Annotated in this window: 56 protein-coding genes, 1 tRNA gene and 1 rRNA gene (1 of these 58 running past the window's edge); 49 read left to right on the forward strand and 9 right to left on the reverse strand. The window is 73.4% G+C overall.

The window, feature by feature from the left end; translation table 11 throughout:
• Positions 1-124: 124 nt before the first annotated feature.
• A 5S ribosomal RNA gene (rrf, locus tag ACFQ46_RS00005) occupies positions 125-241 on the forward strand.
• Between the two features lie 110 nt (positions 242-351).
• On the opposite strand, the gene ACFQ46_RS00010 is transcribed toward rrf, so the two are convergent.
• Positions 352-1,551 carry a DUF1015 family protein gene (locus ACFQ46_RS00010; RefSeq protein ID WP_380255983.1) on the reverse strand — a complete coding sequence of 400 codons (1,200 nt, stop codon included), beginning with the start codon at positions 1,549-1,551 and terminating at the stop codon, positions 352-354.
• A 145-nt stretch (positions 1,552-1,696) separates the two neighbouring features.
• On the opposite strand from ACFQ46_RS00010, the gene ACFQ46_RS00015 reads away from it, so the two are divergent.
• The 13 genes from ACFQ46_RS00015 to ACFQ46_RS00075 all read left to right on the forward strand — a co-directional run bounded on the left by ACFQ46_RS00015 (position 1,697) and on the right by ACFQ46_RS00075 (position 15,193).
• The gene (locus ACFQ46_RS00015; RefSeq protein WP_328295742.1) at positions 1,697-2,044 is read left to right on the forward strand and encodes a tetratricopeptide repeat protein; all 348 of its coding nucleotides are present in this window, start codon (positions 1,697-1,699) and stop codon (positions 2,042-2,044) included.
• Positions 2,041-3,138, forward strand: coding sequence for an HAD-IIA family hydrolase (locus tag ACFQ46_RS00020; protein WP_380255985.1), 1,098 nt, complete (start codon positions 2,041-2,043; stop codon positions 3,136-3,138). Before ACFQ46_RS00015 ends, ACFQ46_RS00020 begins: the two co-directional genes overlap by 4 nt.
• Positions 3,139-3,148: 10 nt before the next feature.
• The gene (locus ACFQ46_RS00025; protein ID WP_380255987.1) at positions 3,149-3,346 is read left to right on the forward strand and encodes a hypothetical protein; all 198 of its coding nucleotides are present in this window, start codon (positions 3,149-3,151) and stop codon (positions 3,344-3,346) included.
• Complete coding sequence (locus ACFQ46_RS00030) at positions 3,343-4,161, forward strand: TlyA family RNA methyltransferase (protein ID WP_380255989.1); 819 nt, start codon at positions 3,343-3,345, stop codon at positions 4,159-4,161. The genes ACFQ46_RS00025 and ACFQ46_RS00030 overlap by 4 nt, the downstream gene beginning before the upstream one ends.
• Entirely contained in the window at positions 4,158-5,096 is a 939-nt protein-coding gene (locus tag ACFQ46_RS00035) for an NAD kinase (protein WP_380255991.1), read from the forward strand. The genes ACFQ46_RS00030 and ACFQ46_RS00035 overlap by 4 nt, the downstream gene beginning before the upstream one ends.
• Before the next feature lie 16 nt (positions 5,097-5,112).
• On the forward strand, positions 5,113-6,930 hold the full coding sequence (recN, locus tag ACFQ46_RS00040; RefSeq protein ID WP_380256770.1) for a DNA repair protein RecN: 1,818 nt from the start codon (positions 5,113-5,115) through the stop codon (positions 6,928-6,930).
• A 90-nt stretch (positions 6,931-7,020) separates the two neighbouring features.
• Positions 7,021-8,169, forward strand: a complete 1,149-nt coding sequence (gene steA / locus ACFQ46_RS00045) for a putative cytokinetic ring protein SteA (protein WP_380256772.1) — start codon at positions 7,021-7,023, stop codon at positions 8,167-8,169.
• Between the two features lie 67 nt (positions 8,170-8,236).
• On the forward strand, positions 8,237-9,205 hold the full coding sequence (locus ACFQ46_RS00050; protein ID WP_380255993.1) for a copper transporter: 969 nt from the start codon (positions 8,237-8,239) through the stop codon (positions 9,203-9,205).
• Positions 9,202-10,062 carry a hypothetical protein gene (locus ACFQ46_RS00055; RefSeq protein WP_380255995.1) on the forward strand — a complete coding sequence of 287 codons (861 nt, stop codon included), beginning with the start codon at positions 9,202-9,204 and terminating at the stop codon, positions 10,060-10,062. The genes ACFQ46_RS00050 and ACFQ46_RS00055 overlap by 4 nt, the downstream gene beginning before the upstream one ends.
• Positions 10,059-11,678, forward strand: coding sequence for a murein biosynthesis integral membrane protein MurJ (murJ, locus tag ACFQ46_RS00060; RefSeq protein WP_380255997.1), 1,620 nt, complete (start codon positions 10,059-10,061; stop codon positions 11,676-11,678). Before ACFQ46_RS00055 ends, murJ begins: the two co-directional genes overlap by 4 nt.
• Before the next feature lie 16 nt (positions 11,679-11,694).
• Positions 11,695-12,753: a glycosyltransferase family 4 protein gene (locus tag ACFQ46_RS00065; RefSeq protein WP_380255999.1), complete on the forward strand. Its 1,059-nt coding sequence runs from the start codon at positions 11,695-11,697 to the stop codon at positions 12,751-12,753.
• 50 nt (positions 12,754-12,803) lie between these two features.
• Entirely contained in the window at positions 12,804-14,522 is a 1,719-nt protein-coding gene (locus ACFQ46_RS00070) for a CTP synthase (protein WP_380256000.1), read from the forward strand.
• The gene (locus ACFQ46_RS00075) at positions 14,519-15,193 is read left to right on the forward strand and encodes an NUDIX domain-containing protein (RefSeq protein ID WP_380256002.1); all 675 of its coding nucleotides are present in this window, start codon (positions 14,519-14,521) and stop codon (positions 15,191-15,193) included. The genes ACFQ46_RS00070 and ACFQ46_RS00075 overlap by 4 nt, the downstream gene beginning before the upstream one ends.
• Positions 15,194-15,196: 3 nt before the next feature.
• Here the strand turns inward: ACFQ46_RS00075 and ACFQ46_RS00080 are convergent, their stop codons facing one another.
• Together ACFQ46_RS00080 and ACFQ46_RS00085 are read right to left on the reverse strand one after the other, a co-directional pair.
• The gene (locus ACFQ46_RS00080; protein WP_380256004.1) at positions 15,197-16,120 is read right to left on the reverse strand and encodes a methyl-accepting chemotaxis protein; all 924 of its coding nucleotides are present in this window, start codon (positions 16,118-16,120) and stop codon (positions 15,197-15,199) included.
• The gene (locus ACFQ46_RS00085) at positions 16,117-16,662 is read right to left on the reverse strand and encodes a PAS domain-containing protein (protein ID WP_380256006.1); all 546 of its coding nucleotides are present in this window, start codon (positions 16,660-16,662) and stop codon (positions 16,117-16,119) included. Before ACFQ46_RS00085 ends, ACFQ46_RS00080 begins: the two co-directional genes overlap by 4 nt.
• Before the next feature lie 106 nt (positions 16,663-16,768).
• Here ACFQ46_RS00085 and ACFQ46_RS00090 point away from each other — a divergent pair, with 106 nt between their 5' ends.
• The 30 genes from ACFQ46_RS00090 to ACFQ46_RS00235 all read left to right on the forward strand — a co-directional run bounded on the left by ACFQ46_RS00090 (position 16,769) and on the right by ACFQ46_RS00235 (position 48,958).
• The gene (locus ACFQ46_RS00090; RefSeq protein ID WP_380256008.1) at positions 16,769-17,800 is read left to right on the forward strand and encodes a site-specific tyrosine recombinase XerD; all 1,032 of its coding nucleotides are present in this window, start codon (positions 16,769-16,771) and stop codon (positions 17,798-17,800) included.
• A 377-nt stretch (positions 17,801-18,177) separates the two neighbouring features.
• Positions 18,178-18,993 carry a ParA family protein gene (locus ACFQ46_RS00095; RefSeq protein ID WP_380256774.1) on the forward strand — a complete coding sequence of 272 codons (816 nt, stop codon included), beginning with the start codon at positions 18,178-18,180 and terminating at the stop codon, positions 18,991-18,993.
• A 239-nt stretch (positions 18,994-19,232) separates the two neighbouring features.
• Positions 19,233-21,815: an AMP-binding protein gene (locus ACFQ46_RS00100; protein WP_380256010.1), complete on the forward strand. Its 2,583-nt coding sequence runs from the start codon at positions 19,233-19,235 to the stop codon at positions 21,813-21,815.
• A gap of 165 nt (positions 21,816-21,980) precedes the next feature.
• Positions 21,981-22,715, forward strand: a complete 735-nt coding sequence (locus tag ACFQ46_RS00105) for an SAF domain-containing protein (protein WP_380256012.1) — start codon at positions 21,981-21,983, stop codon at positions 22,713-22,715.
• Positions 22,716-22,718: 3 nt separating this feature from the next.
• Complete coding sequence (locus ACFQ46_RS00110) at positions 22,719-23,510, forward strand: hypothetical protein (RefSeq protein ID WP_380256014.1); 792 nt, start codon at positions 22,719-22,721, stop codon at positions 23,508-23,510.
• Between the two features lie 107 nt (positions 23,511-23,617).
• On the forward strand, positions 23,618-24,913 hold the full coding sequence (locus ACFQ46_RS00115; RefSeq protein ID WP_380162113.1) for a CpaF family protein: 1,296 nt from the start codon (positions 23,618-23,620) through the stop codon (positions 24,911-24,913).
• Positions 24,910-25,785, forward strand: coding sequence for a type II secretion system F family protein (locus tag ACFQ46_RS00120; protein WP_380256016.1), 876 nt, complete (start codon positions 24,910-24,912; stop codon positions 25,783-25,785). The genes ACFQ46_RS00115 and ACFQ46_RS00120 overlap by 4 nt, the downstream gene beginning before the upstream one ends.
• Positions 25,785-26,747, forward strand: a complete 963-nt coding sequence (locus tag ACFQ46_RS00125; protein WP_380256018.1) for a type II secretion system protein — start codon at positions 25,785-25,787, stop codon at positions 26,745-26,747. Before ACFQ46_RS00120 ends, ACFQ46_RS00125 begins: the two co-directional genes overlap by 1 nt.
• Positions 26,748-26,774: 27 nt before the next feature.
• Entirely contained in the window at positions 26,775-27,008 is a 234-nt protein-coding gene (locus ACFQ46_RS00130) for a hypothetical protein (RefSeq protein ID WP_328295765.1), read from the forward strand.
• On the forward strand, positions 26,975-27,406 hold the full coding sequence (locus tag ACFQ46_RS00135) for a TadE/TadG family type IV pilus assembly protein (protein WP_380256020.1): 432 nt from the start codon (positions 26,975-26,977) through the stop codon (positions 27,404-27,406). The genes ACFQ46_RS00130 and ACFQ46_RS00135 overlap by 34 nt, the downstream gene beginning before the upstream one ends.
• Positions 27,403-27,813, forward strand: coding sequence for a TadE/TadG family type IV pilus assembly protein (locus ACFQ46_RS00140; protein ID WP_380256022.1), 411 nt, complete (start codon positions 27,403-27,405; stop codon positions 27,811-27,813). The genes ACFQ46_RS00135 and ACFQ46_RS00140 overlap by 4 nt, the downstream gene beginning before the upstream one ends.
• Positions 27,810-28,295, forward strand: coding sequence for a pilus assembly protein TadG-related protein (locus ACFQ46_RS00145; RefSeq protein ID WP_380256024.1), 486 nt, complete (start codon positions 27,810-27,812; stop codon positions 28,293-28,295). The genes ACFQ46_RS00140 and ACFQ46_RS00145 overlap by 4 nt, the downstream gene beginning before the upstream one ends.
• A gap of 140 nt (positions 28,296-28,435) precedes the next feature.
• Entirely contained in the window at positions 28,436-28,879 is a 444-nt protein-coding gene (locus ACFQ46_RS00150; protein ID WP_380256026.1) for a hypothetical protein, read from the forward strand.
• A complete protein-coding gene (locus tag ACFQ46_RS00155) occupies positions 28,879-30,012 on the forward strand; it encodes a hypothetical protein (protein WP_380256028.1) in 1,134 nt (377 codons plus the stop codon). Before ACFQ46_RS00150 ends, ACFQ46_RS00155 begins: the two co-directional genes overlap by 1 nt.
• 51 nt (positions 30,013-30,063) lie before the next feature.
• Positions 30,064-31,941, forward strand: a complete 1,878-nt coding sequence (locus tag ACFQ46_RS00160) for a LysM peptidoglycan-binding domain-containing protein (RefSeq protein WP_380256030.1) — start codon at positions 30,064-30,066, stop codon at positions 31,939-31,941.
• 124 nt (positions 31,942-32,065) lie between these two features.
• The gene (locus tag ACFQ46_RS00165) at positions 32,066-32,353 is read left to right on the forward strand and encodes a WXG100 family type VII secretion target (protein WP_380256032.1); all 288 of its coding nucleotides are present in this window, start codon (positions 32,066-32,068) and stop codon (positions 32,351-32,353) included.
• Positions 32,354-32,492: 139 nt separating this feature from the next.
• Positions 32,493-32,666 (forward strand): hypothetical protein, encoded by a 174-nt coding sequence (locus ACFQ46_RS00170; RefSeq protein WP_380256034.1) that lies wholly within the window; start codon positions 32,493-32,495, stop codon positions 32,664-32,666.
• Between the two features lie 99 nt (positions 32,667-32,765).
• Positions 32,766-37,106 carry an FtsK/SpoIIIE domain-containing protein gene (locus ACFQ46_RS00175; RefSeq protein ID WP_380256036.1) on the forward strand — a complete coding sequence of 1,447 codons (4,341 nt, stop codon included), beginning with the start codon at positions 32,766-32,768 and terminating at the stop codon, positions 37,104-37,106.
• A 4-nt stretch (positions 37,107-37,110) separates the two neighbouring features.
• Complete coding sequence (locus ACFQ46_RS00180; protein WP_380256038.1) at positions 37,111-38,067, forward strand: segregation and condensation protein A; 957 nt, start codon at positions 37,111-37,113, stop codon at positions 38,065-38,067.
• 74 nt (positions 38,068-38,141) lie between these two features.
• Positions 38,142-38,798 carry an SMC-Scp complex subunit ScpB gene (scpB, locus tag ACFQ46_RS00185; protein ID WP_380256776.1) on the forward strand — a complete coding sequence of 219 codons (657 nt, stop codon included), beginning with the start codon at positions 38,142-38,144 and terminating at the stop codon, positions 38,796-38,798.
• Positions 38,795-39,787, forward strand: a complete 993-nt coding sequence (locus ACFQ46_RS00190; protein ID WP_380256040.1) for a pseudouridine synthase — start codon at positions 38,795-38,797, stop codon at positions 39,785-39,787. The genes scpB and ACFQ46_RS00190 overlap by 4 nt, the downstream gene beginning before the upstream one ends.
• A 35-nt stretch (positions 39,788-39,822) precedes the next feature.
• Positions 39,823-40,185 (forward strand): chorismate mutase, encoded by a 363-nt coding sequence (gene aroH / locus ACFQ46_RS00195; protein WP_380256042.1) that lies wholly within the window; start codon positions 39,823-39,825, stop codon positions 40,183-40,185.
• A 19-nt stretch (positions 40,186-40,204) separates the two neighbouring features.
• Complete coding sequence (locus ACFQ46_RS00200; protein ID WP_380256044.1) at positions 40,205-41,317, forward strand: prephenate dehydrogenase; 1,113 nt, start codon at positions 40,205-40,207, stop codon at positions 41,315-41,317.
• 136 nt (positions 41,318-41,453) lie between these two features.
• A complete protein-coding gene (gene cmk / locus ACFQ46_RS00205) occupies positions 41,454-42,188 on the forward strand; it encodes a (d)CMP kinase (protein WP_380256046.1) in 735 nt (244 codons plus the stop codon).
• Positions 42,185-42,940 (forward strand): lysophospholipid acyltransferase family protein, encoded by a 756-nt coding sequence (locus tag ACFQ46_RS00210; protein ID WP_380256048.1) that lies wholly within the window; start codon positions 42,185-42,187, stop codon positions 42,938-42,940. The genes cmk and ACFQ46_RS00210 overlap by 4 nt, the downstream gene beginning before the upstream one ends.
• Positions 42,937-44,424: a ribosome biogenesis GTPase Der gene (gene der / locus ACFQ46_RS00215; protein ID WP_328295781.1), complete on the forward strand. Its 1,488-nt coding sequence runs from the start codon at positions 42,937-42,939 to the stop codon at positions 44,422-44,424. The genes ACFQ46_RS00210 and der overlap by 4 nt, the downstream gene beginning before the upstream one ends.
• A 58-nt stretch (positions 44,425-44,482) precedes the next feature.
• Positions 44,483-44,559 (forward strand) — tRNA-Pro (locus ACFQ46_RS00220).
• 869 nt (positions 44,560-45,428) lie between these two features.
• Positions 45,429-46,097 carry a hypothetical protein gene (locus ACFQ46_RS00225; protein WP_380256050.1) on the forward strand — a complete coding sequence of 223 codons (669 nt, stop codon included), beginning with the start codon at positions 45,429-45,431 and terminating at the stop codon, positions 46,095-46,097.
• A gap of 260 nt (positions 46,098-46,357) precedes the next feature.
• Positions 46,358-47,044 carry a hypothetical protein gene (locus ACFQ46_RS00230; protein WP_380256052.1) on the forward strand — a complete coding sequence of 229 codons (687 nt, stop codon included), beginning with the start codon at positions 46,358-46,360 and terminating at the stop codon, positions 47,042-47,044.
• Positions 47,045-47,437: 393 nt separating this feature from the next.
• The gene (locus tag ACFQ46_RS00235) at positions 47,438-48,958 is read left to right on the forward strand and encodes an APC family permease (protein WP_380256054.1); all 1,521 of its coding nucleotides are present in this window, start codon (positions 47,438-47,440) and stop codon (positions 48,956-48,958) included.
• 12 nt (positions 48,959-48,970) lie between these two features.
• Here the strand turns inward: ACFQ46_RS00235 and ACFQ46_RS00240 are convergent, their stop codons facing one another.
• The 3 genes from ACFQ46_RS00240 to ACFQ46_RS00250 form a co-directional block, all read right to left on the reverse strand.
• The gene (locus ACFQ46_RS00240; protein ID WP_380256056.1) at positions 48,971-49,546 is read right to left on the reverse strand and encodes a TetR/AcrR family transcriptional regulator; all 576 of its coding nucleotides are present in this window, start codon (positions 49,544-49,546) and stop codon (positions 48,971-48,973) included.
• Positions 49,547-49,598: 52 nt separating this feature from the next.
• Positions 49,599-49,934, reverse strand: a complete 336-nt coding sequence (locus ACFQ46_RS00245) for a YnfA family protein (protein WP_380256058.1) — start codon at positions 49,932-49,934, stop codon at positions 49,599-49,601.
• A 73-nt stretch (positions 49,935-50,007) separates the two neighbouring features.
• Positions 50,008-51,159 carry a glycerol dehydrogenase gene (locus ACFQ46_RS00250; RefSeq protein WP_380256060.1) on the reverse strand — a complete coding sequence of 384 codons (1,152 nt, stop codon included), beginning with the start codon at positions 51,157-51,159 and terminating at the stop codon, positions 50,008-50,010.
• A 127-nt stretch (positions 51,160-51,286) separates the two neighbouring features.
• Between ACFQ46_RS00250 and ACFQ46_RS00255 the strand changes: the two genes are divergently transcribed.
• Genes ACFQ46_RS00255 through ACFQ46_RS00275 form a run of 5 tightly spaced genes read left to right on the forward strand, consistent with a single transcriptional unit; the run spans position 51,287 to position 55,728 of the window.
• Positions 51,287-52,165: an ABC transporter ATP-binding protein gene (locus ACFQ46_RS00255; RefSeq protein ID WP_328295798.1), complete on the forward strand. Its 879-nt coding sequence runs from the start codon at positions 51,287-51,289 to the stop codon at positions 52,163-52,165.
• Positions 52,162-52,923, forward strand: coding sequence for an ABC transporter permease (locus ACFQ46_RS00260; RefSeq protein ID WP_380256062.1), 762 nt, complete (start codon positions 52,162-52,164; stop codon positions 52,921-52,923). The genes ACFQ46_RS00255 and ACFQ46_RS00260 overlap by 4 nt, the downstream gene beginning before the upstream one ends.
• Before the next feature lie 20 nt (positions 52,924-52,943).
• Positions 52,944-54,041, forward strand: coding sequence for an ABC transporter substrate-binding protein (locus ACFQ46_RS00265; protein ID WP_380256064.1), 1,098 nt, complete (start codon positions 52,944-52,946; stop codon positions 54,039-54,041).
• A 59-nt stretch (positions 54,042-54,100) separates the two neighbouring features.
• A complete protein-coding gene (locus ACFQ46_RS00270) occupies positions 54,101-55,096 on the forward strand; it encodes an LLM class flavin-dependent oxidoreductase (protein ID WP_380256778.1) in 996 nt (331 codons plus the stop codon).
• Positions 55,093-55,728: a cysteine hydrolase family protein gene (locus ACFQ46_RS00275; protein ID WP_380256066.1), complete on the forward strand. Its 636-nt coding sequence runs from the start codon at positions 55,093-55,095 to the stop codon at positions 55,726-55,728. Before ACFQ46_RS00270 ends, ACFQ46_RS00275 begins: the two co-directional genes overlap by 4 nt.
• On the opposite strand, the gene ACFQ46_RS00280 is transcribed toward ACFQ46_RS00275, so the two are convergent.
• The 3 genes in view from ACFQ46_RS00280 to ACFQ46_RS00290 are tightly spaced (at most 50 nt apart) and all read right to left on the reverse strand, a layout consistent with a single transcriptional unit that may run on beyond the window.
• Positions 55,718-56,518 (reverse strand): anti-sigma factor, encoded by an 801-nt coding sequence (locus ACFQ46_RS00280; RefSeq protein WP_380256068.1) that lies wholly within the window; start codon positions 56,516-56,518, stop codon positions 55,718-55,720. The genes ACFQ46_RS00275 and ACFQ46_RS00280 overlap by 11 nt on opposite strands.
• Positions 56,505-57,107, reverse strand: a complete 603-nt coding sequence (locus tag ACFQ46_RS00285) for an RNA polymerase sigma factor (RefSeq protein ID WP_380256070.1) — start codon at positions 57,105-57,107, stop codon at positions 56,505-56,507. The genes ACFQ46_RS00280 and ACFQ46_RS00285 overlap by 14 nt, the downstream gene beginning before the upstream one ends.
• 50 nt (positions 57,108-57,157) lie before the next feature.
• Positions 57,158-57,671, reverse strand: partial view of a class F sortase gene (locus ACFQ46_RS00290; RefSeq protein WP_380256072.1) — the 3' portion only. It continues 173 nt past the right edge of the window; only the last 514 of its 687 coding nucleotides appear in the window; its start codon lies off the right edge, out of view; it ends in the stop codon at positions 57,158-57,160.

The raw sequence follows: 57,671 nt of genomic DNA on the forward strand, positions 1-57,671 counted from the left end.
TGTTGTGGTGTTCGCGTCCATTGTGTGGTTCTCGGGAGAGAACTCGAACATGCACCATCTGCTTTTGTCCCACCTTCGGTGGGGTTGGGGTGGGTGGGGTGTGGTTTGATCCTGGCCTTTGTGGTCCGGTGGTCATAGCGGTGGGGAAACGCCCGGTCTCATTCCGAACCCGGAAGCTAAGCCCACCAGCGCCGATGGTACTGCTCGGGAGACTGGGTGGGAGAGTAGGTCACCGCCGGCCACTCACTCTTTGTGGTGGGTAAGCGTGTGGGGAGTAGCCCTTGTCGGGGTTGCTCCCCACACGTGTTTCTGAACCCGTTTCAGGGTGAAACAATCGATCCTGCGCTGTTCTCAGCGCAAGCGCAGGACGGTCCCCGCGAGCGGCTTGGGGCGGAAGGACGTCGTCTTCCTCCCGAGGCTGCTGCCTCCGCGGACGAGCTCCTGGAGCGCCGGCACCCGGGGTTTGGGCAGGAAGACCGCGGCGCGGTCGCCGAGGGTCGACCAGATCGCGCCGGCGTCGGGTCGGTAACGCACGTCGGAGTTGCCCGTGCCGAACCCCCGCACGACCGTGTCGACCCACGCGCCACTACCGACCGTCGTCCCGGTGGCGGGCGGGCACTCGACCACGACGGCGTCTCCGTCGCAGACCACCAGAGCCTGCTCGAACCCCAAGGCGTCCGTGATGAGGGCGACTCCCGTGGCGTCCTTCGCCACGACGTCGCGTCGTCGGGGGGCTCGTCGAAGAACCTCCTGAGCGGCTGCCCGCGGCAGGACCCGGTGCAGCGCGCGGAGGTCGACCGGTTCGATCGCGTCGTCGGCGACCGCGACCAGCAACGAGTGCGGGGTCCCGTCGCGTTGCGCGGCTCGGAGGACTGCCGCGTAGCGGTGGTGCCCATCGGCGATGAGGAACCGGTGCGTTGCCGAGGCCGCGGTGAGTTCCGCAAGCACATCGGGGTCGTTGAGCTGCCAGACCTCCACGTGGCACCGGTCGTTCTCCGCGACCTCGACCCGCCGACCGAGCGAGGCCGGGTCGGTCCAGGACAGCGGCCAGGGATGCCTGTCGACCACGAGGACGGGCTCGGAATCCACACCCGTCGTCTCCAGCCGTTCCAGCCTCGCGGTGACGGCCTGCTCGAAGACGCCCTCGTGCGGATGCACGCGGTCGTCGTGCGCGGACACGTCGAGCTGCCCCGTCAGGAAGTGCTGCACACGTCCGTCCTGCTCCTGGCGCACGACGTAGAAGCTGGGTTCGTCCTGGACCAGCGCTCCCTCGTCCAACCACCGTTGCACGGCGCGGCCGGGGCCGGCGTCGTACTCGGGGCGTTCCAGGTGGGTCACGACGTAGCGCGAGGACGCCAACAGAGCTGTCCGCGTGCTGCGGTCCAGTTCGGTGTGCGGTGGGGCCAGCAGTGAGGCGAGTGGGCCAGCGACGACCGGGTCGTAGCGCAGGCCGGGGAACGGCCAGAGCAGAGGACCTGGTGACTCGGCTGGTCGCGACGGTGATCCTGGTCGGGCACGCGTTCCCGTGCGTGCGTCCTCCACCCGTCGCATCCTACGGTCGGAGCAGTCGTCGACCGCTCCACCCCTGATCGCGAGGAGGTCCACCGTGTCCCAGAGCTCTCCGGAGGGGGACGGAGACCGCTCGAGCGGGCGTCCCAGTGGGGGGACCTACGAGTGGCTCCACCGCGGTCTCGCCTTGCTCGCAGCCGGTGAAGCCGCTGCGGCGGCGACGTTGCTGGCCCGGGCCCACGGCGAGGAACCGAGCTCGACCGGAGTCCTGGAGGCCCTGGCCAGGGCCCAGTACGACTCCGGTGACGTGGCAGGAGCGGCGCAGTCCTTCCGGGACCTCGCCGTCGCCCGGCCGGCCGACGACTACGCTCACTTCGGGCTGGGTCTCTGCCTCAGCCGCCTCGGACGGTTCGGCCTCGCAGCCGAACACCTGGCCATGGCGCACGCCATGCGTCCGGACCGTCCGGAGTACGCCGACCGCCTTCGACAGGTCCGCGCCACGATCGCGGCGCGCCAGATCCCGGGGAGTCCGTGAGCACCACCCTGTCCGCCAGTACCGGTTCCCTCCTCGACGACCACGACGTCCTGCTGCTCGACCTCGACGGTGTCGTCTACGTCGGGCCGGATGCCGTCCCGCACGCCGTCTCCGCCCTCGAGGTCGCCGTCGCGGCGGGACTCCGTCTCGGGTTCATCACCAACAACGCCTCCCGGACCCCGGCGACCGTCGCGGGCCACCTGCGCGACCTCGGCGTCCCCGCCGCCGACGAGGACGTCGTCAACTCCGCTCAGGCCGCCGCCGACCACCTCGCCGCCGAACTGCCTCCCGGTTCGGCGGTGCTGCTCGTCGGGGGCACCGGACTGCGCGTGGCGTTGGAGGACGTGGGACTGCGCCCCACCGAGGAGCGCACCGAGGCCGTCGCCGTCGTCCAGGGGTTCTCCCCGGACCTGAGCTGGGCCCAGCTCGCCGAAGCGACCCACGCGGTCCGCTCGGGTCTGCCGTGGGTCGCGACGAACCTCGACGCGACGGTGCCGACCCCGGGAGGCCCCGCACCGGGCAACGGACTGCTGGTGGACCTCGTCGCCCGCGCAGCGGGGCGGGCCCCGGACGTCGTCTGCGGCAAGCCGGAGCGCGCCCTCTTCGACGCGGCCGTGCAACGGTTGGGGGCGAAGAACGCCCTCGTCATCGGGGACCGCCTGGACACCGACCTGCAGGGAGCGCGCACCGCCGGCCTCCCCGGTCTGCTCGTCCTCACCGGCGTGACCGGGGTCGGGGAACTCCTCGCGGCGAAGCCGCACGAGCGACCCGGGCACGTCAGCCACGACCTGCAGGGCCTCGCCGACGTGCACCCCGCGGTGGAGGTCGTGCAGCGCCCCCACGGGGCCCTCGCGACCTGTCGTGAGGCGCAGGTCGAGGTGGACCGTGGGTCGCTGGTCGTCCGCGCCGGCGAGGTCGGTCCGGACGGGCTCGACGTGCTGCGGGCAGCCGCCGCAGCCGTCTGGGCCGGCGTGGACGCGGGGCTCGACGTCGACCTCGCTGCCGCGGTCGAGGCGCTCGACGGACTGGTCGAACAGCCGGTCGAACGCGCGGCTGTGGACGACGTCCCCGAGCGCGTCGGACCGGGCTTGTAGCGTGGCGCCCGTGATGAACCCCGAGGACGTTCGCAGCCAGGCGCCGAAGCCCGGTCCGTCCCCGCGCTCGACCGCCCACGACGAGGCGCTCGATCACGCCCTCGCCCGGCTCGACGGCCTCGAGGCCGTCAGCGTCCACGACCACGTGGACGTCTACACCGCCGTCGACCTCGCCCTGCGCGAGCGGTTGGCTGCGACGGAGGGATGACGGTGGCCGTCCGCAGGCTCCGCCTCGACGCAGAACTGGTGCGTCGTGGTCTGGCCAGGTCGCGTGAGCACGCGACCGAACTGGTGACTGCAGGTCGCGTGCGCGTCGGCGGCGCGACCGCGGCCAAACCCGCCACCCAGGTCGACGTCGCCGCCGCGATCCTCGTCGAGGAGGTCACGGTCGAGGACGAGTACGTCTCCCGGGGTGCCCACAAGCTCGTGGGCGCCCTCGACGCGTTCGCCGTCGACGTCACGGGGCGTCGCTGTCTCGATGCCGGCGCCAGCACCGGCGGCTTCACCGACGTCCTGCTCCGGCGGGGCGCCGGGCACGTCGTCGCGGTCGACGTCGGTTACGGCCAGATCGCCTGGTCGCTGCGCACCGACGACCGCGTGACGGTCGTGGAGCGCACCAACGTCCGCACCCTCGAACCCGAGGTCGTCGCTCCGGCGCCTTCGCTGGTCGTCGCCGACCTGTCCTTCATCTCCCTGACGCTCGTCCTGCCCGCGCTGGTGCGGTGCGTCACTCCCGAGGCGGAACACGTGCTCATGGTCAAACCGCAGTTCGAAGTCGGCCGCGACGCGCTCGGCGCGGGGGGCGTGGTCCGCAGCGCTGAGCTGCGTGCCGGCGCCGTCCGGACGGTCGCGGCGGCCGCGGCCACCCTCGGCCTGGGGGTGCGCGGCGTCGCCGCGAGCCCGCTCCCCGGCCCCTCCGGCAACGTCGAGTACTTCCTGCACCTGAGTGCGGGTGCGCCCGCCCTGGACGAGGACGACCTCGCCCGGGCGATCGCCGAGGGCCCCCAGGCGGGGTTGTCGTGACCGGGCGACCGGCGGTCGTCCCGCAGGCGGAGCGTTCCGTCCTGGTGCTCGCCCACACCGGTCGGTCCGAGGCGGTGTCCGCGCTGACCAAGGTGGTGCACCGCTTCCACGAGGCGGGGATCCGCACCCTGATGACCCCGGACGAGGCGTCGGCGCTGAGCGTCGACGACCGCGCGCTGGTTGAGGAGTGCGACCTCGAGGGTGCCGTCCTCGGGGCCGAGATGGTCATCGTCCTGGGTGGGGACGGCACGATCCTGCGGGCCGCCGAGCTCGTCCGCGGCACCGACACGACACTGCTCGGGGTCAACCTCGGCCACGTCGGCTTCCTCGCAGAGGCCGAACGCGAGGAGATCGTCGGGACCGTCACGCGTGTCGTCGCGGCCGACTACCGCGTCGAGGAGCGCATGACCCTCGACGTGCAGGTCGTCCTCGACGGTCAGGTCGTGGCCTCGTCGTGGGCGGTGAACGAGGTCTCGGTCGAGAAGGCCAACCGCGAGCGGATGCTGGAGCTCGTCGTCGACGTCGACGGTCGACCGCTGAGCACGTTCGGCGCCGACGGGGTCATCGCGGCGACACCGACGGGTTCGACCGCCTACGCGTTCTCCGCCGGGGGCCCCGTGGTCTGGCCCGAGGTCGAGGCGCTGCTCGTCGTCCCGATCAGCGCGCACGCCCTCTTCGCCCGGCCGCTGGTCATCGCCCCCACCTCCGTCGTGGGGATCGAGGTCCTGCCGGGGATGGGTGACGGCGGGGTCCTGTGGTGCGACGGTCGACGGACGTTCGCGGCCCCGGCCGGTGCACGCGTCGAGGTCCGTCGTTCGCCCCAGACGATCCGGCTGGCGCGGTTGAGCTCCGGCAGCTTCACCGACCGGCTCGTGGCGAAGTTCGGCCTGCCCGTCCAGGGCTGGCGGGGTCCGCGCTCGAGCGAGGACGGGTGACGGCGTGATCGAGGAGATGCACATCCGCTCCCTGGGGGTCATCCGCGACGCGCGGCTCCCGCTGGGGCCCGGGCTCACCGTGATCAGCGGGGAGACCGGCGCGGGCAAGACGATGGTCGTGACCGGCCTCGGGCTGCTCATGGGGGAGCGCGCCGACGCCGGAGCCGTTCGCGCGGGCGACGACGCCGCCGTCGTCGAGGGCCGGATCCAGGTCCCCGAGGACGGTGCCGTCGCGGCCCGCACCCGCGAGGCGGGCGGCGAGGTGGACGAGGGTGAGCTCCTGCTCGTCCGGACCCTCTCGGCGACCGGTCGCAGCCGGGCCCACGTCGGTGGTCGCAGCGCCCCCGTCGGGGTGCTGGCCGAGATCTCCGAGCACCTCATCGCCGTGCACGGTCAGACCGACCAGCTCCGGCTGCGCTCGGGGGCGCAGCAGTTGCGCGTCCTGGACGCCTTCGCCGGACCGGTCGTGGCGAAGGACCTCGCTGAGTACCAGCAGGTCCACGCCCGCTGGCGGACCCTCACCGCCGAGCACGACCACGTCGCCGGCCACTCCGCCGAGCGGGCCCGCGAGGCGGAGCTGCTGCGACTGGGTCTGGAGGAGGTGGAACGCGTCGATCCCCAGCCCGAGGAGGACGTGGCCCTGCGCGAGGAGTCCGACCGCCTCGCCCACGTCGAGGTCCTCCGGGAGGCCGTCTCGACGGCCCACGAGGCGCTGACCGGAGAGGCCAGCGGGGGAGACGGGAGCGGGGAGGGCGGCGCCGACGCCCGGGTCGACAGCGCCCGTCGCGCCCTGAGCCAGGCCGGCGACCACGACCCGACGCTGTCCGGGTTCGCGGCCCGCGCCGGGGAGGTCTCCTACCTGCTGGCGGACCTCGCGACCGAGGTCGCGGCCTACGCGCAGTCCCTCGAGGCCGACCCGTTGCGCCTCGCCGTCGTCCAGGAACGCCGTGCGCAGCTGACGGCACTGGTGCGTCGCTACGCGGCCGACTCGTCCGAGGGTGTCGCGGGAGTGCTCCGGTGGGCGGGGGGCGCGGCGGAGAGGCTGCTCGACCTCGACGACGACGGCCGGCTGGAGACGCTGGCCAAGGAACGCGACGAGCTCGAGGGGCAGCTGCGCGCCCTGGCCGCTCGACTCAGCGCCGCCCGCAGGGCCGCTGCGTCGACGCTGGAGGAGCGGGTGGCGAGCGAGCTCACCGCGCTCGCCATGCCCAGCGCCCGCATCGAGGTCGCCGTCCACACCGGCCACGACCTCGGTCCGTGGGGGTGCGACAGCGTCGAGCTGCTCCTCGCCGCGCACTCCGGGGCGACCCCACGACCGCTGTCGCGCGGTGCCTCCGGCGGTGAGCTGTCCCGGGTGATGCTGGCCCTCGAGGTCGTCCTGGCCGGGACCGATCCCGTGCCGACCATGGTCTTCGACGAGGTCGACGCGGGTGTGGGTGGCCGCGCCGCGGTCGAGATCGGCCGACGGCTGGCGCGGCTGGCGCGCACGACCCAGGTCGTCGTCGTCACCCACCTCGCCCAGGTCGCCGCCTTCGCCGACAGCCACCTCACGGTCGTCAAGACCGACGACGGCAGCGTCACCGAGTCCGGGGTGGTGCGTCTCGACGACGAGGGACGCGTCACCGAACTCGCCCGGATGCTCTCCGGCAGCGGGTCGGGGACCGCTCGCGCGCACGCCGAGGAGCTCCTGAACTCCTCGCGTGCGGAAGCGGTGCAGGAGACCGGGGACGGGCGCACGAGCAGGTCGCGTCCGGCGCGTGCGGCACGGGGCGGTCCTGCACCCGTGGGACGATCGGGCACTGCTGCGCGGAAGCCGCGTGGGCGTGCGACGTAGGGGTGGAGGAGTTCGACGGTGATCAGGCGGCGACGAGCGCGCGGTGACGCGGCCGGAGCCGAGTCGAACGGAACGACCGGCACCCTCGACGTGGTGAAGGGGACGGCGCGGGTGGACCGCCGGACCAAACGGCTCACCAAACGCCTCAAACCCGGCGACGTCGCCGTCATCGACCACCTCGATCTCGACCGGGTCTCCGCCGAGGCGCTCGTCGCCTGCCACCCGGCCGCCGTCGTGAACGCCTCCCGCAGCACCTCCGGCCGCTACCCGAACCTGGGACCGGGGATCCTCGTCGAGGCCGGCATCCCCGTCATCGACGAGGTCGGGGACGACGCCATGACCGCGCTCGTCGAGGGTGCGAAGCTCCAGCTCGACGACGACGTCGTCCGCGTCGACGGGCACGTCGTGGCCCGCGGACGCCGGTTGACCCCCGAGGTCGTCGCCGCGGACATGGAGGTCGCCCGTGCGGGTCTGTCGTTGCAGTTGGAGGCCTTCGCGGCGAACACGATGGAGTACCTGCGCCGCGAGCGCGACCTCCTGCTCGACGGTGTCGGGGTGCCCGACATCCGCACCGACCTCGACGGTCGGCACGTCCTCATCGTGGTCCGCGGGTACCACTACAAGGAGGACCTGGTCACGCTGCGGCCCTACATCCGCGAGTACAAGCCGGTCCTCATCGGGGTGGACGGGGGCGCCGACGCGATCCTCGAGGCCGGGTACAAACCCGGCCTGATCGTCGGTGACATGGACTCCGTCTCGGACGCGGCGCTGCGCTGCGGCGCCGAGGTCGTCGTGCACGCCTACCGCGACGGGCGTGCGCCCGGTCTTGAACGGGTCCGGTCGCTGGGCATCGACGCGGTCGTCTTCCCCGCCACCGGGACCAGCGAGGACGTCGCGATGCTGCTCGCCGACGACAAGGGCGCGACGCTCATCGCCGCCGTCGGCACCCACGTGACCCTCGTGGAGTTCCTGGACAAGGGCCGCTCGGGCATGGCCAGCACCTTCCTCACCCGGTTGCGCGTCGGCGGCAAGCTCGTCGACGCCAAGGGGGTGTCCCGGCTCTACCGGTCCCGGGTCTCCGACTCCCAGGTCGTCGTCCTCGTCCTCTCCGGCGTGCTGGCCCTCGTCGCCGCGCTGCTGGTCACCCCGACGGGCCAGGCGATCCTCGCGGTCACCGGTGCCCGCTTCGAAGACCTGTGGGCGGGGTTCCTCGGTCTGCTGCCGGGGGAGGGGCCGTGACCGGCGCGTCCCGCCGAGGGCGCCCGGACCGACTGCACCGCACCACCTCTCGACGACAGGATGCCCAGTGATCGACTTCCGCTACCACGTCGTCTCGCTGGTGTCGATCTTCCTCGCGCTCGCCGTCGGGATCGTCCTGGGCGCCGGTCCGCTGAACGAGGGCATCTCGACGGGGATCACCGACCAGGTGAAGCAGCTGACCGCGGAGAAGAACCAGTTGCGCTCCGAACGCGACGCCGCGCTCACGGCCACCAAGGCGCAGGACAGCTGGGCCGAGGCCGTCACCCCGGCGCTGGTCGCCCGTCAGCTCGGTGGTCGCAGCGTCGCCGTCGTGGAACTCCCCGGTGCCGACTCCAGCCAGGTCGACGCCACCGTCGACGTCCTCGAGCAGGCAGGTGCGACCGTGTCCACGCAGGTCACGATCCAGAACAGCTGGATCGACCCCGCGAAGCAGAGCGACCGCGACGACGTCGCCGACGAGCTGACCGGTCAACTGACCACGGCCCCCGCCACCGACGCCGGCACCGAGGACGTGCTCGCCGCGGAGCTGGCCCGAGCCCTCGTCACCACCGAGCTCGCGCAGACCGGCCAGCCCGACGAAGGCGGCGCAGCGGTGCTGAAGACGCTGACCGACGCGGGCCTCGTCGAGGTCGACGGCGGAACCGACGCGAGCGGTCAACGGGCGACGCTCGCCCTGCTCGTCGGCGGAGCGCCCGACTCCGACGCCACCGACGCCCAGGTCACCACGGACGACGCGGCCTGGGTCGCGCTCGCCCGCGAGCTGGACGCCGCCAGCGCGGGCGCGCTGCTCGCGGGTCCGCCCGAGGCCGCCGCCGACGGTGGACCGGTCGCGGCGCTGCGTTCCGACAAGGACGTGGCGGCCACCGTCAGCGGGGTCGACGACCTCGACTCCCCGATCGGGCGGGTCAACGTCGTCCTCGGGCTGCGCCAGCAGCTGTCCGGGGGCGCGGGCCAGTACGGGACCGCGGGCTCCGCCGACGCCGTCTCCCCGCAGCTGCCGGCGGCACCGCAGTGAACGGCGCCTCGACACCGCGCTCCGCGCTGGCGCTCGCCGCAGCCCGCGGGGCGGGTCGACGCCTCGGCGCGCTGCTGCAGGACCACCCGCCGGCGGGGGCACGGCGGTGGGACCGCCGAAACCACCGCGGAGCGACCGTCACCCTGCTCGAGGGGCCCACCGCGGCCCTCGCCGTCGCCGCCGGGTCGTTGGCCGCCCGTCCGCCGTACCGGGGCGCGGGAGTCGTCGCGGCCCTCGGTGCGGGGGCCTTCGGGGCGTTGGACGACCTCACCGAACGGATCGGGGACCGTGACGCCGGTGCGCGCGGTCTCCGCGGTCACCTCGAGGCGCTGCGCCGGCGTCGTGTCACCACCGGGGCCTGGAAGGTGCTGGGCATCGGCGCGACCGGGCTCGCCGCCGCGGTGGTGACCGATCGTCCCCGCACGGTCGGGCAGGCCTTCGACACCCTCGTCGGTGGTGCCCTGGTGGCGGGCAGCGCCAACCTGCTGAACCTCTTCGACCTGCGCCCGGGGCGCGCGGCGAAGGTCGCGACGGTCGTGGCCGTGTCGCTGGCCGTGGGAGCCCCCGGCAGTGCCGGCGCGGCGGCGGCCCGCCCCTGCGCGGCCGCCGTCCTGGGCACCTGCTCGGCCGTCCTGCCCGACGACCTCGCCGGGCGCAGCATGCTCGGTGACACCGGCGCGAACGCCCTCGGCGGGGTCCTCGGCGTCGCCGCGCTCGCCCGCTGGGACCGGCCTGGTCGCTGCCTGGCCCTGGCCACCGTGGTGGGGCTGACCCTGGCCTCTGAACGGATCAGCTTCAGCCGGGTCATCGAGTCCGTGCCGGTGCTGCGGGAGCTCGACCGCCTCGGCCGTCCGTGACGCCGAAGGTCCGCTCCGTCGCCGCCGCCGCGGCGTCGGTCGCCCTGCTGACGGTCTTCGCCCGCCTCGCGGGGTTCGGCCGGATCCTCGCCTTCAGCCAGACCGTCGGTGACACCTGTCTCGGCACCGCCTACCAGACCGCCAACCAGGTCCCCAACGTCCTCTTCGAGGTCGTGGCGGGAGGGGCGCTGGCGGGGGTCCTGGTGCCGCTGCTGTCCTCCCGGCTCGCCTCGGGGGACGAGCGGCAACGGGCCGACGCGTCCCGGACGGCGTCGGCCGCGCTCACCTGGAGCGTCCTCGTCCTCGTCGTCGTCGCCGGGCTCACGGCGCTGCTGGCGCGGCCCGTCATGGGGCTGCTGCTGCGGGGCGGTTCCGTCGAGGGGTGCGGGGACTCGTTGCTGCGCACCGGCACCGTCATGTTGTGGGTCTTCCTGCCGCAGGTCCCGCTGTACGCCGTCGCCGTCGTCTTCGCCGGGGTCCTGCAGGCCCAGCAACGCTTCACCGCCCCGGCCGCCGCGCCCCTGGTCTCCAGCCTCGTCGTCGGCCTCGCCTACCTGGTCGTCGGTTGGATGGTCCCGGCCGCGGTCGTCCGCGGGGACCTGGCCGCGGTCCCCGACCGGGCGGTGGCGGTGCTCGCCGGGGGGACCACCCTCGGGGTCCTCGTGCTGGCCCTCGCGCACGCCCCGGCCCTGCGCAGCGCCGTCCGCTGGCGCCCGACCCTGCGCCCGACCCCCGGCGACGGGTCCCGGTTGCGCTCGCTCGCCCTGTCCGGACTCGCCGTCCTGCTCGCCCAGCAGGTGGTGACCATCGCGATCACGGTGGCCGCGAACGACGGCGCGACCGGCGCGGTGAACCGCTGGAGCTACGCCTGGGCGATGTTCCTGCTGCCCTACGCCGTGCTCGCCGTCCCCGTCGCCACCGCCGTCTTCCCGCAGCTCTCGCGCGCGGCGGAAGGGGCTCGCGAGGACTTCGCGACGATCCTCGCGCCCGCGGTGCGCGTCGTCCTGCTGGTCAGCTCGATCGGGGCCGCTGCCCTCGCGGCCGTCGCCGCGCCGGTCGCCGTCGTCTTCGTCGCGAGTCGTGTGGGGTCCGGGCAGTCCGGTGACCTCGCGGCGGCACTGGTCCTCTTCGCTCCGGGACTGCTGGGCTACGGACTCGTCGCCCTGCTGACCCGGGCGCTCTACGCCCTCGGCGAGGGGCGCTCCGCGGCGACCGGCACGGTGGCCGGCTGGGTCGTCGTCCTCGTCGGCGTCGTCGTCCTGCCGGCGGTGCTGCCCGACGAGCGCGTCGTGAGCGCACTCGCCCTCGCGCACACCCTCGGGCTCACCGTGGCCGGGGTGCTGCTGCTGCGCGCCGTCCACCGCGCGACCGGACCCGGATCCCTCACCGGGCTCGTCCGCGTCGTCGTCGCCTCGCTGCTCTCGGCGTTCGCGGGCGGGCTCGCGGGCGGGCTGGTCGGAGCCCGGGTCGGCGTGCACGGGATCGCGGGCGAGGTCGCCCTCGGCGTCGGCGTCGGCGTGCTCGCCGTCCTCGTCTGGGCGCTCGTGGCCCGCTTCACCGCCCCCACCGACGTCCGTGCGCTCACGGGCACCCTGCGGCGCGTCGTGCGCCGCTGAGCCAAGGAGAACCCTCGTGTCGAACGGTCCCGTCGTGTTCGTCCTCGGCAGCAGCGCCGGGGGAGTCGGCCGCCACGTCGTCCAGCTCTGCGCCGGACTGCGCGCGGCCGGCGTCGACGTCCGCGTCGCGGCGCCCGCGGAGACGTTGCGGCGCTTCGGCTTCGACGCGGCGACCACGGCCGTGGAGATCGGCGCGAACCTCGACCCGGTCCGGGACCTGCGAGCGGTCGCGGCGCTGCGTGCGGCGCTGCACGCGGCTCCCGGGGCGCTGGTCCACGCCCACGGGGTGCGGGCCGGGCTCGTCGCGGCGCTCGCGGTCGGGCGACGGACCCCGTTCGTGGTGACCCTGCACAACGCCGTCCTCGGTGCGGGGCCGCGCGCGCGGCTCGGCCTGGGCGTCCTGCGCGTCGTCTGCCGTCGGGCCGACGTCGTCCTCGGGGTCTCGCAGGACCTGGTGCAGATCGCCCGGGCCCTGGGGGCGCGGACCGCCGAACGGGCCCTCGTGCCCGCACCGGAACTGCCGGCGGGGGAGGCGACCCGGGGGCGCGCCGTCCTGGGGGAGGGCCCGGTGGCCCTGGCGGTCGCGCGGCTCGCCCCGCAGAAGGGGCTGCCGACGCTGCTGGACGTCGCCGGCCGGCTCACCCTCGGGCGCATCGTCGTCGTGGGGGACGGGCCGCTGCACGACGAGCTCGCGGCCCGGGTCCGCGACGAGCGGCTCCCCGTCACGCTGATCGGTCGGCGCGACGACGTGGCCGACCTGCTGGCCGCCGCCGACGTCGCCCTCAGCACGAGCCTCTGGGAGGGCCAGCCGGTCTTCGTCCAGGAGGCCTTGCGGGCGGGCGTGCCGGTGGTGGCGACCGACGTCGGTGGCACCCGGGAGGTCACGGGGGACGCCGCCGTGCTGGTGCCCGTGGGAGACCCCAGGGCGTTCGCGGACGCCCTGGACGCCCTGCTGGGTGATCGGGGTGCGCGGGAGGACCGTGGACGCCGCTCCGCGGCCCGTGCGGCCCGACTGCCGGACGCGGCGGCGGCGCTCGCCCAGGTCCGCGGGGTCCACGACCGTCTCCGGTCCTGATCGCGCGGCGCGGCGGCGAGGAGGCCGTGCGTCCGGTACGCTCGAACTCCGTGGCGAACCGCAGCACTCCCGAGTCCCCCACCCAGCACGTCTTCGTGACCGGGGGTGTGGCCAGCTCCCTCGGGAAGGGGCTCACGGCCTCCAGCCTCGGCCGACTCCTCCGGGCCCGTGGCCTGCGGGTGGCGATGCAGAAACTCGATCCCTACCTCAACGTCGACCCCGGCACGATGAACCCGTTCCAGCACGGCGAGGTCTTCGTGACCGACGACGGCGCCGAGACGGACCTCGACATCGGCCACTACGAACGCTTCCTCGACGTGCGTTTCGACGCCTCCGCGAACGTGACCACCGGCCAGGTGTACTCGTCGGTGATCGCCAAGGAGCGTCGTGGCGAGTACCTCGGCGACACCGTCCAGGTCATCCCGCACATCACCAACGAGATCGTCGACCGGATGCGGGCCCAGGCCCGCGACGACATCGACGTGATCATCACCGAGGTCGGCGGGACCGTCGGCGACATCGAGTCGCTGCCGTTCCTCGAGGCCGCCCGCCAGGTGCGGCAGCGCCTCGGCCGCGACAACGTGTTCTTCGTCCACGTGTCCCTGGTGCCCTACATCGGTCCCAGCGGAGAGCTCAAGACGAAACCCACCCAGCACTCCGTCGCAGCCCTGCGCAGCATCGGCATCCAGCCCGACGCCATCGTCTGCCGCGCCGACCGGGAGATCCCCGAAGGCGTCAAGCGGAAGATCGCCTCCATGTGCGACGTCGACGACGAGGCCGTGGTGGCCGCGATCGACGCGCCCTCGATCTACGACATCCCGAAGGTCCTGCACCGCGAGGGTCTCGACGCCTACCTCGTCCGCAAGCTCAACCTGAGCTTCCGCGACGTGGACTGGACCACCTGGGACGACCTGCTGCGTCGCGTGCACAACCCGCGTCGCCACGTCGAGATCGCCCTCGTGGGCAAGTACATCGACCTCCCCGACGCCTACCTCTCGGTCACCGAGGCGTTGCGCGCAGGGGGTTTCGCCGAGGACGCGAAGGTCGACATCCGGTGGGTGGCGGCCGACGACTGCGCCACCCAGGAGGGTGCGCAGAAGCAGTTGCACGGGGTCGACGCGATCTGCGTCCCGGGCGGTTTCGGTGTGCGCGGCATCGAGGGCAAGCTCGGTGCGCTGCGCTGGGCCCGCGAGAACGGTGTCCCGACGCTCGGTCTCTGCCTCGGTCTGCAGTGCATGGTGATCGAGTACGCGCGCAACGTCGCCGGCCTGCGGAACGCGAGTTCCACGGAGTTCGAGCCCGACGCGAAGCACCCGGTCATCGCGACGATGGCCGAGCAGCGCGAGATCGTCTCCGGTGAGGGCGACATGGGCGGCACCATGCGCCTCGGGTCCTACGAGGCGGTCCTCCAGCAGGGTTCCGTCGTGGCGACCACCTACGGCAGCGAGCGGATCTCGGAGCGCCACCGTCACCGCTACGAGGTGAACAACTCCTACCGCGACCAGCTGTCGAAGAAGGGCCTCGTCTTCTCGGGCACCTCTCCCGACCGCGAACTCGTCGAGTTCGTGGAACTGCCCGCCGACGTCCACCCGTACTACGTCGGGACCCAGGCCCACCCGGAGTTCAAGTCGCGCCCGACCCGGGCGCACCCGCTGTTCTCCGGTCTCGTCGCGGCGGCCCTGCGTCGTCAGCGCGAGGGGCAGCTCATCGACGTGGATCCGCAGCCCGCGGAACCCGTGACCGAGCAGCTCTCGGACGTGACGGCATGAGCTTCCCGGAGGAACTGCAGGTTCCCGTCGTCGACGGGGCGGAGCTGTCGGACGCACCGGCGCAGCGTCGCCTCGCGGGCAGCGAGGTCGTCTTCGCCGGGCACGTCTGGGACGTGGTGAGCGAGACGGTCGAGCTCACCGACGGTTCCCCGGTCGTGCGTGACGTCCAGCGCCACCCGGGCGCGGTGACCATCCTGGCCCTCGACGACGACGAGAACGTCCTGTTCATCAAGCAGTACCGCCACCCGGTCCGCCGGGAGCTGTGGGAACTGCCGGCCGGGCTGCTCGACGTCGCCGGCGAGGCGCCTCTGCTGGCGGCACAGCGCGAACTCGCCGAGGAGGCCGACCTCGTCGCCTCCGACTGGGCCGTCCTCGTGGACTGGTTCAACTCGCCGGGAGGTTCCAGCGAGGCGAACCGCGTCTACCTCGCCCGCGGGTTGTCCGCGGTGGCGTCGGCGGACCGGCACGTGCGCGAGGACGAGGAGAAGGACCTCGTCCCCGTCCGCGTCCCGTTGACTCAGGCCGTGGACGCGGTGCTGGCGGGCCGTTTCGCGAACCCGGGCAGCGTCATCGGGGTGCTCGCCCTGCAGGTGGCCAGGGCGAGCGGTCTGGACGCGCTGCGCCCGGCCGACGCTCCCTGGCCGACCGGGCTGCTGCGTCCGCAGGGGTAGGCCTCAGGAACCCCGGACGGTCGCGACGAAACCGCCGACCTGCTGCTGCAGGAGGCCGGCGATCTCCGACAGTCCGGTGGTTCCGCCCCCACCGGAGACGGCGTCGGTGATCGCGCCGACCTCGGCGTCCATGCTCTCGATCCGGGCGGCGACACCCTCGATGACGGCCACGGCCTCCTCGGTGGCCTGCTGGCTCGCCGCCACCTGCGCGGCGATGACCGAGTTGGACTGGGCGGCCTGGTCGGCGAGGCGCTTGACCTCCTCGGCCACGACGGCGAACCCTGCCCCGGCCGGCCCGGCGCGCTCGGCCTCGATGGTCGCGTTCAGCGACAGCAGACGGGTCTGCGCGGCGACCTTCTCGATGAGCTTCACGGCCTCCTCGATGCGCGAGGAGGCCTCGCGCAGCGATCCGACCGTCGCGACGGCCCGTTGGACCTGCTCGACGGCGTCGCGGGCCGTGCGGGCGAGCTCGGCGGCCCCGGCCCCGGCGCTGGTGGCCCCGGCGCTCACCTGCTCGGAGGCACCGAGGACGGTGGACTCCAGTTCGTCGGCGAGAGCGAGGCGACTGGCGGTCGCCTGGTCCAGCTCGGCGCCGGCGGTCGCGCTGGCCCGGCGCGCGGCGTCGATGACCTGGGCGCCGTTGCGGAACGCGCCGCGGGTGCCGCCGAGGAGGAAGCGGCGGTGGAACCGGCCCTCGCTGGCCGCCGTCAGCGTCGCGGACGCGTCGCGGACGAAGGCGTCGGTCATGTCGAGCTGGTGGTTGAAGGCGGTGCGCAGCTCGACCAGCACGGCGTCGTCCCCGAGGTGGGGCACGCGGGCCTCCAGGTCGCCCGCGGCGGCCCGTCCGGCGACGGCCGCGACGGTGCGCAGGACGTCGTCGTGCGTGCGGCCGGTGGGTGCCGAAGGCTTGCGTCGCAGCAGGTTCACGCGGCCACTCCTTCGGGGCTGAGGGACCACACGAACTCGTCGTAGGTCATCCCCGCGGTGTCGAGACGTTCGGTGAGGAGGGCACGGGAGGCGGCGACGGCCTCGGCGGGTCGGCTGAACCGGGCCTCGACGGCCAGCAGTTCGTCGTAGAGGCGGCGCACCGCGGTGAGGGCCGCGGGGACCGGGACCCGGCGGTTGGAGTGGTAGCCGAGCAGCTTCCCGTGGGCGTCGACGCTGGGGGTCACGTGCGCCAGCACCCAGTAGTGGGCACCGTCGGCGGCCAGGTTCACGACGTAGGCGAAGATCTCGCTGCCGCTGCGCAGGGTCTCCCAGAGCAGGTCGAAGATCCCGCGAGGCATCCCGGGGTGCCGGATGATGTTGTGGGGCTGGCCCACGACCTCGTCCTCGGTCAGGGCGGACACGCGGAGGAAGACGTCGTTGGCGTAGGTGATGACCCCGCGCGCATCGGTCTTCGTCACGATCAGCTCGTCGTCGCCGAAGCGCCGTTCGACGCCGGTGGGTGAAGTTCTCGATGCTCGCACGCAGGTGTAGTCGGCCGAACGGGTGAACGACTTGACCGGATCATTCCGCCCGCTCCCGGCGTGTGTCCCCGGTCACGGCGGGGTGCGCGCCCCGTAGGGTCGGAACGTGTCCGCCCAGGTCCTCGCCGCTGCCCCCGGTGACTCCGGGGAACCCCGCGAGGCGAGCGCCCTGCAGGCGGCGGTCCGGGACTACCTCGGTCACCTGCAGGTGGAACGCGGCCTGTCCGCCAACACGCTGGGCGCCTACCGCCGTGACCTGGCCCGCTACGTGCGCTTCCTGGCCGGCCGGGGGATCACCGATCCCCGTCAGGTCGACGAGGCCGCCGTGAGCGCGTTCGTCGTGGCCCTGCGCACCGGCGAGGACGGCGCGGCGGTGCTCACGGCCAGTTCCACCGCCCGGGCGGCCTCCGCCGTCCGCGGGTGGCACCGGTTCCTGCACGCCGAGGGCCGCAGCGCCGACGACCCCTCGGTGCTGGTGCGACCACCGGCGCCACCGCGTCGGCTCCCCGCGGCGCTGACGGTGGAGGAGGTCACCCGGCTGCTCGACGTCGCGCGGTCCGGCGGTGACGGCGTGCAGTCGGCCGTGCCCTGGCGCGACGCCGCGCTGCTCGAGGTCCTCTACGGCTGCGGGGCGCGCATCAGCGAGGCCGTGGGGCTCGACGTCGACGACGCGATGCCCGAGGTGCTGGGTGAGACGGGCGTGGTCCGGTTGCGGGGCAAGGGGGCGAAGGAACGGGTGGTCCCCATCGGGTCCTACGCCCGCACCGCGCTCGAGCAGTACCTCGTCCGATCGCGTCCGCAGCTGGTGGCCGCGGGTCGGGGGACACCCGCGTTGTTCCTCAACACCCGTGGCGGTCGGCTCTCGCGACAGAGCGCGTGGGCGGTGCTCCAGTCGGCGGCGCGTCGGGCGGGGATCACCCGGGCCGTCTCGCCGCACACGCTGCGTCACTCCTTCGCGACGCACCTGCTGCGGGGAGGGGCCGACGTCCGGGTGGTGCAAGAGCTGCTCGGTCACGCCTCGGTGGCGACGACGCAGGTCTACACCCTCGTCACGGCCGATTCGCTGCGCGAGGTGCACGCGGAGAGCCACCCACGTGCTCACGACCCGTCCACCGCTCCACCACGCCCGGCGGACTAGGGTCACCCGCAGAGACACACCCGTCACACGCCCACGACTGCCCGAGGAAGTGCCCCGCCGTGACCAGCGAGTACCCCCAGCACGCCACCGGCACGCCGACGAGCGACGACGCTCGAGTGCCGGCTCCGGTGCAGGAGCCGGTGGCCCCGCCGGTGGTGCAGCCCCTCCCGCGGCCGGTCCCGCGTCCCTTCCCGCAGCGACCCACCGCCCTGCCGCAGCCGACCCCGCAGCCGGTCGCGCAGTCCGAGCCCCGGCCCGAACCGCAGTCGCCCCTCGAGACGGAGCCGCAGTCCGTTCCGGCGGGCGAGGTCCGGGAGACCCGCGCGGTGCAGGGCGAGATCGAGCTGGGGCCGCAGAACGGCCCCACGGGGCGCCCGATGCCGGTCTTCCCGGTGCCGGCCCCGTTGGCGCAGCACGGTCCGGCGCGCGTCATCTCGATGTGCAACCAGAAGGGTGGGGTCGGCAAGACGACGACCACCATCAACCTCGGGGCGGCGCTGGCCGAGTACGGCCGCCGCGTGCTGCTGGTCGACTTCGACCCGCAGGGCGCGTTGTCGGCGGGACTGGGCATCAACTCCCACGAGCTCGACAAGACCGTCTACCAGCTCCTCATGGAGCGCGGGACCGACGTGCGCGAGGTCATCCGCGAGACCGACGTCGAGGGTCTCGACCTGCTGCCCGCGAACATCGACCTCTCCGCCGCCGAGGTGCAGCTGGTCGGGGAGGTCGCCCGCGAGAGCGTCCTGGCCCGCGCGCTGCGGCCGGCCCTCGACGACTACGACGTCGTCCTCATCGACTGCCAGCCCTCGCTGGGCCTGCTCACCGTCAACGCGCTGACCGCCTCCCACGGGGTCCTGATCCCGCTGGAGTGCGAGTTCTTCGCGTTGCGCGGGGTCGCGCTGCTCGTCGAGACGATCGAGAAGGTGCAGGAGCGGTTGAACCCGGCCCTGGAGGTCGACGGGATCCTCGCCACCATGTACGACGGCCGGACCCTGCACAGCCGTGAGGTCGTGAGCCGTGTCGTCGAGGCCTTCGGTGACGACGTGTTCCACACCGTGATCGGGCGGACGGTGAAGTTCCCCGACGCGACGGTGGCGGCCGAACCCATCACGTCCTACGCCAGCAACCACCCGGGAGCCGAGTCGTACCGCCAGCTGGCCCGTGAACTCGTCGCCCGGGGTGACGCGGCCTGAGTCCCCGCCGCCGAACCTCCCGTGGCGTAAGGGATCCCGGGGTTTCCGGTGGCTCTGGGTCAGCGGTGAGGACCGTCCGTAGAACTCCGGCGTCCGTGCGGTGGGCTTGTGGTCGGAACCAGGCTGCTGCTCCGTTCGGGCGACCCCGGACGGGCTAGGGTTCGGCCACACGAGACCGGTTTCCTAGGCCGGTCGGGGGAGGGGGCTCACCCGTGGGGGTCACGACAGGGACGAACGCCGTGGACGAAGGGTTCACGAGGTTCTCCGAGGAACACGCGCAGGGACAGTTGATCCCGCGCATCGTCGACGTCGCGCTCGCGTGCGCCGGCGAGGTCCTGGTCGCCGACGGCGTCGACCGGCTCACCGGGGCGGACCTGCTGCGGCGGGCCGCACTCGTGCGTTCGGCGGTGCTGGCCCACCACGCGGGTCTCGACCCCCGGGCCACCCCGGTCGCGGTGCTCCGCGGGCACGACGTGGGCGCCGTCGCCGCGATGGTCGGGGTGATCGCCGCCGGTCACCCCGTCGTCGTGCTCGACCCGACGACCCCGGCACCGCGGTTGCGGCACTACGTCGAGGCGGCCGGCGCGAGCCTCGTCGTCTCCGACACCGCACGGACCGCCACCGCGGCCGAGGTCGCCACGAGCGTCCTCGACCCGGACTCGGCCGACGCGTCCGCCTGGCCCGACCACGTCGACGCGGCCGCCGCGCTGCTCGGCTCGCCGGCCGACCCCGACGACGTCGCGGTCATCGTCTACACCTCCGGTTCCACCGGCGCACCGAAGGGCGTGGCCTGCGAGCACCGCTCGATCCTGCACGACACCTGGGTGAGCTCCGAGGGCACCGGTGCCTACCCGGCCGGCAGCGTCGTCGCGCACCTGCTGCCGATGGCGTTCAGCGCCGGGGTCACCCCGACCCTCGGGGCGTTGCTCGTCGGCGCCCGCCAGGAACTCTTCGACCCGCGTCGCCGCTCGATCGCGGAACTCCCGGGTTTCCTCGCCGACGTGGGCGCCGACGTCCTGCTCGCCTCGCCGGCCATCCTGCGCGGGGTCATCACCTCGCTCGGGGCGCGGGGACGACTCCCCGGGCTGAAGAGCGTGACGATGGCCGGTGAGACCGTCCACGGTGCCGAACTCGCCGCGATCCGCCGCGCCGTCGGCCCGGACTGCGTGGTGCGCAACCGCTACGGATCGACCGAGACGTGGCTGATGACCGAGTACGCCATCAGCGGCGACGACGAATCACCCGTCGGCGCGACCCCCGTCGGCTGGGCCGTTCCCGGCGCCCGTCTCCAGGTGGAACTCGAGGACGGCTCCCTCTCCGACGAGGGCACCGGGCGCGTCGTCCTCACCAGCCGCTGGCTGGGTGGTCACTACTGGAAGGCCCCCGAGAAGACCGCGGAGGCGTTCAGGGACAACCCGGACGGCTCCCGCACGTTCCGCACCAGCGACGTCGGGTCCCTCGGCAGCGACGGTTGCCTGCGTCTGCTCGGTCGCAGCGACCACAGCGTGAAGGTGCGCGGCCTGCTCGTCGAACCCGGGGAGGTCGACGCCCTGCTCTTCGCCCAGCCCGACGTCCGCGAGGCCCTCGTCGTCGGCCGGCCCTCCGCCCGCACCGGGCGGATGTCCCTGGTCGCCTACGTCGTCCCCGAGGGTCCGCGTCCGCAGGCCTCGGCCGTCCGGGCCGTGGTGCGCGAGAACCTGCCCTCGCACATGGTCCCCGAGCACGTCGTGTTCCTGGACGCGTTGCCGCGCACCGAACGCGGGAAGCTCGACCGGTCCCGACTCCCGGACCCCGCACCGAGTTCGGCGCCCTTCGAGGTTCCGCGCACGGGCTGGGAGGAGGTCGTCTTCGAGCAGTTCTGCGCCGTCCTGGAACTGGAGGACCTCTCCATCCACGACGACTTCTTCGAACTCGGGGGCGACTCCCTCGCGGCCGAGGCCCTCGTGAGTCGCCTCGAAGCTCTGGGGGACCAGTCGCTCGCCCAGATCGGCACCGCGACCCTCGCTGCCGCACCGACCGTCGCGTCGTTCGCGGCCGCCGCGCGCTCGAAGGTCCGCAGCGACCGGCCCACCCTCGTCCCGCTGCGTCCCGAGGGCGGGGAACGACCGCTGTTCCTCGTCGCCGGAGCGGGCAGCGCCGCGCTGGCGATGCGGACCCTGGCCCACCAGATCGTGCCCGGCATCCCCGTCCTCGGGTTGCAGGCCAACGGGTTGGAGAACCGGGCCCTGCCCGACTGGTCGGTCGGGCGCATCGCCCGCCGGCACGTCGCGACGGTCCGCGGGGAGCAGCCCGAAGGCCCCTACCGGATCGCGGGGCACTCCCTCGGCGGTCTCATCGCCCTCGAGATGGCGCACCAGCTGCGCCGTGCGGGCCAGGAGGTCGAGACCCTGATCGTCCTCGACTCCTTCCCGCCGGACCCCGCGCTGATGCCCGTCGTGCACCACTCCTCGACGCTCGCCAAGCTGAAGGAAGGGGTCTCCCTCGCCCTCACCGGGATCAAGGCGCACTCCGGCCTCGGGCACTACATCCGGTTCTTCCGGCAGGGGAACTTCCTGCAGCGCAGGTACACCACCGAGGTCTACCCCGGTCGCACCCTCGTCCTCGTCGCGGGCGACGACGTCGACGCCGCAGCCCGCCGGCAGTGGGGTCCCCACCTCAGTGGCGACGCCCGCATCGTCGAGGTCGCCGGCGAGCACATGTCGATCCTGCGTGACCCGCGGGTGGCCCCGGTCGCCGCCCTCGTCTCGGCGGAACTGCGTTCCGGGGACGCGCCTGCCGTCCTCGACCTGCGGGAGCACCACGGGGAACTCGCCGACCGCTGACACCACGGATCGGGTGGGTCCGGGGCCGGGAACCCCGAACTCACCCGATCCGACCACACAGCGTCGTCACTGCTTGCGCAGAGCGGGTGACGCTGAAACCCCACACGGCGCAACCGGTCGCGATCCGTCACGGGTGCAGCGGGACCGCGTGCCACCTTTCTGGGCATGCCCCCGACCGCCGCCCCGCCCACCCAGCGCAGCGCCCGCCCCGCGCCGCGCGCCACCTCCGCGGCGCGGTTGCCCGGCCCCGTCCGGGAACGCCGTCCGGCGCTGATCGCCTCCGGTCTCGTGCTGGTCGTCGCCGGCTCGCTCGGCAGCGCCCTCGTGGTGCACCGCAGCGGAGACCGCGTCGACGTCCTCGTGGCCCGGCACGACATCGCTCCCGGCGCGATGGTGACCGCGCAGGACCTCGGCACCGCCCGGGTGGCCGCCGACGGCGCCGCCGTCGTCCCCGCTTCCGCCCTCGCGAACTTCGTCGGCACCTACGCGACCTCGCGCATCCCCGCGGACACCCTGGTGAACCGGACGATGTTCCTGGCCGGGGACACCGTCCCCACCGACGCGGCGGTCGTCGGGATCGTCCCCGGGCCCGAACAGCGTCCCGGCGACGCGCTCGCCGCCGGCGACGTCGTCCGCGCCTTCCTCGTGGCCTCCGACGGCTCCAACACCGTCACGGGGCAGCCCGCCGGCACCGTCCTGCTCGAATCGGCCCGGGTCGTCGCCGGAGGCTCCGCCGCCGCCGCGGGCGTCGGTGACGTCGCCGGCGACCCGGGGACGGTGTCCCTGCTCGTCCCGACCGCCGACGCCGCCCAGGTCGTGGCCGCGGCCGCCGCGGGACAGGTCGCCCTGGTGCGCCTCGCCGACGCCACCGTCCCGCCCGTCGACCTCGTGCGGGAGTGACCGGTGGCCCTCGTCTCCTTCCTCTCCGCCAAGGGTTCCCCCGGGGTGACCACCACCGCCCTGCTCAGCGCGGCGCTCTGGCCGCACCCCTGCGTCCTCCTCGACGCCGACCCGGCCGGCGGTGACGTCGCCGCCCGCGTACCCGCCGTCGACGGCGGTGTCCTCGACCCCGACCGCGGCCTGCTGCCGCTGCTGACCAGTGCCCGCCGCGGTCTCAGCGGGGCGCAGGTCCTCGAGCAGGCCCAGGTCGTCGCCGGGGGCACCCGCGTCGTCTGCGGGATGACCGGCCCCGAGCAGTCCCTCGCCGCCGGGCGCGGCTGGTCGGCGCTCGCGAACGCCGTCGCGGACCTGCGCGACGGCGAGGTGCCCACCGACGTGATCGTCGACGCCGGCCGCGTCGGCGCCGACGCCGTGCACCTCGACCTGCTGCGGGCCGCCGACACCGTGGTCCTCCTCGTCCGCGCCGACACCGCCGCCGTGCTGCACGGCCGGGAACGACTGCGCGTCCTCGGTGGTGCGCTGCGCCGACCCGACGGTCTGCTCCCGCGGACCGGTGTCGTCGTCGTGGGGGACCCGCACCACCGCGACGCCGCGGACGCGGCGGCGGTCCTGACCTCGGTCGGCGACTGGGTCGAGGACTTCGGCCGCCTCCCGCTCGATCCCGCCGGAGCCCGCGTCTTCGACGGCGCCCGCTCGGCGCGCCCCGAACGCACCGCGCTCGTGCGGGCGGGGGCACCGGTGGTGGCCGCCCTGGCCGCCGCCGCCCACGGCGAACTCCAGCGAGGTGCCGCGTGAGCCTCCTCACCGACCGCGATTCCGGTCCCGATTCCGACCGCGGCTCCAGCCGGGCCACCGGACGGTCCACGACCGGGCACCGCTCGCACGAGGCCGTCGACCACGACCTGGTCCGGCGTCTGCGCGGCGTCGTCGCCGACCGCCTCTCCGCTCAGCGACGTCGCGACGACACCGCGGGCCGCACCCCCATGTCGGCCGCCGACGAACGGCAGTTCGCCCGGTCCCTCGTCGTGCAGGTCCTGGAGGACCACGCCCGCGCCGAGGTGGAGGCCGGCCGGCCGCCGTTGTCCGCCGAGGGCGAGGAATCCGTGGCCTCCGCCATCGGCGCCGCCCTCTTCGGCGTCGGACGACTCCAGCCGCTGCTCGAGGACCCCGACGTCGAGAACATCGACATCAACGGCTGCGACCGGGTGTTCGTCAGCTACGCGGACGGCCGGGAGGAACTCCACGGTGCCGTCGCCGAGTCGGACGAGGACCTCGTCGAACTCGTCCAGGTGCTCGCCTCCAACGTCGGACTCACCAGTCGGCCCTTCGACTCCGCCAACCCCCAGCTCGACCTCCGGCTGCCCGACGGGTCGCGGCTCTCGGCGGTCATGGGCGTCTGCCAGCGTCCCGCGCTCAGCATCCGCCGGGCCAGGCTCTCCAGCGCCACCCTCGCCGACCTCGTCGCGTCCGGTTCCATGACCGAGGACCTCGCGCAGTTCCTGCGGGCCGCGGTGCGGGCCCGCAAGAACATCATGCTCGCGGGGTCCACCAACTCCGGGAAGACGACCCTGCTGCGGGCGCTCGCGGCCGAGATCCCGCCGCACGAGCGGCTCATCACGGTCGAACGGGCCCTGGAACTCGGTCTGGACCAGCAGGTGCGCGAGCACCCGAACGCCGTCGCGTTCGAGGAACGGCTGCCGAACTCCGAAGGGGTCGGTGGGGTCACCATGGCCGAACTCGTACGTCGTTCGCTGCGCATGAATCCCAGCCGGGTCATCGTCGGTGAGGTCCTCGGCGACGAGATCGTGACGATGCTCAACGCCATGAGCCAGGGCAACGACGGTTCGCTGTCCACCATCCACGCGAACTCCTCGGCGGAGGTGTTCAACCGCATCTCCACCTACGCCCTGCAGGCGGAGGAGCACCTGCCGGTGGAGGCCAGCCACATGCTCATCGCGGGCGCGGTGAACTTCGTGGTGTTCCTCGACAAGCAGAACACCTACCACTCCGGCGGGAGCCTGCGCCGCGCCGTCGCCAGCGTCCGCGAGGTCACCGGCGTCGACGGCCGCGTCCTCAGTTCCGAGGTGTTCCTGGCCGGTCGCGACGGGGTCGCCCGCGCGCACGCGCCGTTGCAGTGCGCCGACGACCTCGAGGCCGCCGGCTACGTCGCCCCCGTCCTCGAGCGGTGGGGTTCGTGAACGGCGCGGTGCAGACGCCACCGGAGTTCCTCGTCGCGTTCACCGCGGCGCTCGTCGGGCTGGGGATCCTCGTCCTCGTGCTCGGGGTCCACGGTCGGATCCCCGGACCGAGCTCCCGACCCGGGCTGCGCCGCGGTGCGGTCGCGGGACTGGGCCGGCAGGCGCTGCTCGGGATCGGTGCCGGCGTCCTGACCCTCGTCCTGACCCGGTGGGTCGTGGCGGGGATCGGCATCGGTCTGCTCGTCGCGTGCTGGCAGCGGCTGCTCGGCGGCAACGCCGAGGAGAACCGCGGCATCGCCCGCCTGGAGGGTCTCGCGAACTGGACGGAGTCGCTGCGCGACACGATCGCCGGCGCGATCGGTCTGGAGCAGGCGATTCCCGCGACGACGGCCACCTCCGCGCCCGTGCTGCGGCCGTCGTTGAACCTCCTGGTGGACCGGTTGCGCATCCGCGAGCCGCTGCCGGACGCGCTGCTGCGCTTCGCCGGCGACGTCGACGACCCGAGCGCGGACGTCGTCGTCGCGGCGCTGGTGCTCAACGCGCGGTTGCGCGGCCCGGGGTTGCGTGACGTGCTCACGGCTCTGGCCACCTCGACCCGCGAGGAACTCGACGTGCGTCGCCGCATCGAGGCCTCCCGGCGCAGCATCCGCCGCAGCGTCCAGATCGTGCTGCTCATCGTCCTCGGGGTGATGGGGGTCCTCGCGGTGTTCAACCGCGACTACGTCGCCCCGTACTCCACGGTCGCCGGGCAGATCGCGCTGATGGTCGTCGCCGCGCTGTTCCTCGCCGGACTGACCTGGCTGCGTCGACTCGCGAAGGTCGAGTCCCACGAACGGTTCCTGACCCACCCCGAGACCGGGAGGACGACGTGATGGACGGACTGGAACTCGCCCTGCTCACGGGGGCCGTGGCGGCCTCGGGCATCGTCGTCCTGCACGCCGCCCTGGTGCCGGCGCGGCCTTCGGTGTCCGTCCAGGTCGCCCGCCTCGACGGGGCCCGTCGCTCGACCCGGCGCACCGTCCTGTCCGCGGCGGAGGCCGCCGCCTCGGTCGCCCCCGACCGGGGGTTGTTCGGCCTGCAGGCCGCGTTCGGCCGGATGATGGCGACCCTCGCGGACCGTCTCGAGGTGCTCGCGGCCGAACGTGGCTGGCGGCTGCGGCGCACGCGCGCCGACCTCGCCGTGCTGGGCCGGCGGACGGGGGAGTTCCTCGCCACGAAAGTCGTCGCCGGGCTCGTGCTGCTGCTCCTCGCCCCGATCTGCTGGTTGTCGTTGCGTGCCTTCGGGGTCCCGCTCCCCGGAGGCGTCCCGTTGTCGCTCGCGCTGGTGATGGGTGGTCTCGGTTTCGTGGTGCCCGACCTCGCCCTGCGGGGTGACGCCCAGCGCCGTCGGCGGGACTTCCGCCGCGTCGTCGGGGTGTTCTCCGACCTGGTCGCGATGAACCTCGCCGGTGGTCGGGGCCTGCCCGAGGCGTTGCTGAGTTCGGCCTCCGTCAGCGACTACTGGGCCCTCGTCCGCATCCGCCAGGCCCTGGCCGGGGCGCGGTTGTCGGGCAGCACGCCCTGGCAGGCCCTCGGTGACCTCGGCGACGAACTCGCCGTGGCCGAACTCTCCGACCTCGCCGGTGCCCTGGCGCTGGCGGCCGACGACGGTGCGAAGATCCGCGCCTCGCTCGCGGCCCGTGCGGCCACGATGCGCCGCCGGGACATGGCCGACGTCGAGGGCGAGGCGGGGGAGAAGTCCCAGTCGATGCTCGTCGCCCAACTGGTCCTGTGCACCGCGTTCATGGTGTTCCTGGCCTTCCCCGCAGTCCACAACCTGATGGCCCAGTCGTGATCGAGAAACCTGTCGAAGGGAACCACCATGTCCGACAACCTCCTCCTGCTGTCCCGCCTCGCCCGGGTGCTCTCGGCCCGCGCCCGTCGGGCCGCGGCCCAGGGGCGCGACGCGGGAGCGTCCGCGCTGGAGTGGGCGGTCATCGCGGCGATCGTCGTCGTGGCGGCGACGCTCATCGGCGGCGCGGTGTACAAGATCGTGCAGACCAAGAGCGAGGAACTGACGAAGTGTTCGCAGACCACCGTCGGCGGCGTCTGCTAGTCCGCGACGACCGGGGTTCCGCGGCGCTGGAGATGGCGTTCATCGCCCCGGTGTTCCTGCTGCTGGTGTTCTTCGGCATCCAGGCGGGGTTGTGGGCCTACGGCCGTTCGGTCGCGCTGGCCTCGGCCCGCGAAGGAGTCGCGCAGTTGCGCGTCGTCCCCGACGAGCAGCAGGCGGCCGCGGCCGACCCGGTCGTGCGCGCCCACGTCGAGCAGTTCGCCGGGACCATCGGTCGGGAGTCGCTGCTCGACCCGCAGGCGAGCACGCAGTGGAACGCGAACCGCAGCGAGGTGAGCGTCGTGGTCACCGGCCACGTCATCAGCCTCGTCCCCGGTCTCGACCTCACCACGACGCAGCGGGTCTCCGGAACCGTCGAACGCTTCGGGAACGTCCGGTGAACCGCTCCTCGGGGGACGAGGGGAGCGTCGCGCTGGAGTTCACCCTGGTGGCTCCCGCGCTGTTCCTGCTCATCGCCCTGCTGCTGGCCTACGCCCGGGTCACCCAGGTCTCGGCCACGCTGGACTCCGGGGTCCGCGACGCGGCCCGAGCGGCCACGACCGCCCGCAGTCCCGCTGCGGCGCAACAACGCGCCTACACGGTGCTGCACGACGCCGTGGGTCCGGGGAACTGCGCGGACAGCCTCGTCGTGCAGCCCATCCCGGAGTTCGCCGCGGGGCGTGCGGTGACCATCACCGCCCGGTGCAGCTACTCGGTGGCCGACCTCGGTCTGCCGGGTCTGCCGGGGTCGTTGTCGGTCACGAGTTCCTTCGCCAGCCCCCTCGACCCGAACCGGGAGCTGTCGTGAACCGGCTCCGGGGGGACGAGGGCTCGATCGCCCCGGCGGTGCCGGTCCTGGCGCTGGTCCTGCTGCTGCTGGCCGGTCTGGTGGTGGACGCGTCGCGGCAGCTGAGCGCCCGGGCCCGGGCCGTCGCCTACGCCGAGGAAGCGGCCCGCGCCGGCGCGGCCGCGATCGACCTGGACGCGGAGGACCTGGAACTCCTCCCCGAGGCCCAGGTCGCCGCGCGGGTCGACGCGTACTGCGAGGCGGCCGCCGCCTCGGGGGCGCCGATCGTCGACCCCGGGCACTGCTTCCGGGGGACCACGGACGTCGGTGATCCCCTGCACCGCCGGATCGTGGTGCGGACCCACGTCGAGATCGTGCAACCGGCCTCCCTGCTGGGGATCGTCGGTGTCGAGGAACTTCGGGCCTCCGGTGACGGGCGGGCCCGCCCCTTCGAGGGGACGAGCGAGGAGGACGTGACGTCCACGGAAACCGGATCCTGCTGATCGCCGCCGCGGGCGCGATCTCGTGCCTGACGGCGTGCTCGGACGGAGCGAGCGACGTCGCTCCGCCCGCGGCGGCGGTCGCGGCGAGCGCGGACGCGCCGACCCCGACGGCTCCACCGGCGCCGGTCCCCTCGACCGCGGTGACCGGCGAGTTCGACGGCCGCTTCGACGGCGATGCCGCGGTGACGGCGTTGCGGGGGTACCTGCGTGAACAGGCCCGCGCGATCAACGCCGGTGTCGCCGACGCGGCAGCCGTTCCCGCGTTCACCACCACCCTCACCCCGAACGGCCGGTCCTGGGCGTTGCCGTTGCTCGCGGCCAACCTCGGGGACCGGATGCCGGGCCCCTACCCGGTCGGCGTGCTCGCGAGCACGCGAGCGGGGGACGACCGCGTCGAACTCGACCTCTGCCTGCAGGACCGCGGGTGGCAGGTCGACCGCACCAGCGGGGAGCCGGTGAACGCGGCCCACTACGGCGGCGCGCACGCCGTCGTCCTGCGCGTCGGCGACGCGTGGCTGGTCGACGACCTGGCCACCACCGGGGCCGACTGCGGTGCGGGCGACGTCGTCGAGGAGCGGTTCTGATGCGGCGCACCGCGGCGGTCCTCCCCGCTGTTCTCGCCGCTGTTCTCGCCGCCGTCGTCGGTCTCGCGACCCCCGCGCAGGCGGCCGAGGCCGGCGGTGCCCGGGCGATGGCGGCCAACCACACCGGCTCCGACACCGACAACGTGCACGGTAGTTGCCGGACCTACGCCTCGTCGGCCGGCAACTACGGCGCCGTCTGTTCCGCGGGCGGGACGGCCAGGAACTACCGGGCGCTGCTCGGCGGTGCCCCGGTGCCGACCTGCTGGTTGCTGCCGCCGGACGAGACGGGCCCGACCATGGACTCGGCCACACCGTTCGGGCTCAGCACCGCGACACCGGTGCTCACGCCGGGGCCCACCGACACGCCCTCCCCGGTCGACGTCCCGTCGTCGGTACCGACCACGGCCCCCGTCACGCCGCCCGTCGTTGAGCCGACACCGGGAACCCCTCCCACCACGACCGGTCCGCCGGAACCCGCGGTGACCGAGACCACGCCGGTCGAGGTGCCCGAGGACTTCCTGAAGGTGTGCATGACGACGCCCGTCGATCCGGTGACGCTCGCGCCCGCACGGGTCGTCGGGTACTCCAGTGGCGTCCTCCCGTTCCTGCGCAGTTCCCCCGACCGCCCGCCGTTCTGGTGGGAACTGACGGAGGGACAGCGCAGGTACCTCATCACCAAGGAGAAGACCGGCCGACTGCACCCGGGGATGCTCGTCACCTCGCCCTCCCGCACACCGCGTCTGGGACAGACCATCTCGTTCTCGGCCGCGGGCGACCGCGACGTCCCCCTGGACTACGGCTTGCTGCGCATGCGGGCCGAGTTCCGCTCCCTGACGGTCGCCTCCGGTGAACCGGGTCAGAAGGACGTCGAGTGCGCCGGCGGGGGCCGGGAACTCCTGCCCGGTGCGACTGAACGCACCGGACCCGGCATCTGCTCGTTCAGCTACTCGCAGACCTCCGGGGGCCGGGGCGACGGCGACACGTTCGACGTCCGCGCCACCGAGAACTGGCGGATCTGGGTGAGCGACGACGACGGCCTGAGCTGGACGGTCGAACGGGACGTGCAGATCCCGCTCCAGCTCGACCTGCGCGTCACCGAGGTCCAGACCCTCGTCGTCCCGCTCGCGCCGTGACCCCCGCATGACCACCCGATCCGAACGCCCCACCGAACCGAGGCGAGACCCGTGAGCACTGCCACCCCCACCCGGACGGCCCGGAACCCGACCCCCGCTCCGCACCGGCTGCCCCGTGCGCCGATGTCGCGGGCCGCACGCGTCGGCGAGGTCCTGCGCGGCCTCGGCGCCGCGCTCGTCCTGCTCGCCGTCCTGGTCGGCGTCCCGTTCGCCCTGGTGGAACTCGTCGGCAACCCGTTGCCCACGACCGCACCGACCCGCGCGTGGCTCGACGCGGAACTCAGCGCCGGGGCCGTGCTCGACGTCCTGGCCGTGGTCCTGTGGCTGGTCTGGGTCCACTTCGTCGTCTGCGTCCTCACCGAGACCCGGGCCTGGATCGCCGGTGGACGCTCCGGGAAGGTGCCGGTGGGCGGGGCCAACCAGCTGCTCGCGCACCGTCTGGTGGCCGCAGTCCTCCTGCTGGCCTCGGGCGCGGTGTGGGTGCCCGGGACCGCCACGGTCCTCGAGACCGTCCCGGTGGGCTCGACCGCCGCGGTCCAGGTCGTCGGTGTCGAGACGGGCGCCGCGAGGAGCGTGGTGACGGCCGGGGCCTCGCAGACCGCGCCCGCCGCCACCCCCGACCTCGGGTGGAGCGCCCGTTCCAGCGCGGAACCCGTGCTGTACGTCGTCCAGCCACCCGAGGGGCGGTACCACGACTGCCTCTGGGACATCGCGGAACGAACGCTCGGCGACCCGATGCGCTACCACGAGATCTTCGCCCTCAACGCTGACCGGGTGCAGGCCGACGGTTCCCGCCTCGTCGACGCGGACCTGATCCGGCCCGGCTGGACGTTGCTGCTGCCGGCCGACGCGGTCGGTGCGACCGCGGTTCCGCTGAGCGCACCCGCACCCGGGGTTCCGGCCGCCGGGGTCGGGGCTCCGGTCGAGCACGCGAACTCGACCGCGGCGCAGGACGCCCAGGACGACCTGGTCTCCCGGGCCGCGCTCTCCGGCGGGTTGCTGCTCGCCGGCGTCGTCGTCGCGCTGCGACGGCCGGGAACCCCGGCAGCGGCTACGGCCGCCGATGCCCTCACCGCGACCTCCGACCCCGGTCGGGCCCGGTTCCTCGACCACGCGCTGCGCCGGCTGGCGCAGGACCGCGCGCAGGCGGGTCTGGCGTTGCCCGACGTCGTGGCCGCCCACCTCTCCGCCGACGAACTCGTGCTGCACCTCGGGGTGCGCGGTGAGGGTCCGGCAGCGGTTCCGCCGCGGCCGTGGACCGTCCTCGAGGGCGGTGCCTGGCGGGTGCTGCTGGCCGACCTGCCCGGCGCCACCGCCCTCGGCGTCACGGCTCCGGACGTTCCCGCGCCGTTCCCGACCCTGGTCGACGTGGCCGTGTCGGGGACGCACGAGATCCTGCTCGACCTGGAGAGCGCGCCGGGGATCGTGGCGATCGGTGGGCACCACGACACCGCCCGCGACGTCGTCGCGTCCATGGCCGTGGAACTCGCCGTGAACTCCTGGTCGGACGGGGTCGACGTCCACCTCGTGGGTTTCGGGGACGACCTGTCGGTCCTGGCGCCGGAGAACCTCCACCCGCACCCGCTGCTGGACGAGGTCCTCGACCGGCTCGAGCGGCACGGTTTCCGGGAGACCGGTGCGGACCTCCTGGCGGGGCGGTCGGACCGGGCGGGGGACAGGCCGCGGCCCAGCGTCGTCGCGTTGTCCGGGCCGCCGACGGAGACCCAGGTGGACCGGCTGCAGGCTCTGGTGGGCGGTGGTCGGACCCCGGTGGCCGTGGTGTGCGTCGGCGACGTCCCCACCGCGAGCTGGCGTTTCGCCGTGACCGCCGAGGGAACCCTGGACCTCGGGGTCCTGGGTCTGGCCGGCCGGGCGCGCAGGCTCCCCCCGTCGGAGTACACCGCCTGGGCGGCTGCTCTGCGGGGTTGAAGGATCCCCCGAACGGGGGTGTGGAAACCGAACCGGTCGACGCGCCGGGGTGGTCCACTTGAAACTCCTCGTCCGACCGGTCGAGGTTCTCCGAGTTCCGAAGGACGGAAACACCATGGCGAACATGAACGTCACCTACGACGACATGCGTTCCGCGGCGAGCAACCTCGAGAGCGGCAAGGCGGAGATCGCCGACCGCCTCATGCGGCTGAAGTCGCTGGTCGACAGCCTCGTCTCCAGCGGCTACGTCACCGACCGCTCCTCGGTCGCGTTCAAGGACTCCTACGACGAGTTCAACACCGGCATCACCCAGGTCCTCGAAGGCCTGACCGGCATGTCGTCCTACCTGAACAGCGCGGCGCAGACGCTGTCCGACGCCGACACCCAGCTGGCCTCCAGCCTCGGCCGCTGACCCACCGCACGCCGGGCACCCTGGGCGGGTGCCCGGCCGGGCGATCAGGACCGCCGACCGGAACCGGTGAGGGGTTCCCGTCCCCGACCCGTGGGTCGACGTCGAGGGCCTCGACGCTCGGGTCGACCGCTTCGACGGTGTGACACCGGGAAGGGTCCTGCTGACGACATCTCGTCAGCAGCGCCTGCACGGTCCGTCCCGCGCGCTCGTCGGCGCGCTGGTCGGCGCGCTGGTCGACGCGCTGGTCGACGCGCTGGTCGACGCGGACCACGAGGTCACCCACCCGGGTGCACCCCCCGCTGCCGGCGGGTGACGACCCGCGGAGCCGTTGCGCCGCACGGGGGAGGGCTCTCGCACGGCCGGGCGCACCCGGTCACGCTGGAGGACCGCCGAGTTCTCGAGGAGCAGCCCCATGCGTCTGGCCGTCACGGTCGTCGACCCCCGCGAGGGGACCCGTCGTGACGCCGTCGTCGAGGCGGATCCGCGCACGCCGCTGGGTGACCTGACCTCCGCCCTGGGGACCCGCGGGGCCCGGCTCTTCCACGACGGCCGGGAACTGCTGCCCGAGATCCTGCTCGAGGACAGCGGCGTCCGCGAGGGCGCCGTCCTCAGCCTGCACGACGCCGGCGGGTGCGTCCCGGGGGAACCCGGCGGGCTCGTCGAACTCCGCGTCGTCGGGGGCCGGGGGGCGGGGGCGGTGCACCGGTTGGGGGTGGGGGAACACCTCGTCGGCCCCACGGGTCCGCTCGTCGTCGACGGTCGGGCGATCGTCCGCGTCGCGGTCGCTCCCACGGGCGCCGTCATGGTCTCGGCGGTCGAGGGTGACCCCCGGCTGGAGGCCGCGGAACTCACCGACCCGCGGTTCTGGGTCGCCGGCGACGTGCTCGACCTCGGTGGCGCGGTGCTCGGGATCGGGGTCCCCGCGGTCCCGGACGCCGTGCTGGAACCCACGGTGACCTCCGCCGACGACGTGGTAGGTCTCGACTACAACCGACCACCGCGGTTGCTGCCCCCGGACCTCACGACGAGGTTCCGGTTGCCGAACCCGCCCGGAGACCCGACCCGTCGTCCCTTCCCGGTGGTCGCCGCCCTCGTGCCGTTGTTCATGAGCGCGGCCATGGTCACCATGAGCCACAACTACTACTACCTCGTGATCGGTCTCCTGAGTCCGGTGGCGGTGGTGGCGAACGCGGTCGTGGACCGGCGCGCCGGACGCACCACCCACCGCGAGGTGCTCGCCCGCTACCGCAGGGAGAAGCTGGCGATCGAACGCGACGCCGCCGAGGCCCTCGTCGCCGAACGCCGTGCCCGTCGCGCGACGTCCCCCGACCCGGCGGAGCTCCTGCTCACCGCGATCGGCCCGCGGGCCCGGCTGTGGGAACGCCGTCGCCGCGACGCGGACCACCTCGACGTCCGGCTGGGCCTCGCCGACCTGCCCTCCACCGTGGTCGTCGAGGATCCCGAGGAACTCGAGCACCGCCGGCAGGTCGCCGCCACCGCGCACCGGGTCCCGGTGACCGTCTCGTTGCGGGAGAACCCGGTCACCGGTGTCGCCGGAGCGGACGCCCGCGCCCTCGCCAGCCGGTGGCTGGTGCAGCTGGCCGTGCTGCAGAGTCCCCGCGACGTGTCGTTGCACGTCCTGACGACTCCCGCGGGCCTCGCCGAGTGGGACTGGCTCCGGTGGGTCCCGCACGCGCGTTCCGAGGCGGGCGGCGCGGCGTCGGTGTTCGTCGGCACGAGCACCGAGACCTGGGCCCGGCGCGTCGCGGAACTGGCGACGGTGCTCGAGGACCGTCGCCGGACCCTCGCCGGACTGGCCTCAGGGACCCGGCTGGACGCGCCGGACCTCGTCGTCGTCCTGGACGGGGCCCGCCGGCTGCGGTCGTTGCCGGGGGTCGTCACCCTGCTCACCGAGGGGCCCGCGCTGGGGATCCGCGTCATCTGCTGCGAGGGCGACCGCCGTTCACTGCCCGAGGAGTGCTCCGCCGTCGTCGAGGAACGCGCCGACGGGACCCTGCGCGTCGAACGGCAACGCCACGCCCCGGTCGGCGGGATCCTCGCCGACGTCCCCGCACCCGGGTGGGCGGGGCGGATCGCCCGGGCGATGGCTCCCGTCCGCGACGCCGGCGACGACGACTCCGGCGCCGGGTTGCCCGACCGGTCCCGGTTGCTGGACGTCCTGGACCTGGAACCTCCGACGCCGCAGGGGATCGCGGCGCGCTGGCTCCGGCAACCGGCGAGCACCACGGCCGTCGTCGGGGAATCCCTGGACGGGCCGTTCGGCATCGACCTGCGCGCCGACGGCCCGCACGGGCTCATCGCCGGCACCACGGGTTCCGGCAAGTCCGAACTGCTGCAGACCATCGTCGCCTCCCTCGCCGTCGCCAACCGGCCGGACGCCATGACCTTCGTCCTCGTCGACTACAAGGGCGGCGCGGCGTTCAAGGACTGCGTCGACCTGCCGCACACCGTGGGGATGGTCACCGACCTCGACACCCACCTCGTGGGGCGGGCCCTGACGTCGCTGGGGGCGGAACTCCACCGTCGCGAGCACCTGCTCGCCGAGGTCGGGGCGAAGGACCTCGAGGACCACGACGACCTGCGAGAAGCGCACCCGGACCGGGAACTGCCGAGGATCCCGCGTCTGCTCATCGTCATCGACGAGTTCGCCTCCCTCGCCCGGGAACTCCCCGACTTCGTCACCGGCCTGGTGAACATCGCCCAGCGCGGCCGGTCGCTGGGGATCCACCTGTTGCTGGCGACCCAGCGCCCGACCGGTGTCGTGAGCGCCGAGATCCGGGCGAACACCAACCTGCGCATCGCGTTGCGGGTCACCGACGTGGGGGAGAGTTCCGACGTCCTCGACGCCCCGGACGCCGCCCGGATCGCCAAGGGAACACCGGGTCGGGCCTACGTGAAGCTCGGGCACGGTTCGCTCGTCCCGTTCCAGTCCGGACGCGTCGGCGGACGGCGGCCGGGGGTCTCGCGCGACACGGCGGTTCCCGCGCCGTGGTCGGCACCATTGCGCCCCGAGGACCTCGGCCGCCCCGTCCCGCGCCGGCCGAAGGGTCCCGCCGCGAAGGACGACGCCGCCGAGACCGACCTGCGCCACCTCGTCGACGCCGTCCGCGGCGCGGCGAGCGAACTGCAGGTCCCGACCCCGCACAGCCCGTGGCTCCCGGCGCTGCCGGAACTCCTCACCGCCGGGGAACTCCCCGTCCCGGACCGACCCCTGGCCGCGAGCTTCGGCGTGGTCGACGTCCCCGAACGCCAACGGCGGGACCCGTTGGAGTTCGACCTCGCCACCGACGGCCACCTCTACGTGGTCGGCGCACCCCGCAGCGGACGCTCGCAGGTCCTGCGGACCCTCGCGGCCCGGCTGGCCGAGCAGGTGCCCACCGCGGACCTGCACCTGTACGGCCTCGACTGCGGGGGCGGCGCGCTGCTGGCCCTGGCCGGTCTCCCGCACACCGGGGCGATCGTCCAGCGCAGCGAGACCGACCGCGCGGTCCGGCTGCTGACCCGGTTGCGGGACGAGGTGCTGCGTCGCCAGGCGGGGCTCGGGGCGCTCGGCGTCGCCGACGTCGGTGAACAACGCGCCGTCTCGCCGGACCCCTGGCCGCACCTGGTCCTGCTGCTGGACCGCTGGGAGGGTTTCCTCGGCGGGCTCGCCGAACTCGACGGCCAGGCGCCGCTCGAGCTCGTCACGACGCTGCTGCGCGAAGGAGCGGGCGTCGGGGTCCACCTGATCGTCGCGGGCGACCGGCAGCTGCTGACCGGACGCACCGGGACCCTCGTCGAGGACAAGCTGCTGCTGCGCCTCACCGACCGCGCGGACGCGACGATGGCCGGGCTCTCGGCCCGCCAGGTCCCCGAGGACATGGCGCCCGGGCGGCTGCTGCGCGCCGGTGCGGGCGCCGCCTCCGGCCTGGAGGCCCAGGTCGCCGTCCTCGGCGCCGACCCGTCCGGGCCGACCCAGGTCGCCGCGCTGGCCGAGCTGGGCGGCCGGCTCCGGGACCGCGACGGTGCCCTCCCGCGGGGGAGGCGGCCGTTCCGCCTCGACACCCTCCCCGCCCACCTCGACTACCCGCGCGCCCTGGAGCTCACCGAGACCGGCCCCGGGCGGCTCATCGCCCTCGTCGGCGTCGGCGGGGACGACCTCGCCGGACTCGGACCCGACCTGCTCGCGGGGGCGGGCACCGCGATCGTGGCCGGTCCCGCCCGGTCCGGGCGCAGCACCGTCCTGCTCACGATGGCGCGCTCGCTGCTGGACCAGGGCGCGGAGGTCGTCGTCGCTGCGCCCCGTCCCTCCCCGTTGCGCGACCTGGCGGGCCGGCCGGGGGTCCGGGCCGTGCTCACCGGCGACGACCTGACCGTCGGGGACCTCGAACCGGTGCTCGGCCCCGCGGCCGGACCCGCCGTCCTGCTCGTCGACGACGCCGAGCTGCTGAAGAACTGCGCCGCCGACTCCTGGCTCACCGCCCTGGTGGCCCGCGCGGGCCGCGACGGGACGGGCGTCATCGTGGCCGGGGAGACCGCCGAGGTCGGCGCGGGCTTCTCCAACTGGCAGGTCCCGTTGCGCCGCAACCGGTGCGGGGTCCTCATCGCCCCCAGCGACATCATGGCCGGTGACGTCGTGGGGGTGCGGGTCCCGCGCAGTGCGCTCGGAGCCCCGGCCCAGCCGGGCCGGGTCCTGCTGCACACCGGCGACGGCGAGCTGCGCACCGTGGCCGTCCCGCAGTCGGTAGCCTGACCGCGTGCCGGCCAGCCCCTCCCCGACGAGTCCCGGGACCTCCGAGCAGGTCCCCGGTGGCCCCGTCGTCGATGGCCCCGTGACCGAGCAGGCTCCGTCGGTCGAGACCGGCCGCGGGGGTTTCGCCGTCCACCTCGACAACTTCGACGGCCCCTTCGACCTGCTGCTCGGTCTGATCACCAAGCACCAGCTCGACGTCACCGAGGTGGCGATCGCCCGCGTCACCGACGACTTCATCGCCCACCTGCGCGAGGCCTCGAAGCAGGACGAGGGGTTCGACCTCGACGAGGCCAGCGAGTTCCTGCTCATCGCCGCGACCCTGCTCGACCTCAAGGCGGCCCGCCTGCTCCCCGCGGCCGACGTCGAGGACGCCGACGACCTCGCCCTGCTCGAGGCCCGCGACCTCCTCTTCGCCCGCCTGCTGCAGTACCGCGCCTACAAGCAGGTCGCCGCGCTGCTCGCGGAACGCTTCGCCGACGCCTCCCGCCGGGTGCCGCGCGCCGTCGCGATGGAACCGCACTTCGAGAGGCTCCTGCCGGAACTCGTGCTCACCGTCAGCCCGGAGCAGTTCGCCGCGGTCGCGGCCCGCGCCCTCACCCCCAAGCCGATCGCCATGGTCGGCCTGGACCACCTGCACCAGTCCGCCGTGAGCATCCGCGAGCAGGCGACCCTGATGGTCGACCGCCTGCGCCGCAAGGGGACCGCCACGTTCGCGGAACTCGTCGAGGACGCCGGTGAAGGGGAACTCGGCACGCTGGTCATCGTCGCGCGGTTCCTCGCCGTCCTGGAACTGTTCCGCGAGCGCCGGGTGCGCCTGGACCAGCCGGAGGCGCTGGGTGTGCTGACGGTGCGCTGGGACGCCCAGGCCGAGGCGAACCAGGGTGAGGCGGCGGCCGCGGTGCCCGCGGGGTTGGACGAGTTCGAGGGTGCTCCCGGCGCCCCGGGAGGGAACGGTTCGTGACCGGAGAAGTGTTCGACGAGGCGGCGCAGGACGACGGGGGTCGCCGGATCCGCGGTGCGCTCGAGGCCGTCCTGATGGTGGCCGACGAACCGGTGCAGTCGCGCGCGCTGGCCCGCGCGACGGGGGAGAACGCCGACGAGGTCGACCTGCTGCTGCGTGAACTGGCGGGGGAGTACGCCGAGCAGGGGCGCGGGTTCGAGCTGCGCGAGGTCGGCGGTGGGTGGCGGATGTACTCCCGGGCCGAGCACGCCGACGTCGTCGAGGCGTTCCTGCTGGACGGGCAGACCGCGAAGTTGACCCAGGCGGCGCTGGAGACGCTGGCGATCGTCGCCTACCGCCAGCCCGTCAGCCGCGCGCGGGTCTCCGCGGTGCGCGGCGTGAGCGTCGACGGGGTGATGCGGACGTTGCTGACCCGTGGTCTGGTCTGCGAGGCGGGGGTGGAGGTGTCTTCGCAGGCGACGCTGTACCGCACGACGGAGGAGTTCCTGCAGCGGATGGGGCTCGACAGCCTCGAGGACCTGCCGCCGCTGGCGCCCTTCCTGCCGGAGGAGGTGTCGATGGACGACCTCGAGCCGCGGGAGCTCCTGGCCGAGCCGATCCCGGAGCCGATCCTCGAGCCGGTTTCGAGCACTCCCGATGTGCGCGACAATGGCGGGTCGGAGCCCGAGGCTCCCGCGGCCGGGCCGGAACCGGAACCGGCCGAACCCCAGCAGCAGGAGGACACACCATGAGCCCGAAGGCGCCCCGCAGCAGCGGTGGCCGAGGGCAGGGCCGCCCCCAGAGGTCGGACCGCCCCAGCACCGGAGGTCGTCCCTCCGGCAAGAGCGGCGGCCGGCCCCAGCAGGGCGGGCCGAAGGGGACCGGCGGGAAGGCCGCACCCGGCGCCCGCCGCGGTTCCGCGAAGCGGATGACGGACAACGTCAAGCCGGCGCCGCAGCCGCCGCGTCGCGGTCCGGGACCGGTCAAGGCCCACCCCGGCACGGACGTCCACGACCCCGAAGGCGTGCGTCTGCAGAAGGTCCTCGCCCAGGCCGGGGCCGGGTCCCGCCGGGCCTGCGAGGAGATGATCACCGCAGGCCGCGTCACTGTCGACGGTGAGGTCGTCACCGAGCTCGGGGTCCGCATCGACCCGACGCGCCAGGTCGTGCACGTGGACGGCATGCGCTTCTCCATCGACGACGAGCTCGTCTACATCATGGTGAACAAGCCCAAGGGCGTCGTCTCCACCATGTACGACGAGGACGGCCGGCTGAACCTGGCCGACATGGTCGGTCCGCGCGAGGAACGGCTGTTCCACGTCGGCCGCCTCGACCTCGAGACCGAGGGCCTGATCCTGCTGACCAACGACGGCGCGCTGACCCACCGGTTGCAGCACCCCTCGTTCGGGGTGCAGAAGACCTACCTCGCCGAGGTCCGCGGTCCCGTCAAGCGCGACCTCGGGCGCAACCTGCGCGCCGGGATCGAGCTCGACGACGGCCCGGTGCAGGTCGACTCGTTCAAGCTGGTCGACTCCAAGCCGGGCTACGCGCTGGTCGAGGTGATCCTGCACGAGGGTCGCAAGCACATCGTGCGTCGTCTGCTGGAGGCCGAGGGCTACCCCGTCCTGAAGCTGGTGCGCGTGCAGATGGGCCCGATCGTCCTGGGTGACCTCAAGCCGGGCAAGAACCGCCGCCTGACCCGCGGTGAGGTCCAGCAGCTCATGGCGGTCGCGGGGCTGTGAGCGCTGCGCAGTCCGGGACGGATACCCTGCCGCGCGTGTCGGTTCGGGCGGTTCGTGGTGCGGTGCAGGTGGACGTCGACGAGCGCGGGGAGGTGCTGTCGCGGACGAGGGACCTCGTCCAGGAGGTCGTCCAGGCCAACGACCTGACCCTCGACGACTTCATCAGCGTCATCTTCACCTCCACCGCCGACCTGGTCTCGGAGTTCCCCGCCGTCGCGGCGCGGGAGCTCGGGATGGGTGACGTGCCGCTGATGTGCGCGCGCGAGCTCGAGATCGCCGGGTCCATGCCCCGGGTGATCCGCCTGATGGCCCACGTCGAGACCACGCGGGCCCGCAGCGAGATCAAGCACGTCTACCTCAACGGTGCGCAGGCCCTGCGGCGCGACATCGCGCAGTGACCGGCCCGGTGGTCCCGACGTGACGCTCGACGCGGCCGCACCGGCCCGCACGCGGGGGACGGTGCGCGTGGTCGGCACCGGCCTGCTGGGCACCTCGGCCGCCCTCGCGCTGACCCTGCGCGGGGTGGACGTGATCCTCGTCGACCCCTCGCCGACGGCGGTCGCGCTGGCCCGTGACCTGGGTGCCGGTCGCTTCCCCGCAGCGGGCGACGACCCGGCCCTGGTCCTCGTGGCCGCACCGCCCGACGTCGTCGCGGAGGTCGTCGCGGCCGAGCTCGCGGCGTTCCCGCGAGCCGTCGTCACCGACGTCGCCAGCGTCAAGGGTGGACCCCTGGCCAGTCTCAGCGCAGCGGGTGCGGACCTGCGTCGCTACGTCGGCAGCCACCCGATGGCGGGGCGGGAACGCTCCGGTGCGGTGTCCGCGCGGACGGACCTGTTCGCCGGCCGGCCCTGGGTGATCGCCGCGACCGGGGTCACCGACCCCGTCGCGGTGCGAGCCGTCCACGACCTCGCGATGGACTGCGGCGGGGTGCCCGTGACGATGGCCGCGGCCGAGCACGACGCGGCCGTGGCCGTGGTCTCGCACGCCCCGCAGGTCGCCGCGAGCCTCGTCGCCGCCCGCCTGCGCGACGCCTCCGAGACCGCCGTCGGGCTCGCCGGTCAGGGGTTGCGCGACGTCACCCGGATCGCCGGCAGCGACCCGACGCTGTGGGCGCAGATCCTGGCCGGCAACGCCGCCCCCGTGGCCGACGTGCTCGAGGACCTGCGCCGCGACCTCGACGACGTCGTCGGCGCGTTGCGGGCGCTCGCCCTCGACCCGACGGCTCCCGGCGCCCGCGGTCGCCTGGCCCGGGTGATCGCCGACGGGGGGGCGGGGCGCGACCGGATCCCGGGCAAGCACGGCAGCGCGCCGACGGCCTACACCACCGTCGTCGTGGTCGTCCCCGACCGTCCGGGGGCGTTGGGACGGTTGTTGACGGAGGTCGGCGAGGCGGGCGTGAACCTCGAGGACCTGCGGCTGGAGCACTCCGAGGGGCAGGCCGTGGCGCTGGCCTCCATCGACGTCCTCCCCGCGTCCGCCGACCCGCTCACCGAGGCCCTGCGGGCGCGCGGGTGGACGGTTCCCCGCTGAGCCCGGCCACGACGCCGGGCCGGCCGGCGACGATTCACGGCGGGGTGCCCGCGTCGACTAACCTCGACCGGTGTCCTCCTCGTCCGCTGCCAGTGGCCCCGTCGCGTCCGCAACCGTCCCCGACGAGGTGTCCGTGGTGAGCAGTTCCCTCGTCGTGGCCGTCGACGGCCCCTCCGGCAGCGGCAAGTCCAGCGTGAGCCGGGCCGCGGCCCGTGCGCTCGGCGTGGCGTTCCTGGACACCGGCGCGATGTACCGCGCGGTGACCTGGGCGGCGATGCGGGACGGGATCGACCTGGGCGACGCGGCCGCCGTCGCCACGCACGTGCGCAGCGTCGCCCTCTCGATGGGCACGGACCCCGCGGCGCCCACGGTCGCCGTCGTCGGCGCGGACGGGGCCGAGACCGACCTCACCGAGGCCGTGCGCTCCGCCGAGGTCACCGGCAACGTCAGCGCGGTCGCCTCGGTGCCCGACGTCCGCCACGACCTGGTCCTGCGTCAGCGCGCGCTCATCGAGTCCGCCTGCGTCGCCCCGCTCGCCGGACGCAACGCGGGGGTCGTGGCCGAGGGTCGCGACATCACCACGGTCGTCGCCCCGGACGCGGACGTGCGGATCCTGCTGACCGCGGACGAGAGCGTGCGCCTGGCCCGCCGTGCGCAGCAGGACCTCGGTGCGGCCGACGAGGCCGCTGTCGCGGCGACCCGCCACGCCGTCGTCGAACGGGACCGCGTGGACTCCCGCACGACGGCCTTCACCTCCGCCGCCGACGGCGTCGTGACGCTCGACTCCACCCACCTCGACTTCGAGGGCACCGTCGCCGCCGTGCTCGAGGTCGTCGCGCGGGCCACCACGCCCTCCGGGGAGCGGCCGTGAACAAGGCTCCCGTGGGCGGTTCCCACCCCGACGCGCCGAGGCCCTGGACCCGGGCCGTGGGCACCCTCTTCGCCAAGGGCCTCTGGAACTCCACGGTCATCGGTGCGGAGAACGTCCCGACGACCGGCCCGGTGCTCTTCGCCGCCAACCACGCCTCGATCATGGATGGCCCGTTGCTGTACGGCGTCACGCCGCGGGCCGCGCACTTCCTCGTGAAGAAGGAGATGTTCGAGGGCTCCGCGCTCAACCGCTTCGTCGGCTGGTCGCTCCTGCAGGCCGGGCAGATCCCGATCGACCGGACCCGCGGCGACCGCGACGCGCTGCAGTCCGTGCTCGCCGTCCTCGCCGCGGGCGGCGCCGCCGGGGTGTTCCCCGAGGGCACCCGCGGTCGCGGTGACGCCGCGAGCGTGCGCAGCGGCATCGCGTGGATCGCGTTGCAGTCCGGCGCCCCCGTCGTGCCCGTCGCCTGCCTCGGTGCGCACCGGGCCGGCGAGAAACCCCGCTCGGTGCCCCCGCTGCGCCGCAAGCTCAGCTTCTGCTTCGGCGAACCCTTCACCGTGGTGAAGGACCCCGGCGTACCAGGGCGTGTCGCCCTGGCCGACGCCGTCGAGCAGGTCCGGGTCAAGCTGTCCAGCCACGTGCTGGACTCCTTGCAGCGCACCGGCATCCAACTACCCGAAGACCAGGACGGTGTCGACGAGCTGGGGCTCGGCGAGATGGCGTCCGACGACGTGCCAGGAGGCACCCGGTGAGCACCACCCCCGAGAACCCCGAAACTCCCGACGAGACCCAGGTTCCCGACGAGAACGTCGAACGCGCCCTGCGCGTCGGCCTCGACGACTACGACCTCTCGCCCGAGGACGTCGCCCTGCTGGAGTCCGACGGCTCCGACGACGGTGACGACGCCCCCACCGGCCCGCTGCCGGTGCTGGCCGTCGTCGGCCGGCCCAACGTCGGGAAGTCGACGCTGGTGAACCGCATCATCGGCCGCCGCGAGGCGGTCGTCGAGGACGTGCCCGGCGTCACCCGCGACCGCGTCGCCTACCCGGCGAACTGGGCCGGGCGCGACTTCACCCTCGTCGACACCGGCGGCTGGGAGGCCAAGGCCGAGGGCCTCAACCTCGCCGTCGCCGACCAGGCGGAACTCGCCATCGAACTCGCCGACGCGGTGATGTTCGTCGTCGACGGGACCGTCGGCGCGACGGCCAGCGACGAGCAGGTCGTCCGCCTGCTGCGCAAGTCCGGTCGTCCCGTGACCCTCATCGCCAACAAGGTCGACGGCCCCCGCCAGGAGGCCGACGCGACGGAGCTCTGGGGCCTCGGCCTCGGTGAGCCGCACCCCGTCTCGGCGCTGCACGGGCGGGGCACGGGCGACGCCCTCGACGCCGCGGTGAAGACGCTGCCGGCGGTCTCCGCGGTCGGCGGCGGCTACCAGCTGGAGGGTGGCCCGCGGCGCGTCGCGCTGCTCGGGCGTCCCAACGTCGGCAAGTCCTCGATGCTCAACAAGCTCGCCGGGTCCGACCGGGTGGTCGTGCACCCCACGGCCGGCACCACCCGCGACCCCGTCGACGAGCTCATCGAGCTCGGTGGCCGGACCTGGCGCTTCGTCGACACCGCCGGCATCCGTCGTCGCGTGCACCTGACCAAGGGCGCCGACTTCTACGCCTCGCTGCGCACCCAGACCGCGCTGGAGAAGGCCGAGGTCGCGGTCGTCCTCGTCGACGCCAGCGAGCCGCTGGCCGAGCAGGACATCCGCGTCATCTCCACCGTGGTGGAGTCCGGGCGTGCCCTCGTCGTCGCCTACAACAAGTGGGACCTGACCGACGAGGAGCGCCGGCACTACCTCGAACGCGAGATCGAGAAGGAGCTCGTCCAGATCCCGTGGGCGCCCCGCGTGAACGTGTCGGCCTTCACCGGCCGGCACATGGAGCGCCTCGTCCCGGCGATCGACATCGCGCTGGACTCGTGGGAGATGCGCATCCCGACCGGGCGCCTCAACGCGTTCCTCGGCTCGATCGTCGCCGCCCACCCGCACCCGGTGCGGGGCGGCAAGCAGCCGCGCATCCTCTTCGGGACCCAGGCCTCGACCAAGCCGCCGCGCTTCGTCATCTTCGCCAGCGGCTTCCTCGAGGCCGGGTACCGCCGGTTCATCGAGCGTCGTCTGCGCGAGGAGTTCGGCTTCGAGGGCACGCCGATCGAGGTCAGCGTCCGCGTGCGGGAGAAGCGCAAACGATGAGGTAGGGTTCTACCCGGCCCGCAAAGAACGGGGCCGGGTGGTCGCTCCTCGGAGCGATCGGGCTGTGGCGCAGCTTGGTAGCGCACTTGACTGGGGGTCAAGGGGTCGCAGGTTCAAATCCTGTCAGCCCGACCAGCGGAAACGCAGGTCAGAGCGGGTGTTCGTCTTCGGACGGGCACCCGCTTCGTCGTTCTGACCGCAACGAGACGCGGGCCGTGAGGCTCACCAGCCGGCGGCCTGGTCGAGGGGATCTGCCACCTCCGTCGGTCGAGTTCCCGAGGTACGCAGGCTGACGTCTTCCAGCCCGGCGGAGCGGGCTGCCCCTGTCGCCAGGAGGAGGGCGACGAACGGTTCGCGGCGCTCGCCTGGAGGGTTTCGAGCAGCTCCTCCACCCTGGTGCGGTCGGAGGTGGTCCCGCCCGCCTCCCTCTGCGCGCGACGGAGGGCCGGGTGACCAGCGCGCCGAGGTTCCGGGTCACCAGCCCGTCCTCACCGCGATGTCGAGGGAGCCCCGAGGGCGCGGTACCCGGTGGGTAGGGCCGGCCCGACAGGAACGCAGTGCGCTTGACGACGATCAGCGTCTCGACGTCGGTCGGAGGCTTGACGCCCTCTTCCTGCCCGACAGCGGGACGAGGTGCTTCGTCGACGTCCCGCGTGCAGGTCTCAGGTGGACCTCGCTCGACCACTTGCCTTGCGTTCGGTCACTCCCGCTCGGTCACTCCCGCACTCTGCTGCGCCGCCGAAGTCGATCCAGCTCCTCGGCTCCCACCGCAGGAACTCCTCGGCGAGACGGGAACGGACAGGAGGCCATGGCCGGACGAACGCCACGGGGCAGGGCTGACGGACACCGAGGCGGGGAGCCGGCAGTGGAAGCGAGCTGCTGGCGAATGCCCTGGCCGACCACAGGAGCACCACAGGCTCGACCTCGATACATGGATCGAGACAGGCCGGGACCGACCCGGCCACCCCGACGTGAGGAACACCATGAAGATCAGCAAGAGGTCCGTGGCGGCAGGCACCATCGGCGCAGTGGCCGCCGGTGGACTCGGGTTGGTGCTACTGGGTGCCCCATCGGCCCTGGCCGCCGCCACCACCGACAGCTCCGGCACCAGCGCGAGCTCCGGCACCGACAGCCGCCTGCAGGCGATCAAGGACGCCCTCGCCGGACTGGTCACCGGTGGAACCCTGACGCAGTCCCAGGCCGACGAGGTCGCCACCACGTTGGACTCCTCCGACGCCCTGCGCGGCGGTGGTCGTGCTGGGCACGGCGGTGGCCGCGTCGTGGACCTGGACACCGCTGCCACCACGATCGGTCTCAGCACCGACGACCTGCGCACCGCTCTGCAGGCCGACGGCGCCACCCTGGTGACCGTCGCGAGCGATCACGACGTCACCGAGCAGACCCTCGTCGACGCCTTGGTGGCCGCGGCCAAGACCCACCTCGCCGAGGAGGTCACCGAGGGCGACCTGACCCAGGCCGAGGTCGACGAACGGATCGCCGCCCTGCCCACCACGGTGAAGCAGGCCGTGGAGTCCACCTTCGCCGGCCGCGGCGGCCACGACGACACCGACAGCACCGGAACGACCGGCAGCGGAACGACTGGCAGCGGAACGTCGAGCAGCTCCTCGAACAACACCAGCTACACCACCACGGCCAAGGCCGTGTCGGTGTGAGGTAGCAGCTGGGCCCAGCCCAGAACCGCGAGGACCCACCGCCTCTCCTCCTCCCGAGGCGGTGGGTCCTCGCCGGCGTTCCGGGTCGAGCTCAGCGGACGCTGTTCCGGAGAGCCACTCAGCTCACACCAGCGGACAGCGCTGATCGCTCACCGGCGACGCCCAACGCCTCGTGGAGGCGGATGCCGCAGACCCTGCGAACACCCGCAGCCGGCGGTGTCGACCCCAGTGGAGAGAGAATCCAGAGAGGACCTGCGGTCATGGGACACGAGCACGACTTCACGACAGGTCACCACGGCGAGGGGATCCCGGCCGCCTGGGGAGCGTTCGGGCTGATTGCGTCCCTTCTGGTTCTCAGCATCGTGTTGGCTCGCAACGCCGTGGTCAGAGTGCGTCTCCTGGCGCTCTGGGAGCTGGTGCGCCAGCATCCGGCCGTCACGGCCGTCTGGGGGAACGAGCGCCCTGCCGGTCAGCCCGTCACCGACGAGGGGAGAACGCTCGCTCCGGCTCTCAGCGCCTCGACACCCGTCGACGCCGACCCTCGGCGGCTCGATCCCGTCGTCATCGCTTCGTTCCCGCCGGAGTTGCGCGAAGTTCTGCTGCGCACCGATGAGCTCGCCGCGGGATTGACCGTTCCCGCGGCCGGTGGGACCTGGCCGGGTCGGGCACTGGCTGAACACCGCTTGGAGACGGTCAGGGTCGCACTGGTCGACCTGGTCGACACCTTCGCGCAGATCCCTCCTGATCTCGCGGTCCAGCCTGCGGCCTGCGCCGGTACCTCACCGCTGGAGGATGCGCTGGCCGCTGCCGGCCTGTTGGAGCAGGAGAGCAGGGACCTGCGCAACGATCTCCTGGCCGGGGTGGCCGCCGAGCTGAGGCGACAACGTGCGTTCCTCGCCGACAAGTACGGACCCTCGGAGCAGTCGTCAACGCTCCACCTGCCCTGACAGGCGCCGACCGTCCGCGGTCGGGAAGGACGCGGGACCGCGTGCGCGTCGGCTTTCTCCGCGGAGCCCTGGGCCGGTGGCGGAGCGGCTCAGGGGCAGGCCATCCCGCCCACGACGAGCCCCGTGCCCTGCAGGTCGTGTCACTGTCTCGATGCGGGCACGAACCCCGCGCAGACACCCGGGGGGTCGAGGGGTCGCAGGTTCGAACCCTGTCAGCCCGACCAGCGGAAACGCAGGTCAGAGCGGGTGCCCGTCTTCGGGCGAGCGCCCGCTTCGTCGTTCCCGGGGTCTCCCTCCGGGCAGCGGCCGGCCACGGGGCGAACGGGTGGGTCCGAAACCTGCCGGAAACACGCTTGGGCCACACTGCGCTCCACCCTCGAGCATCGGAGCACAGTGACCCACGAACGAAGCGGCGGCCCGGACCTGTCGGACCCGCTGGACTCGGTGCACGGCGTCCAGAAGAGCCGCCTGGTGAAGACGTTGCGACGCGGCGACATCGTCCTCTTCATCGTCGCCGCCGTCATCAGCGCGGACAGCATCGCCGTCCTGGCCGCCGGCGGACCCGAGGGTCTGGTGTGGTCGGCGTTCATCGGCATCGCCTTCCTCGTCCCGTCGGCCTTCGTCTTCGCCGAGACCTCCTCGAGCTACCCGGAGGAGGGCGGCCCGTACCAGTGGGTGCGCCGGGCCTTCGGCCGGACCTGGGCCTCGATCGCGGTGATGCTCTACTGGATCACCAACCCGATCTGGCTCGGGGGATCGCTGGCCTTCATCGCCGGGTCGGTGTGGGCGGAGTACGTCACTCCGACCACCGCGCTCGGTGACTTCGTCGTGAAGCTCGCCTTCGTCTGGGTCGCGATCCTGCTGGCCATCGTCAGCCTCAAGCGCGGCAAGCTCCTCATCAACGCCGGCGCCTACGCGAAGCTCTTCGTCCTGCTGAGCCTGACCGTCACGGCCCTCGTCCACGTCGCGCAGGTGGGCTCGGCCGGGATCGACTGGTCGAGCGCGCGCCCCACGGCCGCCGGGTTCCTGCTCATCGTGCCCGTGGCCCTCTTCGCCTTCGTCGGCTTCGAGGCGCCGAGCGCCGCCTCCGAGGAGATGCACGACGCGCAGAAGGACACCCCCGTCGCCATCGCGCGCGGTGCGGGCATCACGCTCATCGCCTACCTCGCCCCGGTGCTGGCGATCATCCTGGTCACCCCCGCCGACCGCACGGCCGACTCCGGGGTCATGCAGGCCATCGAGGAGAGCTACGCGGTCTTCGGGCCCGCCTCGGGGTTCCTGCTCACCGTGACGGGACTGGCCTTCGTCTACGCGCTGCTGACCCAGGGCAGCGCGTGGATGATCGCCACCGACCGGATGCAGGCCGTGGCCGCGGGCGACGGCGCCTTCTTCACCACCAGGCTGGGCGAGTTCTCCCGACGCCTCGGCACCCCGGTCCGGATGAACCTGCTCTCCGGCTGCGTCGGGACGGTCTTCCTCGCCGCGGCCACGCTCCTGGTCCACGGGACGGCCGCCGCGGTGTTCGGGGTGGTGCTCACCCAGGCGGTCTCGACGCTGCTCATCAGCTACGTCGTCATCCTGCCTGCGATGATGTGGTTGCGGCACAAGCACGACGTCCCGCGTCCCTACCAGGTCCCCGGCGGCCTCAGGGGCTACACCGTCCTGCTGACGATCATGTACGCCTTCGTGCTGCTCGGCTCCGTCGCGGCGATCGTCCCGGGCGTGCTGGAGGGCTGGCTGGGGCTCGACTACGACTTCCTCGACGAGTGGGGCGTCAGCCGGGGCAGCTTCGAGGTGTTCACCGTGGGCACCCTCGTCGTCGTGATCGCCGCGGCGCTCGTGGGTCGGGTCGTCGGCGGCGCCCGCGACGAACCGGTCGTGCCCGTCGCGGAACCGGAAGCGTCCCGCCGGTAGGGGCCGAGCGCCTCAGTCGGGGTGGTCGGGGCTCAGCGGCCACCACGGCGGCACGAGCAGGGCGAAGTCGTCGAGGAACGCCTCCGGGTCGCGGGGGGCTTCGCCCGCGAGCCACACCGAGACCGCACCGACCGTGCCGTCGGCCACGAAACGGGCCACGAGTTCCGGGTCGGCGACGGGGGAGCGGACCGCCCCGCGCTCGACGAGGAGGCGGATGGAGGCACGGAAGTGCTCGCTGAGCAGTGAGCGCAGCGACGCGTCCGCGGCGCTCGCGAGGCTGCGCAGGTAGACGTCGCGGTGGCTCTCGAGGTGGTGCAGCACCGCGAGCGTGGTGTCGCGGACGGCGACGTCCCACGCGCGCTCGTGCGCCCCGCCCAGGAAGCGTTCGCGGGCCTCGTCCAGCTCGCCGCGCAGCACCGCGCGGAGCAGGCCGGAAGGGGAGTCGCTGTGCTCGTAGAACGTGGACCGGTGCACCCCCGCGGTGCGGGCGATCTCCGCGACGGACAGGGTCTCCGGGTTCTTGACCGCAGCCAGTTCGAGCACCGCGGCCGAGAGGCGCTCGAAACTGCGCCGAGCTCGAGCGTCCACCACCCGACCCTACCGTTCGACGTGCGCGACGGGTGTCGGCGTCCGGGAGGCGCTACGACGGGCGGGGGGCGTACATGATCAGGCCCACGCCGACGAGGCAGACCAGGGCCCCGGCGACGTCGAAGCGGTCCGGGCGGTAGCCGTCGACGAGCGCGCCCCAGAGCAGCGAGCCGGCCACGAACACCCCGCCGTAGGCGGCGAGGACGCGTCCGAACTGCGCGTCCGGCTGCAACGTCGCAGCGAACCCGTAGAGACCGAGGGCGATGACCCCCGCGCCGATCCAGGCGATCCCGCGGTGCTCGCGCACCCCCTGCCAGACCAGCCACGCACCGCCGATCTCGAGCAGGGCGGCGAGCACGAACAGGGAGATCGAGCGCAGGGCGTCCACGGGGCGTGAACCTACCCGCGAACGCGCGACGGGGACCGCTGCGGTGAACGGTCCCGTTGCGCTGCGGGGGTTCTCAGTGCCCGGCGACGTACTTCACCGGCGCGGGCAGGCCGGCCTGCGCGCGGACCCGCGTCGCGAAACCCTCGATCGAACGCAGGGCCGAGACGACGTCGGCGGGACGCACCGCGAACGGCATCGAGTGGATGGTCTCGCTCGGGACCGTCGCGGCCTGCGCGACCGCGGTGAGGGTGTCGACGTCGTCGACGCCGAGTCCGATCTCGGTGAGCGTGTTCGGCAGGCCGACGCGGGTCGTGAACTCGACGAAGTCGCGGATCTCGGACGTGGGCGCACCCTCGAGGACGAGCTGGGCCAGCGACCCGATGTTGACCTTCTGCCCGTGCGCGAGGCCGTGCGCCTGCGGGGCGGCGGTCAGGCCGTTGTGGATGGCGTGCGCCGCGGCGAGCCCACCGGACTCGAAGCCGAGGCCCGAGAGCAGCGTGTTGGCCTCGATGACCTTCTCCACCGCCGGGGTGACGAGGTGGTCGCGCACGGCGTCGAGGGCGGGGAGGGCGTTCTCCCACAGGATGTCCCACGACAACCGGGCGAGCGCCGTGCCGGCCTGGGTGGGCAGTCCGCCGGCCATCGTCGCCGACCCGGACTTCGCGGTCGCGCGGGCCTCGAGCCACGTCGCGAGCGCGTCGCCCACGCCGGCGGCGAGCAGCTTCACGGGGGCGTTGGCGACGACCTGGGAGTCGATGAGGACGAGGTCGGGGTTGCGCGGGAAGAAGCGGTACTCCAGGAAGGCGCCCTCGTCGGTGTAGACGACGGCCAGCGCCGAGGTGGGGGCGTCGGTCGAGGCGACGGTGGGCACGCTGGCCCAGCGGATCCCGGCGAGGTGGCCGGCGGACTTCACGGCGTCGATGGTGGAGCCGCCGCCCAGGCCGACGAGGACGTCCGCCCCGGTGTCCGCCACGACCTGGACGAGGCGGTCGATGGTCCCGACCGTGGCCAGGCCGGAGAACACGTCGCGGTGCACGGGCAGCCCGGAGCCCCGCAGCGACGCCTCGACGTCGTGGCCGACGAAGCCCCAGACGACGTCGTCGGCGACGAGGACCGGGTTCTCGCCGACGGCGGCGAGGTACTCGCCGACCTTGGCGATGGCTCCCGGGCCCTGGACGTAGCGACCGGGGCTCATGACGGTGCGGATGGTGGTCTCGGCGGGCATGCCGACTCCTTCGACGATCGTCCTTCGGGGATGTTTCGTTCGTGAAGGAGCCTAGACCTCCTCCAAGCTTCAACCATCCGGGGGGTTCGCCGTCGGGCGCGGCCCGGCTCTTGAGTAGGGTCACCCCATGTTCTGCGAGCAGCCGTCCGAGGCCTCCGCCACGGCAGAGCTGCCGCCCTTCGTGGAGGTCCAGGACGCCTGCAAGACGTACCCGACCCGCGAGGGTGTCGTCCACGCCCTCGACCACGTCGCCCTGCAGGTGCCGCGGGGACGCTTCGTCAGCGTCATCGGCCCCTCCGGCTGCGGGAAGTCGACGCTGCTGCGGATGATCGCCGGCCTCGAGCAGCCCGACGGCGGGTCGGTCCGGATCTGCGGGCGCAGCGCCGCCGAGGCCGGGGCGGACAAGATGATCGGCTTCGTCCCGCAGGTCCCCGCGCTGCTGCCGTGGCTCGACGTCCTCGGCAACGTCCAGGTCCTGGACAAGGTGAACCGGGCGGGCACGGCGCGCCGTCGCCGCAGCACGCCCAGCACTCCCGGCGCGCCCGGACTGGCCTCCGACCCCGTGGCCCTGCTCACCCGCCTCGGCCTCGGTGACGTCCTGCACCGCAAACCCCGTGCGCTCTCGGGGGGCATGCAGCAGCGGACGGCCATCGCCCGCGCCTTCGCCCTCCAGCCCGACGTGCTGCTGATGGACGAACCGTTCTCGGCCCTCGACGAGTTCACCCGCGAGGCCGCCCAGCTGCAACTGCTCGACGTGTGGCAGGAACTGCGGACGACGGTCGTCTTCGTCACCCACTCCATCGCGGAGGCCGTCCTGCTCTCCGACACCGTCGTCGTGATGGCCGCCCGGCCGGGGCGCATCGCGGGCGTCGTCGAGATCGGGCTGGACCGGCCCCGACACCACGGGTTGCTCGACTCCGCCGGCATGCACGAGCACGAGCACCGGATCCGCCAGGTCCTCGAGACCGCCTGGAACCCCCTCGACCCCTCCCAGGACGTCGCGTGAGGATCCTGAACCCCCGGTTCTGGCTCCCGACGGTGCTGGCGCTGGTCGTCGTCGCGCTGCTCTGGAGCTGGGTCGCGCAGGAGAACCCCTACGTCCTGCCGACGTTGTCGAGCGTGGGGCAGCAGTTCCGCGAGGACCCGAACCTCTACCTGAGCAACGCGGGGACGACGTTGCAGGAGGCCCTGGTCGGCCTGGTGCTCGGCACCGTCGGGGCCGTCGTCCTCGCCGTGCTGGTCGCCGAGTCGCGGATCCTCTGGCGGGCGTCGATGCCGTTGGCGGTGATCCTCAGCGTCACCCCCGTCGTCGCGATCGCCCCGGCGCTCGTCGTCGCGTTCGGGTTCGGCATGACGCCGAAGTACATCGTGACCGGTCTCATCACGTTCTTCCCCGTCCTGATGAACACCGTCACGGGGTTGCGCTCGGTCGACCGGCACGTGCTCCAGGTCTTCCGGACGGTGAACGCCACCCGCCTCGACGTCCTGGTCCGGTTGCGCTTCCCCAGCGCGTTGCCGTACCTGTTCTCCGCCCTGCGGGTGGTGTTCCCGCTCTCGCTGGTGGGGGCCATCGTCGCGGAGTTCTCCGCCGCGGGGGCGAAGTCCGGGTTGGGCACGCTCATCAGCGTCGCGAGTTCGAACTCGCAGCTGGACCGGGTGTTCGCCGCCATCGCCTGTCTCGCCGCGATGGGTTCGCTGTTGTTGCTGCTCGTCACCACCGTCGAACGTCGTGCCCTGGCCTGGCACGAGTCGCAGTCCCGCTGAGAACCCCGAGGAGACCCCCTGTGAGCCGTCCCCGCACCCCGCTCGCCGTCGGCGCGATCGCCGCTCTGCTGCTCGCCGGCTGCGGTAGTTCCGACGACGGCGCCGTCGACGGTGTCTCCACCCCCTCGGCGACGAAGGGGTCCGCGGTCTCGGCGGAACGGTGCAAGGAGAACGAGGCCGCGGGGAAGATCACCTACATCACGGGTTTCCAGTACCAGGCCTCGGCCGGCATCCTCGATCCGATCGCGGCGAAGGCGCTGGGGTACTTCGACGCCCTCTGCCTCGACGTCGAGATCCAGCCGGGCACCGGTGAGACCGCGCAGAACGCCCAGCTCGTCGCGGCCGGCACGGCGCAGATCTCCTCCATCGCCGGCAACGGCGACGTCCTGGTGAACGTCGCCAACGGCGTCGGCGTGCAGGCCGTGGCGATGTTCGGCCACGTCCCGGTGGCGACGCTCATGACGAAGCCCGACATCACCGACCTGAAGCAGCTCGAGGGCACGACGCTGGGGCAGAAGGGCGCGTTGCCGGTCACCATCGAGGCCATGCTGCGCGCTGCGGGCGTCGACGTCTCGAAGATCACCCAGGTCGAGGTCGGCTACGACCCGACGGTGCTGGTCCGCGGGCAGGTCCAGTCGCTGACCGGGTACAAGTCCAACGAACCGCTGACCCTGGAGGCCAAGGGGGAGAAGGTGAAGCTGTGGAACCCGGAGGACTACGGGGTTCCCGGCTCCATCGCGACGACCATCGTCAACCCGGCGTTCCTGAAGGACCACCGCAGTGCCGTCGAGGACTTCCTGCGGGCCCAGCTCAAGGCCTACGCCCACTGCGAGGACGACGCCAGCGAGTGCGTCGCGGACGCCGCGGAACTCTCCCAGGCCGGTTACGACACCGACCACAACGTCCAGGTGTGGCAGACGGAGTCCAAGCTCGTCGACGACTCGCTGCCGCAGGGCCAGGTGCTCGGTCAGATCGACGACACCGCCGTCCGGACCGAGGGGGACTTCCTCGTCCGGATGGGACAGATCCCCGCCGTGCCGGACCTGACGACCCTCGTCGTGCCCGACCTCGTGACCTCGCTCTACGCCGACGGTCAACTCGTCTGGCCCGCACCGTGAACGCCACGGCGGACACGGAGTTCGGCATCTTCCTGCCCATCGGCAACGGGGGCTGGATCATGTCCGACACGGCGCCGCACCCGCAGGCGACGTACGAGCACAACCGCGAGGCCGCGCTGGCGGCGGAACGCATCGGCCTCGACTTCGTGATGTCGATGGCGAAGTGGCGCGGTTACGGCGGCCGGACCGACCACTGGGGCCAGACCCTGGAGTCGATGACGATGATGTCGGCGCTGGCCGAGGCCACGCACCGGGTGAAGGTCTGGGCGACCGTCCACACGAACCTGTTCCACCCCGCGCTGGTGGCGAAGATGTTCGCCACCCTCGACCAGGTCTCCGGCGGGCGCTGCGGCATGAACGTCGTCGTCGGCGCCTACGAACACGAGTTCTCCCAGATGGGGCAGTGGCGCGCGGACTTCAGCCACGACGACCGCTACCGCTACACCGAGGAGTGGATCGACCTCGTCGAACGGTTGTGGACGGAGGACTCCGTCACCGCCCGCGGGGAGTTCTTCACCCTCGACGACTGCCAGTCCCGCCCCCACCCCGCGCAACGGCCGACGCTCATCGCGGCCGGTCGTTCGGCGGCCGGGATGCGGTTCCAGGCGGCCCACTGCGACGGGTCCTTCCTCACCGCCGAGGACCTGCCGGGGCTGCGCGCGGCCAGTCGCGACGTCAAGGCGATGGCCGCGCTGCGGGGTCGCTCGATCAAGACCTACGCCATGCTCACCGTCGTGCTGGCCGAGACCGACGCGGCCGCGCAGGCGCGGTTCCGCGAGTACGGGCGCGGGTACGACGCCGAGGCCATCACGAACATGAAGCTGTCCTGGGGCCTGCCGCTGGAACGCGCGATGTCCATGACGGCCGGGGACGAGGCGCACGAGGCGTTCCAGACCGCCGTCGTCGTGGGTGGTCCGGACTCCGTCGTGCGCCAGATCCAGGAGGTGGTGGAGGAGACCGGCCTCGACGGCATGATGCTCATCTTCCCCGACTACCTGCCGGACCTGGCCGCGTTCGGCGAGCAGGTGCTGCCCGCGTTGCGGGCAGGAGCGTGAGCGACCCGCGGCTGGAACTCCTGTGCGACCTCCCCGGGGCGCTGCTGGTCGTCGACGTGCAGCGCTCCTTCGCCGATCCGGAGTTCCTGGCCCACCTGTCCGAGACCGCCCGCGCCGACGTCGCCGCCGCGGTGCAGGGGGTCCGGGCCGCGATCGGCCTGGCCCGGGCCGGGGGGACCGCCGTCGTCTGGCTGCGGCTGCGGGTCCCGCCGGACGACCCGTGGCCGGCGTCGAACTGGTTCCGCGGTCAGGCCCCGGACGACCCGTGGCCGACCGAGGGGGAACCCTGCGTCGAGGGCACCGACGGCATCGAGTGGTACGGCGTGGAACCCCTCGACGGGGAACTCGTCCTCGACAAGCGGACCTACGACGGTTTCGCCGGGACGGGGTTGGCGGAGACGTTGCACGGGCGGGGGACCGGGTGGGTCGCGGTGACCGGACTCACCAGCGACTGCTGCGTCCTGGAGACGGCCGGGTCCGCCTTCACCCGGGGTTTCCGGACCCTCGTGGTGGCCGACGCCACCGCCTCCCACGACCGGGCCACCCACGACGCGGCCCTGCGGGTGCTGGCCGAGCACAGCGCGGTGGTCGTGGACCTCGCCGAGATCGAGGACCTGCTGCTCACGCCCTGACGGTCAACGTCCCCCGCAGGACGCTGTCGGAGGAGTGACCGGGGTTCCCGTCGAGGGGTTCCCGGGAGACGTCGACGACGTCGAAGCGGCCGAGGTCCAGGTCGGCGGGCAGCGTCACCGACATGGCCATGCCCGCCCCGGCGCCCGGGTCCGGGCTGAGGAAGCCCAACGGCACCAGGCCCCCGTCGGCGTCGAGCAGCCACGCCTCGAGGAAACCGTCGGGCACCGCCGCCACCCCGGAGATCCGCAGTTCCAGGCGTCGGCTCCCGCCGGCCTCGGTGACGTCGGCGCTGCCGCTGCCGCTGCCGGACCCGGCCAGCGGTTCCAGCGCGGCGGTGGACACGACGGCCTGCGGGGGCGCCGCGGTCGTGGGTTCCGCCGGGCCGGAGAGCGCCCTCGTCCCCAGCGCACCGACGCCCAGGCCGATGAGGGCGGCCGCGGCCACCGGTACCCACCGTGTCCGGCGGAGCGGACGCGGAGCACCCGCCCGGCGCAGCGGGACGACGACCGGTGCGCTCGCCGCGGGGGTACCGGAGCCGGCGGGGTCGATGCCGAGCTCGTGGGCGACGTTCTCCCAGGTCCCGGCCGGGACCGGGACGGGGGTCACCGACTCCTGCGACCGGGCCGAGTCGACCACGCGGCTGATCTCGGCGACCTCGGTGCGACAGGTGACACAGGCCTCGAGGTGGGCGTGCACCTCCGGTGCGACCTCCTCACCCAGGGCGAGCAGCACGACGACGTCCTCGGGAAGGTGTTCCGCCGCCGTCGGGGACGTCTCATCGATCGGCACTGTCGTCCTCCAGGCGCGATCGCAACCGGCGCAGGGACCGCCGGAGGTGGCTCTTCACGGTACCCACGGGCAGGCCCGTGCGTTCGGCGATCTGGACCTGGGTGAGGTCCTCGAAGAAGGCGAGGCGGACGACGGTGCGTTGTGGTTCCCCGAGGCCGTCGACCTCCGCGAGCAGGACGAGGCGGTCGGTCGCCACGTCCTGCGGTGCGGCGTCCAGCACGACGGTGCTGTCGCCCCCGCGCAGCAGTTCCGGGTCGGTCACGACCTCGGGGCGGTAGCGGGTGGTCAGGGCGTCGGCGATGCGGTGCCGGGCGATGCCCACGAGCCAGGCCGGGAACGAGGCCGCGGAGGGGTCGAAGCGTTCCCGGGACCGCCACGCCGACACGAACACGTTCTGCACGACGTCCTGCGCGTCGGCCTCGTCGAGACGTCGCCGGGCGAGCCCGTTGACGAGCGGGGCCCACCGTTCGAACGCCTCGCGCAGCCCGCGTTCGTCTCCCGCAGCGACGGCCCGGCCGACCGCGGCGTCGTCCCACGACGCGGGGTCGGTCCAGTCCGCCGCCGGCGACGGGCTCGGCCGGGGGCTCACGGGCACCACCGTAGGGGCCCCGACGGGCTGCGCCAGCCCACCGGTCCGGTTCAGAGGGCGGTCACGACGACGTTCTCGGCGTAGGACCGGGTGGCGCGGTCGAAGTCGCCCCCGCAGGTGATCAGCTCCAGGCGGGGGTCGCCGGTCCGGGTGAACACCTCCTCCGCGGGCAGGTCCGCCTTGAGGTAGGAGTGGCGTGAGGCGACCCGGAACTCCGCGACCCCGCCGTCGGAGCTGGTGACGCGGACCGTCGTCCCGGCCTCCAGCGACGCCAGGTCGATGAGGGCCCCCGGCCCGTCCGCGTGGGTGTCGACGTGCCCGGCCAGCACGGTCGCCCCGGCCCCACCGGGGACGGACCCCCAGCGGTACCAGCCGACCTGCTGCGGGTCCTCGGGGACGGCCAGCGCCCCGTCGGCGTCGACCCCGACGGGGACCACGGGGGCGTCCACCCCGAGGTCGGGGATCTCCAGGCGCACCGGGACGGGCGTCGGGGCCGGAGCCGAGGGGGCGGCGTCCCGGCGGCCCACCGCGGCCTGCCCGGTCGTCACCGGGCTCGTGACCGGC

The sequence above is a fragment of the Kineococcus sp. GCM10028916 genome (assembly GCF_042674865.1).
Classification (GTDB): domain Bacteria; phylum Actinomycetota; class Actinomycetes; order Actinomycetales; family Kineococcaceae; genus Kineococcus.

What these genes read in the sequence shown, in the direction of transcription:
- ACFQ46_RS00010 (WP_380255983.1), bottom strand. Translation starts at nt 1,551, where the DNA reads ATGCGACGGGTGGAGGACGCACGCACGGGAACGCGTGCCCGACCAGGA.
- ACFQ46_RS00030 (WP_380255989.1), top strand. Translation starts at nt 3,343, where the DNA reads ATGACGGTGGCCGTCCGCAGGCTCCGCCTCGACGCAGAACTGGTGCGT.
- recN (WP_380256770.1), top strand. Translation starts at nt 5,113, where the DNA reads ATGCACATCCGCTCCCTGGGGGTCATCCGCGACGCGCGGCTCCCGCTG.
- ACFQ46_RS00075 (WP_380256002.1), top strand. Translation starts at nt 14,519, where the DNA reads ATGAGCTTCCCGGAGGAACTGCAGGTTCCCGTCGTCGACGGGGCGGAG.
- ACFQ46_RS00095 (WP_380256774.1), top strand. Translation starts at nt 18,178, where the DNA reads ATGCCGGTCTTCCCGGTGCCGGCCCCGTTGGCGCAGCACGGTCCGGCG.
- ACFQ46_RS00105 (WP_380256012.1), top strand. Translation starts at nt 21,981, where the DNA reads ATGCCCCCGACCGCCGCCCCGCCCACCCAGCGCAGCGCCCGCCCCGCG.
- ACFQ46_RS00125 (WP_380256018.1), top strand. Translation starts at nt 25,785, where the DNA reads ATGGACGGACTGGAACTCGCCCTGCTCACGGGGGCCGTGGCGGCCTCG.
- ACFQ46_RS00130 (WP_328295765.1), top strand. Translation starts at nt 26,775, where the DNA reads ATGTCCGACAACCTCCTCCTGCTGTCCCGCCTCGCCCGGGTGCTCTCG.
- ACFQ46_RS00155 (WP_380256028.1), top strand. Translation starts at nt 28,879, where the DNA reads ATGCGGCGCACCGCGGCGGTCCTCCCCGCTGTTCTCGCCGCTGTTCTC.
- ACFQ46_RS00165 (WP_380256032.1), top strand. Translation starts at nt 32,066, where the DNA reads ATGAACGTCACCTACGACGACATGCGTTCCGCGGCGAGCAACCTCGAG.
- ACFQ46_RS00175 (WP_380256036.1), top strand. Translation starts at nt 32,766, where the DNA reads ATGCGTCTGGCCGTCACGGTCGTCGACCCCCGCGAGGGGACCCGTCGT.
- scpB (WP_380256776.1), top strand. Translation starts at nt 38,142, where the DNA reads ATGGTGGCCGACGAACCGGTGCAGTCGCGCGCGCTGGCCCGCGCGACG.
- ACFQ46_RS00190 (WP_380256040.1), top strand. Translation starts at nt 38,795, where the DNA reads ATGAGCCCGAAGGCGCCCCGCAGCAGCGGTGGCCGAGGGCAGGGCCGC.
- ACFQ46_RS00230 (WP_380256052.1), top strand. Translation starts at nt 46,358, where the DNA reads ATGGGACACGAGCACGACTTCACGACAGGTCACCACGGCGAGGGGATC.
- ACFQ46_RS00250 (WP_380256060.1), bottom strand. Translation starts at nt 51,159, where the DNA reads ATGCCCGCCGAGACCACCATCCGCACCGTCATGAGCCCCGGTCGCTAC.
- ACFQ46_RS00255 (WP_328295798.1), top strand. Translation starts at nt 51,287, where the DNA reads ATGTTCTGCGAGCAGCCGTCCGAGGCCTCCGCCACGGCAGAGCTGCCG.
- ACFQ46_RS00270 (WP_380256778.1), top strand. Translation starts at nt 54,101, where the DNA reads ATGTCCGACACGGCGCCGCACCCGCAGGCGACGTACGAGCACAACCGC.